Here is a 57,671-nt window from a genome sequence, read left to right as displayed (position 1 = left end):
GATGCGGCTGACCTTCTGTTCCGTCAGGGCGCTGCCTTCGAGGCTGTCGATATAGCGCGCCAGTTCCTGCACGGTGCTGCACTCGAACATCGCCCGCAGCGGCACACTGCGCTGCAAGGTCTGTTGCACCTTGGAGGCGATCTGCGTGGCCAGCAGCGAGTGGCCGCCGAGGTCGAAAAAGTTGTCGGTGACGCCGACCCGTGACGCACCCAGCACCTCCCCCCAGATCTGCGCCAGCGTCTGCTCCAGCTGGCTGGCGGGCGCCACATAGTGCTGCGTGGCGCTGAAATCCAGGGCCGGCAACGCCTTGCGATCGAGCTTGCCGTTGGCGTTGAGCGGCAGCTGCGCGAGGGCCTGCCAATGACGCGGCACCATGTAGTCCGGCAGGCTCTGGCTCAGATGCGCCTTGAGCGCGTCCCAGTCCGGGCTGGCCTCATCGCTCACTACATAGCCCACCAGGTACTGACCGGTGGCGTTGCTCTGGGCCGCCACCGCCGCATCGCGCAGCGCCGGCCATTCATGCAGGCGCGCTTCGATCTCGCCCAGCTCGATACGGTAGCCGCGAATCTTGACCTGATGATCGACCCGGCCTACGTACTCCAGCACGCCATCGAGGCCCCGCTGGGCCAGGTCGCCACTGCGATACAGACGCTCGCCGGCAGCGCCGAACGGGTCGGGCAGGAAGCTCGCCGCGGTGCGCGCCGGGTCGCCCAGATAACCGCGCCCTACCCCGGTACCGGCAATGAACAGCTCGCCCTGAGCCAGCAGCGCGACGCTGTCCAGGTCATCGCCGAGCACATACAAACGGTTGTTGTCGGTGGCGCTGCCGATGGGCAGATAGCTGCCGGCGCTGGACGCCGCGTCGACGCGAAACAGCGCCACGTCATCGGCGCACTCCGCCGGGCCATAGGCATTCACCAGCGCCACGGCGGGGTAACGCTGCAGCCACTGGCGCGCCAGCGCTGGTGGCATCGCTTCGCCGGTGGGCAGCAGCCAGCGCAGCCCGGTCAGGTCAGTCGGCGCTTCGGCCAGCAAGCCCTGAATCAAAGACGGCACGCTCTCCAGCACACTGATGCCGGTGTCGCGCACGTGACGCAACAGAGCGGCCGGATCATGGGCGATGGCATCCGGGACGATCTCGATGCGCGCGCCGCAGAGCGCCGCAGCGAGGAACTGCCACACGGAAATGTCGAAGCCCTGGGAGGCGGTCTGGGCGATCACGTCGTGCTCGTCCAGCGCCAGGTACGGGACCTTGCTCAACTGGTTGTTGAGCATGCCGGCCTGATGCACGGCCACGCCCTTGGGGACGCCCGTGGAGCCGGAGGTGTAGATCACGTACGCGAGGTGCTGGCCGGTCACGGTAATTCCCGGTGCCGCGACAGCGCCCTGCCCTTGCTGCACCGCGTCCCACACCAGCAGCCGTGGCCGAGCGGCGCAACTCAGTTCGTCGAGCAACTGCTCGGCCTGCCCACGGCACGCCGCACTGCACACCAGCACCGGCGCGGCGCTGACCTCGACGATACGCGCCAGACGCCGTTGCGGATGGGCCGGGTCCAGCGGCACATAACCGGCGCCGGCCTTGAGGCTGCCGACGATCATGCCCAGCAACGGCAAGCCGCGCTCGGCCAGCAAGGCCACGGGCTGATCGGGCCGCACCCCGGCCGCCAGCAGCGCGTGAGCGAGGCGATTGGCGTAACGATCGAGTTCGGCGTACCGCCATTGCTCACCCAGGCAAGCCGCGACGATGCGCTCGGGATGGGCCGCAACCTGCGCCTCGAACAAGGGCACATAGCCGTGCTGCAGGGGATAGTCGTGGGCCGTCCGATTGCAGTCTTCGATCAGGAAGCGTTGTTCGTCGCCAGCCAGCAACGGCAGCGCCGAGACGTCCTGTTCGAAGCCATCGACCAGCGCCAGCAGCAGGCGCTGGAAGTCCCCGAGCAGGCGCTCGATGGTCGCCGCCTCGAAGAAGCGCCGGTCATAGGACAGGTGCAGGCCGAGGTCGTCGCCCGGATAGCAGACCACCGTCAGCGGGTAGTTGGTGTGGGTGCGCCCGGACTCGGAACGGGCGTTGAGGCTCTGGGCGCCTTGCAGCACGGTGGCGTCCACCGGCGCGTTCTCGAACACGAACAGACTGTCGAACAGCGGCTGGCCCTTGGGCAGTTCGCTGCATTCCTGAATGCTCACCAGCGGCAGGTGCTCGTGCTCGCGCAATTCGAGGTTGCGCTCGAACAACTGCTGCAGCCAGCCACGCACGCTCAGTGCCTGGCCGACGTCCGGCATCGGCACCCGCAGCGGGATGCTGTTGATGAACAGCCCGACGCACTGCTGCATCTGCGGCAGGCTGGCCGGACGTCCGGCCACGGTGACGCCGAACAGCACGTCGCGCTCGCCGCTGTAGCGGCGCAGCACCAGGGCCCAGGCCGCCTGGGCGAAGGTGTTGACGGTGAGTTGATGACGCTGGGCCAGTTCCCGCAGGCGCGCTCCCTGCTCGGGTTGCAGGCGGCTATATAGATCACCGACTTGCATGCCGCCGTTGTCGTGCAGGATCGGCCGGTCACTGGGGATCGGCGTCGGTCGAGCGAAGCCCGCCAGTGTTTCGCGCCAGTAGCGTTGCGACGGTTCCAGGCCCTGATGGTGCAGCCAGGCGATGAACTCGCGGTAGCGCGGCGGCGTGCTCAGCTGCGCCTCGACGCGCTGCTCCAGCGCCTGGTAGATGGCCATGAAGTCGCCCATCAAAATCGAACGGCACCAGGCATCGATGAGGATGTGGTGGTTGCTCATGATGAACCAGTGCCGCTCGGCTGCCAGGCGGATCAGGCGCAGGCGCAGCGGCGGCCGCTCGAGCAAGGCGAAGCCGGCCAGGCGCTCCTCTTCGAGCAGTTGCTGCAGGCGCGCTTGATGGCCGTCGGCGGGCAGCGCGCTCCAATCGAGGAACTCCACGCCGTCGCCGTCGCCGCGATGAATCACCTGCAGCATCTGCTCGCCGGCGTTCCAGCTGAACGACGCGCGCAGGGCTTCATGGCGCGCCACCACCGCGCGCCAGGCACGGTCGAAACGCTCGACGTCCAGGGCGCTGTCGAGGGTGTAGCGGTCCTGCATGAAGTAGATGCCGGTGCCCGGTTCCAGCAGGGTGTGCAGCAGCAGGCCCTCCTGCATCGGCGTCAGCGGGAACACATCCTCGATGGCGTTGAACGGCAGTGGCAAGGCATCGAGCTGGGCTTGATCGAGGTGCGCCAGGGGGAAGTCCGACGGCGTCACGCCACCGCTCTGCGGTTGCAGGCAGTGCTCGATCAGCGCGACCAGGTTGCTGCGGTAGGCCTCGGCGAGTTGCGTGATGGTCCGAGGGGTGAACAGCTGCTGGCTGAAGGTCCAGCGCAGGGTCAACTGGCCGCCGTAGACCTGGCCATCGACGCTCAACCAGTTGGGCAGCTCGGCGTCACTGGCGTGCTGGGCGCCGCCGGCTTCCAGCAGCGGGCGCAACAGGGCGTCGTCGGTGAAGCCCTGATCGAACTGGCCCAGGTAGTTGAAGGTGATGCGCGCTGCGGGTAAGGCGGCCATGGCCTGGCGGCTGGCGTCGTCGGCCAGATAGCGCAGCACGCCATAGCCGAGGCCCTTGTGCGGCACGCTGCGCAGGTGCTCCTTGATGGCCTTGAGGCTGTCGCCGATGCCGGCGGCGGGCGTCAGGCGCAGCGGGTAGGCGCTGGTGAACCAGCCGACGCTGCGGCTCAGGTCCAGCTCGTCGAACAGCGCTTCGCGGCCGTGGCCTTCCAGCTGCACCAGGGCCGAGGGCTGGCCGGTCCAGGCGCACAATGTGGTTGCCAGGGCGCTGAGCAGCAGGTCTTCGGTGCGCGCGCGATAGGCTTGCGGGGCCTGGTGCAACAGGCGTCGGGTGCTCTCTGCGTCCAGTGTGAGGCTGACGCTGCTGGCGTCGCACTCCAGGTTGGCAGTCTCGTGATAGTCCCTGGGCAACTCGCCGTCGGTACCGTGCAGCTGGGTTTGCCACCAGCTCAGCTCCTCGCGCAGCGACTCGCTGCTGGCGTAGCTGTGCAGCCGTTGCGCCCAGTCGCGCAGAGAGCTGGTCTTGGCCGGCAGCTGCGCTGCCTGGCCTTGCTCCAGCTGGCGATAGACCTGCTGCAGGTCTTCCAGCAGCAGCCGCCACGACACGCCATCCACGGCCAGGTGATGGATCACCAGCAGCAAGCGCTCCGGGCTTCCGGGGATCAGCACCGCGCGCAGCAACGGGCCTTGCTGCAAGTCGAGGCTCTGTTGCGCCTGCTCGAACAGTGCCAGGCGCTGCTCGGCGCTGCTCGCCTCGCGGACCCAAAGCAGGGTCTGCTCGCTATCGAGCGGGCGATAGTGCGCCTGCCAAGGCCCGCCTTTGCCGCCGTGCATGAAGCTCAGGCGCAGGGCATCGTGATGCACCTGCAGGGCCTGCAACGCCTGCTCCAGCAGGACTGGCTGCAGTGGCTGGGTGCTTTGCAACAGCACCGACTGGTTCCAGTGCTGCGGCGCGGCCAGGTGCTGCTCGAAGAACCAGTGCTGAATGGGCGTGAGCGCCGTGGCGCCGGTCACCGGGCCCTGATCGATACTCAGGCGCTCGCTCAGGGTCGAAGCGGCGGCGAGCGTGCGCACGCTCTGGTGCTGGAACAGGTCCTTGGCACTGAAATGAATGCCCAGCTGACGGGCACGGCTGACCACCTGGATCGACAGAATCGAATCACCGCCGAGGGCGAAGAAGTTGTCGTCGATGCCCACTTGCGCCACGCCGAGCACCGCCTGCCAGACGTCGGCGAGGCCACGCTCGATGGCGTTGCTCGGCGCCTGATAAGCCTCTTGCGCCGCGCTGGCTTCAGGGGCCGGCAAGGCGCGGCGGTCGAGCTTGCCGTTGGCGGTCAGCGGGAAACGCTCCAGCACCAGCAAGTGCGCCGGCACCATGTGCTCGGGCAAGCCACTGTGCAGATGGGCCTTGAGCACCTCGCGCAGCGTCGCCGGATCCTGCCCCGGTTCGGCCAGCAGATAACCGACCAATTGCTTGGCCGACGGTCCGTCCAGCGCCAGCACCACGGCTTCGCGCACGGCGTCGTGGGCCAGCAGACGCGCTTCGATTTCCCCCAGCTCGATACGGAAACCACGGACCTTGACCTGTTGATCGATACGACCGAGGTACTCCAGCTGACCATCGGTGCGCTGGCTGACCAGATCGCCGGTGCGGTACAGGCGGCCACCGCCTTGCTCGTCGAAAGGGTCGGCGACGAAGCGCTCGGCACTCAGGCCCGCACGCTCGTGATATCCCCGGGCGAGGCCATAGCCGCCCACATACAGTTCGCCTGTTGCGCCGGCCGGCAACTGCGCCAGGTCGGCGTCCAGCACATACAGTTGGCGCGCGCCGACCACGCTGCCGATCGGCACGCTGCTGGCCTGCGCAGGCAGCACGTGCGGCACCGCGCAGGCCATGGGCATGACCACGGTTTCGGTGGGGCCGTAGGCGTTGAACAGGGTCTGCGGGGCGAAGCTGTCGCGCAGCGCGTGCAGGTGCTCCGGGGTCAGGGCTTCGCCGCCGGTGATGCACAGGCGCACCGGCAGGCGCTGGTGACGACTGCGCAGCCACTGCGCCAACTGACCGCCGTAACTCGGGGTGAAGCCGAGGACGTTGATGCGCCGCTCACGGATCAGCTCGCAGATCGCCTCGGCGTCCCACTGGCCTTGCTCGCGCAGCACCACTTCGGCGCCGAACAGCAAGGGCACCAGCAGGCGCTCGCTGGCGGCGTCGAAGTTGATCGAGTAGAAGTGCAGTTCACGGTCGGCCGAGGTGGTTTCGAACAAGCGCCCTACCGCCAGGCAATGCATGGCCAGCGGCCCTTGTTCGACCGCCACGCCCTTGGGCAGGCCGGTGGAGCCGGAGGTGTAGATCATGTAGGCCAGGTGCTGCGGGGCGCTGCGCTCTGGCAGATCGTCACTTGGGTAGTCCGCCAGTGTTGTGCGCTCGTGTTCCAGGCACCAGGCCTGCACGGTGGTCGGCAACGGCGCCAGTTGGCTGAACAGCTCGTCATGGCCGAGCAGCACGGCGATGCCGCTGTCTTCGATCATGTAGCGCAGGCGTTCGTGGGGGTATTCCGGGTCGAGCGGCACATAGGCGCCACCGGCCTTGAGCACCGCCAGCAGGCCGACCACCAGGTCCAGCGAGCGGCGCAGGGCCAGGCCGACGCGAACTTCCGGGCCGACGCCCAGCTCGATCAGGCGATGGGCCAGGCGGTTCGCTTGAGCGTTGAGTTGCGCGTACGTCAGGGACTGCCCGGCGCAGGTCACGGCCAGGCCGTCAGGGGTGGCCTGGGCCTGGCGCTGGAACAACGCGTGAACACTGGCCGGCACACTGTCGAGCACCGCGCCGCGGCCGCTGGCGAGCAATGCCTGGCGCTCGCCGGCACTGAGAAGCGGCAACTCGCTGAGGCGTTGCTCGGGCGCCGCGAGCATGCCGCGCAACAGGCGCTGCCAGTGCTCGGCCATGGTTTCGATACGCACGGCGTCGAACAGGTCGGTGCTGTAGGTCAGGCAGCAACGCAGCTGCGCGTCGAAGTCGGTGACCTCCAGGTTGAGGTCGAACTTGGTCGCCCGTGCATCGTTGACCAGGTAGTCGACCTGCACGCCACCGGCCAGCTCGCGCTGCTGCTGGAACTCCCAGCGCTGGACGTTGCACATCACCTGGAACAACGGATTCCAGGCCGCGCTGCGTGGCGGCTGCAGGGCTTCGACCAGGTGATCGAAGGGCACGTCCTGATGGGACTGGCCATCGATCGCCACCTGGCGCACCTGGGCCAGCAGCTCGCTGACGGTCATCTGCCCATGGGGGCGGATGCGCAGCACCTGGGTGTTGAGAAACGCACCGATCAGGCCTTCGCTTTCCGGACGAATGCGGTTGGCCAGGGGCACGCCGATGCGCAGGTCGTCCTGGCCGCTGTAGCGATACAACAGCACCGCCAGCGCAGCGCTCATGGTCATGAACAGGGTCAGGCCGCGTTCGCTGTTGAAGCGCGCGACCCGGCTGGCCAGTTCGGCGTCCAGATCGAAGCGATGCAGTTCGCCGCGATGGCTCTGCACGGCGGGTCGCGGACGGTCACTGGGCAGCGCCAGCAAGGGTTGCTCACCGCCCAGTTGCTCGCGCCAGTAATCGAGCTGGCGCTGCATCTCGCCACCTTCGAGCCACTGGCGGTGCCAATGGCTGTAGTCGAGGTACTGCACCGGCAGCGGCGCCAGCGGTGATTCGCGCCCGTCGACAAAGGCGGCGTACAACGCGGACAGCTCGCGGGCGAAGATGTCCATCGCCCAGCCTTCAGTAACGATGTGGTGCAGGGTCAGCAGCAGGTGATGCTCGTGCTCGGCGCTTTTGGCCAGGCAGACGCGCAGCAGCGGCCCGGTTTCCAGATCGAAGGGCGCGTGGGCTTGCGCCTCGGCCAGATGCTGGAGGGCGGCCTGGCGCTGCGCCTCGGGCTCGGCGGACAGGTCCAGCCACTGCAAGGCCACGTCGGATTGGCTCGACACCTGCTGCCACGGCTTGCCGTCTTGCGCCGGGAAGGTGGTGCGCAGGCTTTCGTGGCGCTGGATCAGCGCCTGCAAGGCATGCTCCAGGCTGTCGACATCCAGCGCGCCGCGCAACCGTGCCATGCCGCCGACGTTGTACGCTGGACTCTGCGGGTCGAGTTGCCAGAGGAACCACATGCGCTGCTGGGAGAACGACAAGGCCACGCGCTGGCGGCGGTCGACCCGCTCTATGACACCCTGCCCGTCGATTCGACCCTCGTCTCGAGCGCGAGCCACCCAGGCGGCGAAATCCACCAGCCGCCGCGATTCGAACAGCGCGCGCAACGGCAGCTCGACCGCGAACGCCTGGCGAGCGCGGGAGACGATGCGCGTGGCCAGCAGCGAGTGGCCGCCGAGTTCGAAGAAGTCATCGTCGAGGCCGATGCGCTCCAGTTCCAGGACTTCGGCCCAGATGGCGGCCAGTGTGCTTTCCAACTCGCTACGGGGGGCGCGGTACGTCCGGGTCAGTGCTTCGGGCTGCGGCAAGGCGCGGCGATCGAGCTTGCCAGCCGGGCTCAGGGGCAAGGCTGGCAGGCGCAGGATATGGGCCGGGATCATCGCCTCGGGCAGCAGTTGCAGAAGGGCTGCGCGGATGCGGGTAGCCAGGGCGGTATCGGGCTCATCGCGCTCGGCCACCAGATAGGCCAGCAATTGCCCGCCACCGACGCCGTCGCCGAGGATCACCGCGGCCTGCCGGACACCGGGTTGTTCGAGCAGGGCGTTACGGATTTCTTCCAGTTCGATGCGCACGCCGCGCAGTTTGACTTGTTGGTCGAGGCGGCCCAGGTACTCCAGGGCGCCGTCGCCGCGCCAGCGCGCCAGATCGCCGCTGCGGTACAGCCGGCCACCGCCCTCGGCAGGCAGGAAACGCTCGGCGGTGAGGCCAGGCTTGCCGAGATAGCCGCGGGCCAGGCCAGAGCCGCCCAGCAGCAGCTCGCCTTGGGCGCCGATGGGGGCGAGCTGCCAGTCGCTGTCGCGGATCTGGGTCAGCACATTGCTCAGCGGGCGGCCGATGGGGATTCTGACCGAGGTTGCGTGGCGGTCTTGAGGGCCTCTTCGTTGGCAAGCCCTGCTCCCACAACTGTCCGCCTCAGGACCCGCACGCCCAGTGAAAGCAGGGCTCCCACAACCGTCCGCCACAGCACCCGCACGCCCTGTGGGAACAAGGCTTGCCCGCGAAGAGGCCGGCACTGCTTGCCCAGAATCACCCGTCAGACACCGCCAGTGCGTCACATTGATCGCCGTTTCCGTCGGCCCATAACGGTTGTGCAGCGCCACCTGGGGCAGACGCTCGTGGACGCGACGGCACAGATCGGCAGGCAACACTTCACCCCCGCTGAACAACAAGCGCAGGCTGCTGCACTCACCCACCAGGCCTTCATCGACGAACAACTGCAGCAATGGCGGCACGAAGTGCACCGCTGTCACCCCGTGCTCGCGCACCAGCGCCACCAGCCGTTGCGGATCGCGGTGTTCATCCTGACCGGCCAGCACCAGGCGGCTGCCGGCGATCAACGGCAACAGGCATTCCCACAGCGACACATCGAAACTCAAAGGCGCTTTTTGCAGCAATACGTCCATGCCATCGATGGCGTACTCGCGCTGCATCCACTCCAACCGCTCGGCCAGCGCCCCGTGGGTGCAGCCCACCGCTTTCGGGCGCCCGGTGGAGCCGGAGGTGTAGATGATGTAAGCCAGGTTATCGGCGTGCAGGGCCAGCGGCGGTGCAGCCACCGGGGTTTGCAGCAGCGCCTCGTCCAACACCCCATCGAGCGGCAAGGTCGCGCAGCTGTCCGGCACCGCGAAGGCTTGCAGCACCTGGGCCTGGCCGAGCAACAGGACAATGCCGCTGTCTTCGAGCATGAACGCCAGACGCTCGCGCGGATAATCCGGGTCGAGCGGCACGTAAACGCCACCGGCCTTGACGATCGCCAGCAGCGCTACCATCTGCTCCAGCGAACGCTCGGCCAGCATCCCGACCCGTACTTCCGGGCCGATACCTCGCGCGCGCAGGTGCTGGGCCAGATGATTGGACAGCTGCTCCAGTGCGCTGTAGGTCAAGGTCCGCGCGCCGAACAGCAGGGCGATCTCGTCCGGGGTAGTCAGCACCTGCTCCTGTAGCCGTTGCGCCAGCAACCAGCTCGGTGCCGGTTGCGGATTGTTGCCCCAGGCTTGCAGCTGTCGTGCCTGGTCGCCGGTCAGTGCCGGCAACTCGTCGAGCGGCGTGTGCGGCTGCGCGCAGAGCTGCTCCAGCAGCGCGACGAACTGCCCGGCGAGGCGTTCGAGTGTCGCGCGTTCGAACAGCTGCGTAGCGTAGTCGAACGACAAGCGGATACGCCCCTGCTGATCCTGTTCGCTGTGCAATTGCAGATCGTACTTGGCCTCACGGCTGTGCCAAGGCAGCTCTTCGGCGAACAGACCCGGCAGACGGCGCAAGGCGCTGGTGTCGCGCTGCAGATGGTTGAACATCACCTCGAAACCGGCATCGTCGCCCAGCGCCGCATGCACCTGCTGATAGTCCAGCTGCCCATGCGCCTGAGCCTCCAGCACACTCGTGCGCACCGCTGCCAGCAAGTGCTCGAACGGCTGTCGGGTATCGATCTGCGCGCGCAGCACCTGGGTGTTGATCAAAAACCCCACCAGCCCTTGGCTATGCCGATGCTGACGATTGGCATTGGGCACGCCGACGCGGATATCGGTCTGCCCGCTGTAGCGGTGCAGTAGCAGTTGCCAGGCGGCCAGCAGCAGCATGAAGGTGCTGGCGCCGTGGGCTCTGCCGAGTGCCTGCAAGCGTTCGCCGAGGTCCGCGGGCAGGTTGAGGCTCAGGCGTTCGGCGGGCGATGGTTGAGCACCGCGAGGATGATCCAGCGGCAAGGCCAGGGGCTCGCGTTCGCCGCCCAAGGTGGCGCGCCAGTACTGCAGTTCGCGAGTCGCGGTTGCACTGTCGACCGGCCGCTCCTGCCGCCAGGCCGCGTAGTCGCTGTGATTCATCGGCAGTGGCGCGAGTCGCGGCGTTGTGTCGCCGCTGCTGAACGCGGCATACATCCGGGCGAACTCGTCGAGCAGAATGCCGAACGACCAGCCATCGGCAATGATGTGATGCACCGTCACCAGCAGCAGATGATCCTGCTCGTCGAGGCGGATCAGCCGCACGCGCAGCAAGGGCCCGCGTTCGAGGTCGAAGGGGTTGGCGGCTTCGTGGTTCTGCAGCGTTTGGACGTCTTGCGCAGTGCCGCTGAGGTCGTCGTAGTGCAGCGCCCAATCGCTGCCGTCGACCAGGCGTTGATAGCCGCTGTCGCCCTGTTGATAGAAGCGTGTGCGCAGCGCTTCGTGGCGCTGGACCAGGGCCGCGAAGGCACGAGTCAGGGCCAGGCGATCAAGCTCGCCGCGCAGGCGCAGGCCACCGGGGATGTTGTAGGCCGGGCTGGCGGGTTGCAGCTGCCAGAGGAGCCACAAACGGCTTTGCGCGAGGGTTTGCGGTAGCGGTTGATCGCTGTTGCGAGGTGCTTGTTGCAGGGCGGCCAGCGGGCTTTCACAGCCCAGCGCTTGCACTGCGGCTGTGAACGCCTCAAGGTCGGCGGCGCTGTAGAGGGTTTGCAGTTCGAGGTCGATGGCCAGCTCATCGCGTAGCGCGGCGATCATCTGAATCGCCTGGATGGAGTTGCCGCCCTGGGCGAAAAAGCTCGCGCCGGACTCCAGCGCCGCGATCTTGAGGTGCTCGCGCCACAGCCGGGCGATCCGCTCGGGCACAGGCTCGGTGGCGGCGGTATTCGCCACCTCGGCAAGGGGCTCGTCCCGCTGCCATTGCGCCACGCAGGGCAAGGTGCCTGCGCGCCACTGCGCCGCGCAGGCCGAACGCTGCAGCTTGCCGCTGGAGGTCTTGGGCAAGCTGCCGGGATCGAGCAGCAGCACCACAGCCGGGGCCTCGTGATGAACCGCGGCGACCTCGGCGCGGATGGCGGCGATCAACTCATCGGTCGAGTGCTGCTTTTGCACGCGACGGCTGATTTCGGCGGCGATGCCGAACGCTTCCTCCCTGTAGTGAGGGGGCTTGCCCCCGATTGCGTCGGTGGCGGTGACGGCGCCCGGCAGGTCGGGCCCATCGGGGGCAAGCCCCCTCGCTACAGGAATCGCGAACACCGCCACCCTGCCCTTGCGCACCGCCTCGATACGGGTCTCGACGGTGCGCTCGATATCCTGCGGATACAGATTCTGCCCACGAATGATCAGCATGTCCTTGATGCGCCCGCTCACATACAACTGGCCATCGTGGAGGAAGCCCAGATCGCCCGTACGCAACCAGGTGCTGCCGTCACGCTGGACAAAAGCCTTGGCGCTGGCCTCGGGGTTACGCCAGTAGCCTTGGGCGACACTGGGCCCGCTGCAGCAGATTTCGCCCACGCCGTCATCGGCCAGCGCCTCACCGGTCAAGGCATCGATGATCATCAGCGGATGCTCGGGCTGCGGCCAACCGCAGCTCATCAAGCGCACGCCGTGGCCGACCTTGGCCTGATGCCGGGCCAGAGCGGCGGCGTCCAGTTGCAGCGAATCGATGCCCTGCCCCGGACGGCTGCCGGTCACGAACAGGGTCGCCTCGGCCAAGCCGTAGCTGGCCAGGTAGGCATTGGCATCGAAACCACACGCGCCGAAGCGCTTGGCGAAGTCCTGCAGGCTGTCCTGGCGAATCAGCTCCGAGCCAGAGAACGCCACGCGCCAGTGGCTCAAGTCGAGCCCAGTGAGCTTGTTGTCGGCGATGCGCTCGACGCACAAGCGATAGGCGAAATCCGGCCCACCGCTGATGGTGCCCTTGAAGCGACTGATCGCGTCGAGCCAGCGCAACGGCCGTTCAAGGAAATACTGCGGCGCCATCAACACCACCGGCACCCCACTGTAGATGCCCTGCAGCAGCCCGCCGATCAAACCCATGTCGTGGTAGAGCGGCAGCCAGCTGACGATCACGTCGTCGGCGTCGATTGCGTAGCCCTGGCGAATCAGCCAGGCGTTTGCTTCCAGATTGCCGTTGCTGACCTGCACGCCTTTGGGGGTGGCGGTCGAGCCGGAGGTGTATTGGAGGAAGGCGATGTCCTGCGCGCGCGAGCCAGTGCCGTCCCACCGCTCGCCCTGCTCGGTATCGATCTCATCGACCGCCAGCAGCGCCGGCAGGCTGGCGTCACCTGGCAGCGTCAGCTCGCTCAGCGCTGGCAGCAACTGCGCGGTGGTGAGGATCAGGCCCGGCTCGGCATCGTCGAGGATCGACAACAGGCGATCCAGATGCTGCGGGCGCATCGACTCCGGAGGATAGGCCGGCACGGCGATCACCCCGGCATACAGACAGGCGAAGAACGCTGCGACGTAATCCGGACCACTGGGCAACAGTAACAGCGCGCGCTCACCGGCTTGTGTCCGTTGCACAAGGGCGGCGGCAATGGCACGGGCGCGGCTGTCGAGTTGCCCGTAGGTGAGCACCAGGCCGTCGTCGCTGCGGCCATCGAGGAAGCGCAGGGCCGGCTCATCCGCCCGTGTTGCGGCATGACGCAGCAGTGCGTGAGCCAGGGAAGTCGGGCGTTCGAAGAAGTTGGCCATCGCGGTACCTGTCCTCAGATCCATGGGTGCGAAGCGCGCTGACCGGGAGCGGCCAGCGGTATTTTCATGGAGGTGAATACGGGTGGGGCGTAGGGAAAATTAGGGGAATGGACTTGCACCTAATTTCACGGGATTGATTTCATGCGCGTTCACCGGCTGACCTAGTCGCTGCCTGCAGAGTGGATGAGGGGCGTGGCCTCGTGCAGTCAGAAAGGCGCGACTGGGCTTAGAGATGAATGAACGTATCGAGGCGCTGCGGGCTAAGTATCATGACATCTTCATGGCGGTCCATGACGAGGCGCCTTCTGTCTTGAACGTGGGCAGTGTTTCGTCTCGCTGTCCGCCGGTAGGATCGTCCCTACCGCACAAAAACACGCTAGCTCCTCGTCAAGAGTTTCAGACTCCTCATGGCCTTGGGACATCCGTACTCGACCGCTTTATTGAGATAGTGGATTTCATCCTCTCGGTGACTTTGCACAGACCCTGTGTAAGCGAAACCCAAGAAAAGTGCGGCCATCGCAGCCTTTTCGTCAAGCGGTACACTGAATGCCCTGGCCGTATGGCGGTCAAGGTCGCAGCTTACGGCGAAGGCCGGCTGAGGAAAGTATTTTGCGTACAGATCCGCCTGTCCAGGCAGCGCATCCATGAGGGCTCGAAACTCAGGGGTATCAATCTCCTCGAGACAATAATGCAGCATGGTCAAGCCCGCCGGCGTAAATCCATGGCTCAAGCTAGACCGTAACAAGGTGCAGACTCTGGCTGAAACTTGCTCGCGCGGCTGGATATCCGACAAGATCCAGTAGTTTTCAGCACTCCAAATAATGGAGACTGGACCTCATCTCCCGAGGAAACCCACCCCACAATAAAATACACATCACTAACAAATAACAACTCCAAACCAAACCAACTTAAACATCCGAAAACTTAATCAAACTCACCAGACTTAACTCGCTTAAGAAAATCGGGATCAATCCACACATCACCTACGGTTACCCCTTCAGGCAGCGCGGTTAGCGGCTCCGACGGTAGCAACTTATCTAAAAAATCGCCTACATTCGAGGCAACCTTAAAATAACCCTCTTCCAATTCATGGTCCACAAAATAGATCTGCCCATCCAATAAATTAATAACAATGTAATTACCACCTTCTGCCCATGCGATTGGAAAAAAGTTTTTAGCAAAAGGAAACCGCTCAATCACCCCGATCACCTTATCAATTGGAATAAATGCATTAACACCTACAGCACTGCATAACTCACCTGACAATTCATTCAGCGAAAGTCTCGCCCCATTAAACTCACCATAAAACAGTAAAAGCTCCTCACCGAGAGCGCAGCCAAAAAAATGCTCCACACGCGCGAGATCTAGATCACTAACAGGGTAGACCTCTCCTACCGAAACCTTCATCAATCAAACACTCCATTTCTAATAACTGCCGCATTGACAGTGTGGCGATTAGCGTCATGTATAGCTTGGGGTATAAGCTGCATTGTCGTACCATCTTCAAAATCGTGCCAGACGTGCGCAAATTTACAGCTTGGTTGAGGTCACCAAGGTCAACGACCAAGAGCCCTATAAGTGGCTGCACCACGTATTGGAGCGGCTGCCACCATTATTTTTCATTGCCACCAACTCTAGTATTTGAATAAATTCCTCTGGCTCGACGCTATCCATACTTGGCGAGCCGAAACGTGCTGCATATTTTTCAGAAAGCTCATAGAAATTGGTGTAGCCGAATACAACGCATTATCGTAGTACGTATTTTCAGGAAAAGGCCCAGCATATAATTTACCCCCATTTTTAAGATATTTCCGCCGAAATGGACATCATATTTATTTGACCGATATTAAATCAGGATCATGCCATACATCCTCGGAACCCTCAGCAATCAAAAAACGCCACCCCGGTGGCAACCCCAAGTAGGGCATGACCAACGGCGCCCAGCTCGCTAAATGTGAGGCATGTAATGGTTTGAAGAAATCTTCTTCACTCGATAAATCTCCAACCCAAATAAACCATCCAGTTGTCCCCAAATCTGGCTGAATACGCATTCCGTGGATAGGACGAGCGCCATATTTCAAGTTTGACGAGACTCCCACCTTGAGCGATTCATCGCAAAAGAAGTACGGCACAGCAAACCTACTACATACTATTTTCTGCTGTTCATAGCTATTAATTTTCATTACTAAAATCCAAAAAATTTTCTCATTGCTTTGCCAAATGCACCTAACTGCCCTCCTTGGCTTGCAGAACAGCTTGGACAGTGGGGCTGAACTGCATCTAGTGATGCTTTGAGCATGTGTGTCCACCGCTCCATCTCTATAGTATTGCACGACCAATGGATCAATGTGATCGGCAACCTGATTGCTGGTCACCACGCCGCAATCAACACAAGGCCGGCCCTGCACAAAAGCTCTCTGTGCATCGTGTGGACCAGCTTTGGAGGGTCTGGCGTATGGAACTGTGATACCTGGATTCGGGGTAAAGCTCCCGTCAGGCACCCCTGATTTGGCGCCGCTCCCTGCAGGTCCAATCCCGTCCATAGGCAAACCTGGTACTACCGACAATACCTCAGGCTTGCCTAAATCTTCCGCCTCCTGAACCGGGATCGGTAACCCTTCTTCCTTGCGAAGCTCGTAGTCCATCTCCTCAACTACGTTCTTCTCATGCTCCTGCTGGTTATATTTCTCGCCGGCCCCGCCAATCAGGCTACCCGTCGCGGCATTCCCTCCCGCCACGCTCGCCGAAATCAACCCGATGATCTGTGCCGTGGAGATCTTCGCCTGACTCCCTGCACCACTCAGGTCGCCGACATCAAAGCGATCACTTACATAAGTCGCTAGCAGCTTGTTCGCAACTGGAGTCAATCCTTCAGCCACACCACCTGCCACCGCCCCGGCGGCGAAGTCGCCACCCTCAGCTTTCGAAATCAAACCACCGAGCAACGAATGAAGAATCAGTTTCGTAGCTTCAGCCGTTGTCACGTTCAGACTTCGCGCAACGTCATCGGCAAGATCACCCACAGCCTGGTTGCCAACAGAAGCGCCAAGGTCAACAGCGCCACCTACTGCCGCCGCACCTAGGTTCTTGGTAAAGCTCCCACCACCGATTGCGGTCGTAATTCCTGCGCTAACCAGTGCATTGGCTCCGGTGCGCAAGACCGTATTTTCGGCGTTCGCCCAACTGAGCTGTGCCGGTGAATAACCGGGACTTTGCACACCCGAGGTGATGACTTTCGATCCATTACCCGTGCCGCTGGTGTCGGGAAAATAGGTGCTGTCGACATAATCCAGCGCGCCTGCGGCAATGGCAGAAATCGCGACATTTTTTAGGTTGGCGGAACTGAACGTATCGGCCAGCGCTGCTCCAAGATTGCCTTTGTTGTTAATTACGTTAACCGCTGCGCTACTCGCCAATGACGTCAAAGCGCCTGTGGCTATCACGTTCCCTAAGCCGGCTGCCGTAGCAGCCGTGGCCGCTGTTGCAGCGGTGGTAGCGGTCGCTGCAGTTGCAGCAGTAGCAGTTGTCGCTGCGGCCATGGTCGAGCCAGCACCGACAGCACTACCGGCCGATGCCGCCAGCGTACTAGCCGCCCCAGCCGTCAAGACCGTCACCGCAATGATGATCGCCAGCATCGCCCCTTCACCGAGGCTAGAATTGCTGTACTTGAAGGAGTCATGAACCTCCTTCACCTGCTGCCAGTTCACATCACCCCGCGCCTCGGCATCCTTCAGCCACGCCAGCTTCGGATCCGCCGCCACCATGGTGTCGATCACCTGGCTGACGGTCTGCTTGTCGATCTGCTTGACGTCGATATTCAAGCCGTTGACGGCTGTGATCACCGTCTTGCCACGAGCGACCATCTCCGTCTGCTGCAGGGTCTCGTCGGTGTTGCCTTTGCCTTTGGCACTGGTCCAGGCGAGGTTCGAACTGCTTTTGGTGTGGGTCTCCTGGTCCAGGTCCTTGACCCCCTGGAAAGTGATGGCGCCGCCACTGGCAACGGTCAGGTCGTTGCCACTGTTGAGCTTGGCGGCCTGGTACAGCTGGTCGCCGTTGCTGGCCAAGGTCAGGTTGCCGCCGGTGGTGACGCTGCTGCCGACGTTGGTGGTTTGGGTGACTTCGTCGTGCTGCAGTTTCTTGCTGCCGAAGCTGCCCTTTTTCTTCATGTCGTACAGCGAGTAGCCGCTGTCTTGCGCGGCAAGCATTTGCAGCTTGTCACCGGCGTAGAGATACGCGTCGGTGCCAGCGGTGACGTTGCTTGAGGTGAGGGTCAGGTCCTGGCCGGCGCCGACGGCGACGCTGCCACCCACAGTGACCGTGCTCGCCACCTGGGTAACGTCATCGTTCTGCCACTTCTTGTGGCTGCTCGCGGTATAGCTATGCGCCTCATCCGCCGCCGACGACACACTGACGTTGTCCGTCGCCGACAACGCAACGTTGCCGCCCGCCTTCATCTGACTCGCGGTCACCGCCAGATCCCGCCCGGCGGTGATGCTCAGACCACCACCGGCGGTGACGCTGGCGCTGTCCTGCGTGGTGGTGGAGCGCGTGAACTTGCTGGTCCGGGTGCTCGCATCGATGGCTTGCGCGGCGACGATATTGACGTCGCGCCCGGCCGTGATCGTGGTGCCGGTACCACTGCTGAGCACGCCGCCGGTGTTGTTGACGTCGCGCCCGGCATTGATGGTCAGGCTACCCGCCGCTTCGACGCGGGCGGCGCTGTCGACCAGGTCGGTGCGCTCGGTGGCCGAGCCCAGGGCACTCTGGTGGGTAGTGATGCTGCGCTCGTTGCTGACATCGCCGTCGACGGCGGTCAGGCTAACATCGCGCCCGGCAATGATGCCGCCAGCGGTGTTGGTGAGGTTGTTGCCGGCCAGCAGGTCGAGGCGGCTGTCAGATTGCACCAGGCCGCTGTTGACCAGGTTGTTGCCGGCGATCGCCGACAGGCTGCCGGTGGCCTTGAGGGTACCGGCGTTGTTCAGGTCGCTGCCGGCGATCAGGTTGACGTCGGTGCCTTGTATCAGCGCGCCGTTGGCCGCCAGGCGATTGTTGGCATTGGCCAGGTAGAGCACGGGGACCAGCACGGTCTGGCCGTCGACCACTTCGCTCTGCATCCACACGATGTCATGGGTCAGGGCTGCGACTTGCTCGGAGGACAAGGCGGTGCCGACGCTGAGGTTCAGTTGCTGCTGGGCGGCGATGCCGTTGTCCATCAGGTATTTGAACTGCGCGGTGTCGCTGGTCTGGCCGTCAATGAAGCGCGCGCCGGTACGGGCAACGATGGCCTGGTCGACCAGGGTCTGTTCATAGAGACCGTCGCCCAGGCGCTTGGCGCTGGCGTCGGGATCGTAGCCCAGCGCGGCAAGCATGTAGTCCGAGCTCATGAACTGCTTGAGGTTGGTGAGCGCGGGGTTGGTTTCGATCAGGTATTTCTGCGGTTGCGACTGGGCGCTGGTGTCCGGTACCCCTTGCACGCGAGCGATGCTGGTGGTGCTGGCGCTTGGCGTCTGTGCACCGCTGATGGTGCTGGCGGTAGTGCCACTCACCGGCACCGCAAGCGCCTGGCCGGCGCTGGTGGCGGCCTGGTGTTGGCTGGTGGTCAGTTGGGTACCGCCCAGCGACCAGCTAGCGGTGGCGCCGCTCGCGGTACTGCTGCCGGTGCCGCTGAGGCGGAACAGACCGTTCTGGCCGGTGGGCAGGGTGAAGCCTGGGAGCGATACCGGATCGACTGCCTTTTGGGCCAGGTCGGGCGGCAGTTGCTGATTCAGCGACACGTGGGTAGAGAACGCGGTGCCTGCCGCGTCGGTGTTGGTACGTGGCCCGGCGCCGACGTAGTCATAGCCTACGCGGGTGACGCTGTTGTTGATCTGGTTGGCAGAGGTGATGTTGACACTGCCACCCGCCTGAATGACCGCCGCATAGTCCTGATTACTCGCCGCCAGTTGGGTGGTCTGCGCCAGGTACGTCAATTCCTTTTGGGTATCGTGAGCGATGAAGTCGCTGAGAGCGGCATCCAGACCGCTCAAGTCGCTCGGGTCATAGCCGGCGCTGTCGATCCAATACTTTTGCGTGAATTGCGTGGCGTCATTGGCCCAGCCGGACCTGTGTTCGGACCGCTCCACCCATGGCCGAGTGCCGGGCACGCATTCGCTACCCCAACCCCAACGACGCCAAAATCTGCGTACGCAGCTCCACCAGATACGGATCGTCCCGGCGCCGCGGATACCCCCGCTCCACCACGATCTCGGACTTGACCCGTGCCGGGCGGTCGCTGAAGACGATGATGCGGTTTGCCATCAGCAGTGCCTCTTCGACATCGTGGGTGACCATCAAGGCGGTATAGCCCTGGCGCTGCCACAGCTCGATCAGCTCCTTCTGCATGGCGATGCGGGTAAGCGAATCGAGCTTGCCCAGCGGCTCATCGAGAATCAGCAAACGCGGTTCATTGACCAGCGCCCGCGCCAGGGCCACGCGCTGCGCCATGCCCCCGGACAGTTGCCGCGGCCAGGCGCGGGCGAAGTCGCCCAGGTGGACCTTGGCCAGCGCCGCGTCGACCCGTTGCTCCTGGCCCTTGAGCACGCCTTGCGCCTGCAGGCCCAGGGCGACGTTGTCCCACACGCGCCGCCACGGGTAGAGGGTCGGGTCCTGGAACACCACCACGCGGCTCGGGTCCGGGCGGGTGATGGGCTGGCCGTCGCCGTTGAGGGTGCCGCGATCGGCCGGTTCGAGCCCGGCCACCAGGCGCAGCAAGGTCGACTTGCCGCACCCCGAAGGCCCGAGCAAGGCGACGAATTCCCCCGGTGCCACGTCGAGGCTGACGTTTTCCAGCACCGGCAAGGGGGTGCCGTCGATGTCGAAGGCGTGACTCAGATTTTCGATATGCAACGCCAAGCCGGTGCTGTCGGCGCTCGTCGCTGTTGCCAGGGCTACCATTTCACCGCTCCTTTCTGCCAGGCCAACAGCCGGTCACGAATCTTGAACAAGGCCGAGATCAGCCCCGAGCACGCCAGCGCCATCAGCAGCAAGGCCGCGTACATGTTGGCGTAGGCGGCCCAGCCCTGGGCCCACTGCAGGTACCAGCCGATGCCGGACTTGACGCCCATCATCTCTGCCACCACCAGGGTCGAGAACGACGCGCCCAGGCCCATGAACAGGCCAACGAACACATGGGGCAAGGCCGCCGGGATCGCCACGCGAAAAATCAGAAAGCCAGGTTTGGCGCCCAAGGTACGAGCGACGTCGTAGTAGGCCTTGTCGACGCTGGCAACGCCGGACCAGGTCAACACCGTGACCGGGAACCAGGTCGCCAGGGCGATCAGGAACACGCTGGCGCTCCAGCTGGTGGGAAACAGGAAAAAACACAGCGGCAGCAGCGCCGTCGACGGCACCGGGCCGAGGATGCGCAACAGCGGGTGCAACCAGTAGCCGATAGCCTGCGACCAGCCGATCGACACCCCGGCGATAAACCCGCACACCGCGCCCAGCAACACGCCGCTGCCCAGCAGCAGCGCCGAGTTCCACAGGCTGTCGAGCAACCGCGGCCAGTCGCTGAAATACACCGCCACCAATGCCTGCGGCGGGGCGAAGAACGGCACCGGCAGGCGCCCCAGTTTGGCGGTGAGCAGTTCCCAGATCGCCAGCCCCACGGCCAGCGCGATCAGCCAGGGCGCCAGATAGCGCAGGCGCTTGGCCAGCCGCGGTGCTCGCGGTGCCAACAGCGTCAAGGCACCGATGATCAGCGCCAACCCCAGTTCGATATTGGCCAGGCCCACGGTCCACGGCCAGTGGCGCGTGGCATCGGGATAGAAGCGGGTCAGCAGCGCGGCGGCCAGCCACGCCACCACGGCCACGGCCGGCAGCCAGCCGACGGGGGTGGACAGGCTGCGCGGGACGCTGACGCTGTGAGTCAATTCATCAACTGAAGACATCGGCGGTGATCTCCTTGGCGAACGCCACCGCGTCGGTGCTCGAGTCGAACACCTCGACGGTTTTCAGGTCGTTGACGTAGGTGACGATCTCGGTCGACAACGCTTGGCCGACTGCGTGATGACCATGGGTGTGGTCGTGCATGATCGCCTGCACCTCCGCCGCGTTGGTGTTGAGGGCGAACTTCTCGAAGCCCTTGGCGACCACGTCCGGGTGCTTCACCGAGTAGTCGTGGGCTTCGAGAATGGCCTGGGTCAAGGCCGCCGCCGCGCGCTTGTTGCCGCGCACCAGGGTGCCGCTGACACCGACCACACAGCAGGACAGGTTGGCGTATTCCTCGGACAGGTTGCTGGCCAGCTCGTGGGCCTGGCCGCCTTTGATCAAGCGATACATGAACGGGTCGCTGCCGCTGATCGCCTGCACCTCGCCCTTGTCCAGCGCGGTGCCGAGCAGGTCGGCCGGGTAGAGCTTCCATTCGACGTCCTTGACCGGATCGACGCCGTGGCGCTGCAGCAGGATGGAGAAGAAGTTGCGGTCCGGGGCGGCCATGTCGGTGACGCCGATGGCCTTGCCCTTGAGGTCGGCCAGCGAGGCGATGGCGCTGCCGTTGGCGCTGAGCAGACGCATGCAACCGCCGTGGGTACCGGCGGTGAGCTTGACGTCGAAGCCCTGCTCCAGCGCCTTGAGCCAGCGCAGGGCCATGCCGATACCGGCGTCGGCCTTGTTGGTGGCGATGGCTTCGAGCAGCACCTCGGTGGAGTTACCGAAGTTGACGAACTCGACATCCAGATTGTGCTTGTTGAAGAAGCCTTCACTGTGGGCGACCACCACCGGTGCCAGGCACACGGCGTTGAGGTTGATGGCCAGCTTGAGCTTCTGCGGGGCGTCCAGCTTGATGAAGTCGCCAGTACCGTTCGGCTCGGCCCCCGGCGCTGCGTCCGCGCTGCCATGCCCGGTGTGCTCGTGCTCGTCGGCGGCCCAGACGCTGCGCGGTGTCGACAGCAGTAGCGGGCTGGCCAGGGCCACGGCGCCGAAACCGAGCAGCTTGCGGCGCGACAACGGGTTGATAAGGGTGCGGACCATCGAAACATCTCCATATATGACGGGGGCGGCGCCGCACGTACGGTGGCCATCAATGAGTGCTCGCGCGCGGCGAGTCGGCGCCACCTTAGCACCGGCCAATGCATACGCTAAATTCATTTTATGCATATCCTAATATGCTAAATATTTAGTAATTACCTTAAAAGAAAATCGAATTTCACAGATGCGGTGGATGCTTCTAAGGTCATGGCCATTGCCCCAGCGCAGGCCTTCGTTGCGCCCTATTCGAAGATATTCCCCAACGCCTCCAACATGAGCACTCCAGCATGAGCATCGAATTCATCGGCTACATCGCCGGCCACCACAGCTCCGAAATCCACCCGCAGGTCGGCCCGGTGCTGCAACCCGACTACGTCGAGAAGGTCGCCCGTGCCCATGAAGAAGCCGGTTTCGACCGCGCCTTGGTAGCCTTCCATTCCAACAGCCCGGACAGCACCCTGATCGCCAGCCACGCCGCCAGCGTCACCAAGCAGCTGCAGTTCCTTATCGCCCACCGCCCCGGCTTCGCGGCGCCGACCCTGGCGGCCCGCCAGTTCGCCACCCTCGACACCTTCAATGGCGGCCGCACCGCGGTGCACATCATTACCGGCGGCGACGACAAGGAGCTGCGCGGCGACGGCAGCTACATCGGCAAGGACGAGCGCTATGCGCGCACCGATGAATACCTGACCGTGCTGCGCCAGGAGTGGACCAGCGAGAAGCCGTTCGACTTCAAGGGCGAGTATTACCAGTTCGAAGGCGCGCATTCGGCGGTCAAGACAGCCAAGCCGATCCCGCTGTATTTCGGTGGATCTTCGGACGCCGCGATCGAAGTGGCGGGCAAGCATGCCGATGTCTACGCCTTGTGGGGCGAGACCTACGAGCAGGTGCGTGAGGTGGTGGCACGGGTGCGGGCCGAAGCGGCCAAGCACGGTCGGCAGGTGCGTTTCAGCCTGTCGCTGAGGCCGATTCTGGCGGCGACCGAGGAGCAAGCCTGGGCCCGTGCCGAGCGGATTTTGCAGCGAGCCAAGGAAGTGGCTGCGGAAAAAGGCGTGGTGCGCCGCGAGCCGGCCAATGAAGGCTCCAAGCGTCTGCTGGCGGCTGCGGCGCAGGGTTCGCGGTTGGACAAGCGCTTGTGGACCGGCGTCGCTGGCTTGCTGGGTGCCAAGGGCAATTCGACCTCGCTGGTCGGGACTGCCGAGCAGGTGGCCGAGGCGCTGGTGGATTATTACGATCTGGGGATCACCACGTTTTTGATCCGCGGTTTCGATCCGCTGGAAGATGCCATCGATTACGGCCGTAAGTTGATTCCGCTGACCCGCCAACTGATTGCCCAGCGTGAGGCGCGGGTGGCTTGATCGATCGGTAGCGTGGTGTTGTGACTGTTGGGTTAGCCGGCGCGTTTTTTTTTGAGACTGGAGGGTGGTCCTGATTGCCCTCCAGCCTGTGCGGACTGACAGATTTCGTCAGTGCTGAGCGTCAGAGCCTCAACATTTTTGAGACCCAAATGCGTTTCGCAGATCTCTGACAGAACCTGATATCACGTTCCCTCCATCAATTTTTTGGGGGCGCAGTTCTGGATAACCCCCAGAGGGTTTGGAAGTGATCAAGTGTAAGCTGGTCATACCTATCCTCTTTCCACTTGTGACCAAAGCCTAAGCATTGTGAGTAAATAGTAGCATTTAAGGGGTGATCTTTTTTTACAAGGCTATGTATAAAATATTTACCACGCTTAGGAATTACAGGGTCTAATCTCATATCACCTGATTCAGCTCTTGGTAATAGCTCGCAAATTTTATTTGCCATATTTTTTGCCTCACCATCATCACCCCAGTTATATACTGCAGTGACCGTAATCCCTAAAGAAACAAGTCTTCCTTTTAAATTTGGCTGGGATTCTATATTTGAGATATTTTCCAGATTTTTATTGCTCCGGACTTTTTGGGCTAACAAAAACTCGTCACCCAAGACGCGAAAAAGTTTTTCAGAAGAGTTATCTATCTTGATAAAATTTCTATTGATTGAGTCTTTTAGAGCGCCGCTACTGCTGTTTTGAGTGACATTGAAAGTTTTTGTCGAAACCGTTGGCTGGTAGGGTGGCGGCACTTTTCCAATCATGGATTTACCCCTTTTACTATGAGTAGGCTATTATTTATAGGATAGCCACTAAAAAAAGTCATGCATTCAAAAAACGCTCATTCCCTGCAGTTGAGCATGGACATACTCAGCCCAGTTTCCAATTCTAAATATCTGCCCATACTGAAATTTCATTGAGTCTCTATGTGAACAATTCTAGTAGGAAATCCCCACGTCTCAACCGACGACCCACTCTCCGACTTACGCCCCGATGCATTGGCCACAGTCGGTGGACTTGCGCCTAGCAACCCGCCCCTCCACATAAACCTCTCGACGTAAAACCTTCCGCGTTCCTCCGCTTTCCCGTAGTCTCACCGCACCTTCATCGCGGACACTCCGGGCATCGCTGCACCACCATGCGCAAATTTCTCTTCTCGCTGCTGATCCTGGCCCTGCTGGCCCTGGCCGGCGCCTATGGGTACTGGGCGGCGCTGCGCCCCAACGGGCATTACCTCTCGGACCTGCGCATCCAGGTCGCGGTCGATCAGGGCAGCCCCGGGCAGAACGGCAACCTGCTCGGCATCCAGCCTGAACTCTTCCCCGGCGACTATCAGGACCCGGAACGCCTGCGCCGCAAGCTCGAAGCCTATCTGCAACACGCCCGCAACCTGGGCCTGATCAACCCCAAGACCATCGTCATCCTGCCGGAACATATCGGCAGCTGGCTGTGGATAAAAGGCGAAAAGGACGAGGTGTATCAGGCCCGCGGGCGCGACGAGGCCTTCCAGTGGCTGAGCCTGAGCAACCCGGTGCGCTTCGCCAAGGCCTGGCTCAGCGCCCGCAACGGCCATCGCGGGCGTAACGCGCGGCTGCGCATGAAGGCCGACGAAATGGCCGCTGACTATCAAGCGCTGTTCGGCGGGTTGGCCAAGGAGTTCGGCGTGACCCTGGTGGCCGGCTCCATCGTGCTGCCCACCCCTCATGTCGAACACGGCGTGCTGACCCCCGGCAATGGCTCGCTGTTCAATGTCAGCGTGGTGTTCGGCGCCGATGGCACGCCTTTGGGTACGCCTACCCATCAGGTCTTCCCAGACCGCGACAACCGCCGCCTGGTGGAGCCCGGCGACCCAAGCGATCTCGATGTGATCGACACCCCGGCCGGACGTCTGGGCGTGTTGATCGGCACCGACAGCTGGTACCCGGACAACTACCGACGCTTGCAGGCCAAGGGCGTGCAGCTGTTGGCAATCCCCGCCTTCGTCGCCGGCCCCGGCCATTGGCAGACGCCATGGCGCGGCTACAACCGCCATCCGCCGGCGGCCATGCCGTTCCAGCCCGGGGAAGTCAGCGAGCAGCAGGCCTGGCAAGGCTTGACCCAGGCCGGCCTGGCGCCCTTGGGGATCAGCGCCGGCCTGAGCGTATTCATGCACGGGCGTTTCTGGGACGTGGTCGCCGAGGGCCAGAGCTTCATCTCGCACAATGGCCAGGCCGAGGAAGCCCCGGCCGGCTTCGGTGCACGCCTGATCAACCTATGGCTGTAGCGAGGGGGTTCGCCCCCGAAAGATTCCCCGGTGCCCCCAGATGACTGACACCCGCCCGCCCTTACCGTTACGCCTCGGCGACCTCTCCGTCGGCTTCATCCACAGCCTCGCCGCAGCGATTCGCCAACTCGATCAGGACCCACTGCCACTGCTGGCCGCCTACGGCCTCGATCCCGAACGCCTGGCCAGCCCCGGCGCGCGGCTGTCGATCCCGCGTTACATGCGCCTTGGTCATGCGGCAACGCAGCTGTGCGCAGAGCCGGCACTGGGCTTGTACATGGGCGCCTGCAGCCGCCTGCCCCACGCCGGACTAGCCGGCATCACCGCCGCGCAAGCACCGACGGTGGGCGAAGCGGCCCGCGCCATGATCCGCTTCGAGCCGTTGTACGCTACCAACTACCGAGGCCAGTCGCGTTTCGATGAGGACGCGCAAGGCGCCTGGTTGCGCTTCTATTCCATCAGCCCCTACAACGCCTACAACCGCTTCGTGGTCGACGCCGTACTCAGTGGCTGGCTGGCGCAGCTGTCCAGCGTGGCGGGGGTGAAGGTGCACGCGCAACGCCTGGAGATCGAGTTCGAAGCGCCCGCCTACGCCTCTGCCTATCAACCGCTCAGCGTGACACCCGTGCAATTCGCTAGCGCCGGCAACCAGCTGCGCCTGGATCAGGCCAGCCTTGCCCTGCGCAACCCGGCGCACTGCCCAGGCACCTGGCAAGAGCTGCTGGCACTGTGTGAACAGGCGCTGGCGCAACAGACCCGCACCCGACGCCTGGGCGAACGCATCACGCAGTTGCTGGGGCCGTTGCTCAGCGGCGGGCGCGAACCGGATCTGTCCGAGGTGGCGGCGCGTCTGAAGCTGCCGGTGTGGACGCTGCGGCGGCGATTGGCGGAGGAAGGCACGCAGTTTCGCGCGATCCTCAATGACACCAGGCGCGACCTGGCCATGACCTATATCCGCGACACGGAATTGGCCTTTGGCGAGATTGCCTATCTGTTGGGGTTTGCCTCGGCGGAAGCGTTTCAGCGGGCGTTCAAGCGCTGGTGCGGGCAGACGCCCGGGGAGTTTCGGCGCGCGGCCCGAAGCGTTCCCCTGTAGCGGGATCAGAGCTCGGTGGCGTCATCGGCGGGTTCCAGCGGGTCGGTTTCGGCGGCGCGGTATTCGAGCAGTTCTTCCCAGTAATCGTCCATGCGGGACTCCTTTTCGTTGGGGTAGATGGGCGTGGGTTTATTGACCATGGACCGGACGATAAAGTGCCGCTGTGAACATTGGGTGACGGTTGGGTGGCGGGTTGGTGAAGGTGGGCCAACGCAAGGACTGACGAACATTGAGCATGCAAAAACCAGATACGCAAGCTGGCAGATCTGTGAGCTAGGCGGGAACCCTTCACCCCTGTCAGATTGGCCGGAAGATCACGATGGAGTATTGCCATGAGCCCCCAAACACAGACAACCCTACTGGCACCGAGCATAACGCAATCGGTAATAGCGGCGATCAATGGCGATGAAATTGGCGTCAGGAGCTATTCACCTTTTGGATTTTTGCAGACGGATGATTCTATCGGTTCCAGATCCGCCTTCAACGGGTGCTATCACGAGCCTGCCACCGACGTCTATCTGCTTGGAAATGGCTACCGAGCATTCAATCCACTGCTGATGCGATTCCATAGCCCTGATAGTTTTAGCCCTTTCGCAGCGGGAGGCCTTAACGCCTATGCCTACGTGGGAAATGATCCTGCGAACCGCATAGACCCGTCTGGGCATTTCAGCATTGATCCGGCTAAATTATTTCGGCGTCTTACCAGGGGAAGGACGCAGGGATCCGTGCTACTCGGGACGCCGGCTGAGTATACACGTGTAAAGATTTCCACCTACAAAATTAAAGAGGTCGGCGTACTTGGCCCAGAAGCATTTTGGTCTAGCGATTACTACAAAGGGGACAAGACCTTATTTATTCATGCACACGGTGCAACGGCCGAATCAACCTATCAAAAGACTCTGGAATTGAAGCTGCCGGACTTGCAGATTTATTGAAATCGAATAACGTTCTACCAGGAAACTATAAACGCATAAATCTTCTTTCCTGCCGTTTAGGCGCAGGGAGCGGGTATTCATTTGCCCAGGAGCTACACAACCTTACCGGACTAAAAATAAAAGCTTATGAAAATGACCTCTTCACAACCTATTCAGGTACAGACATAGCAAACATTATTTCGCGCTCAAAAAATACTCAGAAGGGCATAAAAATTCCTATCAACATCGAAAATGAGATCTACAAGTACAAACTCAAGAACGTACGTCTCGTTCAACGTGTCCGGCCCGACACCAGAGCCGAAGTGTACTCACCCAGGCGCATTCGCTAGCTTATATACGTTCATATCGAATGGCGTGATCTAAACGAGCGATGAATATAATGTATTCGTTGCTGACATCTTGTAGCGATTTATTGCTTTGTACGGGTGCCGGGGACCTTCATAGTCGTCACTGTTGTTGCCAAATAAACAACCGGATTTCGCAGTCCGCGCATCGCCAGACTTGTCAGCGCGCTCTTAGAGCGGTGTTGCTGTGAACACCCAATCGCGTCATGGCGGTTGTGAGAGGGACACCTTCGGGTGTGGCGATTTTACTTGTTTGCTCGGTCCGCGAACCCTCTCACAACTGCCACCCATCACCCCTTGTCGATGCGGTGGCACCGTTTGTTTGCATGGAGTGATATGGCTGCCAATTCCTCGCACCGCCCTTGCAACACCTCGATCCAACTCGCCGGTCTGCACGAAGACGCCACCTGCCGCGCCCGCGCTGCGCGGGACCTTGCGCAGTTGCTGACGCGAGCGACCTTTCATGATCTGGATAACCGGGATTTTTTGCGCACCTGCGAGGTGTTCGACTTTCTGCTAGGGGATGTGTGCGTGTCGTTGGCGGCGATGGAGCGGGGGCTGGCTGAAGGCGTTGGCCACAGGATGTAGCGAGGGGGCTTGCCCCCGATTGGGCCGGTCTAACACACCGTGGCACATCATTTCCAGCCTGTAGGGGGCAATCTCCTCAATACAAGGTGGATCGCCCATCGTGCACGGCTCCGAGCTCTATCAAGTAGCGAGGCCTAAGCTCGGTTGCGTCGTCGGCAGGTCAAGCGGGTCGGTCTCGGCGGCGCGGTATTCGAGCAGTTCTTCCCAGTAATCGTCCATGCGGGACTCCTTTTCGTCGTGGTAGATGGGCGTGGGGTTATTGACCATGGACCTGACGATAAAGTGCCGCTGTGAACATTGGGTGACGGTTGGGTGGCGGGTTGGTGACGGTGGGCCAGTGGAAGGGCTGACAAGCGCTATGCATGCAAAAATCAGATCCGCAAGCTGTCAGATCTGTGAGCTAGACGGGAACCCTTCATCCTGTCAGGTTGACTGGAAGATCACGATGGAGTATCGCCATGAGCCCCCAAGCACAGACAACCCTATTGGCACCAAGCATAACGCAATCGGTAATAGCGGCGGTCAATAGGGATAAAATTGGCGTCAGGAGCTATTCACCTTTTGGTTTTTTGCAGACGGATGATTCTATCGGCTCCACGTGCGCATTCAACGGGAGCTATCATGAGCCTGCCACTGACATCTATCTGCTTGGAAATGGCTACAGAGCATTCAATCCACTGCTGATGCGATTCCATAGCCCTGATAGTTTTAGCCCTTTCGCAGCGGGAGGCCTCAACGCCTATGCCTACGTGGGAAATGATCCTGCAAACCGCATAGACCCGTCTGGGCATTTCAGCATTAATCCGGTTAAATTATTTCGGCGTCTTACCAAGGGGAGTAAGCAAGGATCTGTGCTAGTCGGAACAATGGCTGACAATATACCGGTGAAGACTTCCACCTATAAAATAAAAGAGGTCGGCGTACTTGGCCCAGAAGCATTTTGGTTTAGTGATTACTACAAAGGGGACAAGACCCTATTTATCACTGGAGACGGCGGCAACGGCATATTCCAACTATCGATCAACCAGAGGATTGAAGCTGCCGAGCTTGCGCAATTACTGAAAACAAATAACGTTCTACCAGGCAACTATAAACGCATACATCTTTTAAGCTGCCGCTTGGGCGAAGAGAACGGGCATTCATTTGCCAAAGATCTACACAACTCCACTGGACTCAAAATAAAAGCTTATAAAAATTACTTTTCCAAAATCTTTTTACCTAACAATCCTCAAGGAATTATTTCAAGCCTACCAAATATCCAGCCGAACTTAAAAATACCTATTAATCTAAAACTCACTATAATCAAATTCAAAGCCAAGCATATACGTCACGCTCGAAATGTCCAGCTAGACTCTGATGTTGAGGTATACTCACCTAATCACATTCGTTAGTTTTATATACATGCACATCAAATGGTGCAGCCTAAACAAACGATGACCATGACATATTCATCACTAACATCTTGTAGCGATTATCGCTTCGTGCGGATGCCGAAGACCTCAATAGTCGCCGCCATCGTTGCCAAATCAACGACCGGATTTCGCCGTCCGCAAGATCAGGCTCACCAACACCATCTTCGAATGGCATTGCTGTGAATACGCAGTCGCGTTATGGCGGTTGTGGGAGGGACACCTTCGGGTGTGCGATTTTAATTGTTTGCTCGGTCCGCGAATCCTCTCACAACTGCCACCCATCACCCCTTGTCGATGCGGTGGCACCGTTTGTTTGCATGGAGTGATATGGCTGCCAATTCCTCGCACCGCCCTTGCAACACCTCGACCCAACTCGCCGACCTGCACGAAGACGCCACCTGCCGCGCCCGCGCTGCCCGGAACCTTGCGCAGTTGCTGACGCGAGCGACCTTTCATGATCTGGATAACCGGGATTTTTTGCGCACCTGCGAGGTGTTCGACTTTCTGCTGGGGGATGTGTGCGTGTCGTTGGCGGCGATGGAGCGTGGGCTGGCTGGAGGCGTTGGCCACAGGATGTAGCGAGGGGGCTTGCCCCCGATTGGATTGGTCTGACACACCGTGGTGCATCAGTTCCGGCCTATCGGGGGCAAGCCCCCTCGCTACAGGGTCAGCCGGGGTTTCGGGGGTGAGGCCACGGGGCAGCCAGGGTTTTAGGGTGAGGCCACAGGGTCAGCCGGGATCTGTGCTGGGAGGCAAGTTCGACCAGAGTGGGTATCGGATTTTTACGCCGACAGACCCTGCCCTTCAAGGAAGCTGACGAACTGGTCTTCATCCAGCACCTTGAGCCCCAGTTCGTTGGCCTTGGCCAGTTTCGAGCCGGCGCCGGGGCCGGCGACCACGCAGTGGGTCTTGGCCGATACCGAACCCGCCACCTTTGCGCCGAGGCTTTCAAGTTTGTCCTTGGCGACGTCACGGCTCATGCGCTCCAGGCTGCCGGTGAGCACCCAGGTCTGCCCAGCGAGCGGTAGCCCTTCGACCACCTTCTTCTCGCTGGCCCAGTGCATGCCGAAGGCCAGCAGTTGTGCTTCGATGCGTTTGGCCAGATCGGCGTTGGCGTCGACGGCAAAAAAGTCCGCGACCGCCTTGGCCGGTTTCTCGTTGAGCGCCTGACGCAGGTCGATACCATCGGCGGCCAGAATCTTCTCCAGCGAACCGAGCTTGTCCGTCAATTTTTGCGCCCCGGTCGGCCCGATCGACGGGATATGCAGCTTGTCGATCAACCCCGCCAAGGTGGTGCTGGCGGCGAACTCGGCGCTCAACTCGCCCTGATCCTGAATCTGCAGTTGGCCCACCAGGGCGTCGATGACGTCCTGGTTATGCGGATCCTGGAAAAACTCATTGATCTCGAATGCCACCTCCAAGCCCACATCCGGCAGGTAGGTCAGCACCTGCGGCATGGCCTGACGGATGCGCTCCAGCGAACCCAAGGAGCGCGCCAGCACCTTGGCGGTCTCTTCGCCCACGTCGGGGATCCCCAGCGCGTAGATGAAGCGGGCCAGACCCGGGCGGCGGGCGGCATCGATAGCGGCGATCAAATTGCGGCTGGAGACTTCGGCAAACCCTTCCAGCTCCACCACCTGCTCGAAGGTCAACTTGAACAGATCGGCCGGCGAGCCCACCAGATTCTCATCCACCAGTTGCTCGACGATCTTCTCGCCCAGGCCGTCGATGTCCATGGCGCGGCGCGAGACGAAATGCGAGATCGCCTGCTTGAGCTGCGCGGCGCAAGCCAGGCGGCCGGTGCAGCGGTACACCGCGCCGGCGCTGACGGTTTCCTTGCCCTTGCTGCGCTTGACCAGCAACGTCGGCTCCACCGGCGAGCCGCACACCGGGCACTGCTCGGGGATGTGCACGTCGCGGGCGCTGTCGGGGCGGCGTTCGAGCACCACTTGCATGACCTGCGGAATCACGTCGCCGGCGCGGCGGATGATCACCGTGTCGCCGATCTTGACCCCCAGCCGGGCGATCTCGCCCATGTTGTGCAAGGTCGCGTTGGACACGGTCACGCCCGCGACCTTGACCGGCTTGAGCCGCGCCACCGGGGTGACGGCGCCGGTGCGGCCGACCTGGAACTCGACATCGAGCACCTCGGTGAGCTCTTCCATGGCCGGGAACTTGTGGGCGATGGCCCAGCGCGGTTCCCGGGCGCGGAAGCCCAGTTCACGTTGCGCGGCGATGCTGTTGACCTTGAACACCACGCCATCGATTTCATAGGTCAAGGCACTGCGTCGCGCGCCGATGTCGCGGTAGTAGTCCAGGCACTCTTCGATGCTCTTGGCGACCTTCAGCTCGCGGCTGATGGGCATGCCCCACTGTTGCAACTGCTTGAGGTTGTCGATGTGGGTGGTGGCGATGTCCGCCGTCACCTGGCCGAGGCCGTAGCAGCAGAATTCCAGCGGGCGGCTGGCGGTGATCTTCGAGTCGAGCTGGCGCAGGCTGCCGGCGGCGGCGTTGCGCGGGTTGGCGAAGGTCTTGGCGCCGAGCTCGGCCTGGGTCTCGTTGAGGCGCTCGAAGCCGGCCTTGGACATGAACACTTCGCCGCGCACCTCCAGCAGCGCCGGCCAGCCGCTGCCTTTGAGCTTGAGCGGGATGTTGCGCACGGTGCGCACGTTGACGCTGATGTCTTCGCCGGTGGTGCCGTCGCCGCGGGTGGCGCCGCGCACCAGTTGGCCGTCTTGATACAGCAGACTGACGGCCAGGCCATCGAGCTTGGGCTCGCAGCTGTATTCCAGGCTGCGGGCGAACAGGTCGCCGCTGGGCTGGTCGAGGCCTTCGTGGACGCGGCGGTCGAACTCGCGCAGGTCGTCGTCTTCGAAGGCGTTGCCGAGGCTGAGCATGGGGATTTCGTGGCGCACCTGGCTGAATGCCGTGAGGGCGGCATTGCCGACGCGTTGGGTCGGCGAGTCAGGCGTGACCAGCTGCGGGTGCTCGGCCTCCAGGGCCTTGAGTTCGCGGAACAGGCGGTCGTACTCGGCATCCGGAATGCTCGGTTCGTCGAGCACGTGGTAGCGGTAGTTGTGCTCGTCCAGTTCGGTGCGCAGCTCAAGGATGCGGGTTTCGGCAGCGTTCATGGGGGCTCTCGCAATGCAAGAGAGCAGCCGGGGCTGCTCTCTCGGGTGTTCTATATTCGGCGACCTACCCTGTGGTGAGGGGGCTTGCTCCCGAGGGCTAGGGCTGCCGTGGGCGGTGTCAGTTAGGGCCTCTCGGGGGCAAGCCCCCTCACTACAGGGTTAGGGCTGCCGTGGGCGGTGTGTCAGTTAGGGCCTTTCGGGGGCAAGCCCCCTCGCTACAGGGTTGGGCCCGGTATCCGCATTGAATCGAGTTCAGCGTTTCTGGGTCAGGGCGCGGCGTTCGAATTCGACAATGCGTTGACGGTAGTGTTCGATGGTTTGCGCGGTGAGGACGCTGCGCTGGTCATCCTTGAGTTCGCCATCCAGCTCGAACGCCAGCTTGCGCGCGGCGGCGACCATCACGTCGAACGCCTGCTTGGGATGACGCGGGCCCGGCAAGCCGAGGAAGAAGCTCACCGCTCGGGTACTGAAGTGGTCGATGTCGTCGAGATCGAACACCCCAGGTTTGACCGCGTTGGCCATCGAGAACAGCACTTCGCCGTTGCCGGCCATGCTCTCGTGGCGATGGAAGATGTCCATCTCGCCGAAGCGCAGGCCGCTTTCCAGAATGTTCTGCAGCAGCGCCGGGCCCTTGAAGCCGCTTTCGCTGCGCGAGATCACGCTGATCACCAGCACTTCTTCAACCGGCGGCAAGTCCCGCGCTTCGCCATTGAACGAGGATACCGGGCTGTCGTCCGGGAAGTCGTCGTCGCGGCTGCTGAAGCTAGGCTCGTCGAGGTCGAGCTTGAGGTTCATGTCGGGTGCCGGTGCCTCGTTCTGACGCTTGGCGCGCTTGGGCGCCTCGCGGCTCTCGCGGGCCGGAGCCGACATCGATGGCAAGTCGTGTTCATCGAGCTGCGGCTCGCGCGGCTCGTCGAGCACGCGCGACGGGCCCAGCACCTCTGGACTGCTGTCGTCATCCGGTAAATTGGAGAGACTGCGGTCGAGCCTGAACTTGAGCTTGCCTTTGCTGCCGCGCATCCGGCGCCAGCCGTCAAAAAGGATACCGGCGATGACTATGACGCCGATAACGATCAGCCATTCGCGCAGACCGAATTCCATGTAATCCCGTGCCTCTAATAAAAAATGCTGAAAAACAAGGGTTTAAACCCCTTTAAAACGTGGCGCCAAGCCTATGTTCTGACAGGCGTTTTACCCACGCACGAAATATTTAGCTAAAACTAGCACGACCTGTGTCAACTTTACACCGTCTGTCGCACATGGCCGCTACAAAGCCGGCTTTTAGCGTCAGAAACTGCCGATTCAAGCGTCTACCAGAGCCATTGCCTCTTCAACGTCCACGGCCACCAGTCGCGAGCAACCCGGTTCGTGCATCGTCACCCCCATCAGTTGATCGGCCATTTCCATGGCGATCTTGTTGTGGGTGATATAGATGAACTGCACCGTCTGCGACATCTCCTTGACCAGCCGCGCATAGCGCCCCACGTTGGCATCGTCCAACGGCGCGTCGACCTCGTCGAGCATGCAGAACGGCGCTGGATTGAGCTGGAAAATCGAAAAAACCAGGGCCAATGCCGTCAATGCCTTTTCGCCACCGGAAAGCAAATGGATGGTGCTGTTCTTCTTGCCGGGCGGACGGGCCATGATTGTGACCCCTGTATCGAGTAAATCTTCGCCCGTCAGTTCCAAATAAGCGCTGCCACCGCCGAAAACTTTCGGAAAAAGCGCCTGCAGCCCGCCATTCACCCGGTCGAAGGTGTCCTTGAAGCGGTTGCGGGTTTCCTTGTCGATCTTGCGAATGACGTTTTCGAGAGTGTCGAGGGCTTCCACCAGGTCGGCGTTCTGTGCATCCAGGTAGCGTTTGCGTTCTGACTGCTGCTGGTACTCGTCGATGGCCGCAAGGTTTATCGCGCCCAGGCGCTGGATGCGCGCGTTGATGCTTTCGAGTTCCTGCTCGGCGTCCTTTTCGTTGGCGGTGGGCTCAAGAGTGGCGATCACCCCGTGCAGGTCGTAGCCGTCGGCCAGCAGTTGGTCCTGCAAGGCCGTGCGGCGCACGCTCAGGGCCTGCCATTCCATGCGCTGCTGCTCCATCTGGCCGCGAATCAGCTGCGATTGCTGCTCGGCCTGGGTGCGGCGCTTCTCGGCTTCGCGCAGTTCGCGGTCGGCGTCTTCGAGGGCGTTCTTGGCGATGCGCATTTCGTCGTCGACGGCCATGCGCCGTTCCAGCAGTTCTTCGAGCTTGAGGCGCAGTTCTTCGAGCGGCGCCTCGCCCTCCTCCAGGCCCAGGTTGAGTTGCTCGAAGCGCTCGCTCAGCCGCTCCGATTGCTGCTCCAGACGCTCCAGCGCCTGGCGCGTAGAGGCATGCTGGGCGCGCAACGAACCGAGGCGCACGGCCAGTTGATGGGCGTTGTCCTTGTGCTGGCGGGCGTCCTGGCGCACCCGGTCGAGGCGCTCGCGCAAGGTGTCACGCTGTGCCAGCAGCAGCTCGCGTTGCTCGGTGTCCAGGGCCATGGCGTCGAGGGCGTCTTGCAGCTGCAGGCGCGACTCGCCGACGGATTCGGTTTCCAGCGCACGTTGCTCGGCCAGCTCGGCGAGCTCTTCGTCGAGGCGGCGACGACGCAGGGTCAGCTGTTCGGCCTTGGCCTTGCTGGCGGACAGCTGCGCCTTGAGCTCGCCCTGGTGGCGCGCCTGTTCCTGCAATTGGCGGCGCGTGTGCTCGCGGCTTTGTTCATCCTGTTGTTGTTGCTCGCGCAGCTGCTGCAACTGCTCGTCGAGGGTTGCAAGGCTGGCTTCGCGGGCTTCGCGTTCGAATTCGGCGTCTTTCAGTTCCTGCGCGCGGGCGAGCACGCCGCTGTGAGCGTCGCTGGCGCGGGAGACTCGCAGAAAGTGCCGGCCGACCCAGTAGCCGTCGCGGCTGATGAGGCTTTGGCCGTCGGTGAGATTGGTGCGTGCGGCCAAAGCGTCGTCAAGGGTTTCCACGGGGATGATGTTGGCCAGCCATGGGGCCAGATCCAGTGAACTCTCCACTTTGTCGAGTAGGGTCTCTCGGGCCCCTTCGCGGGCAAGCCCGGCTCCTACAGGATCTGCGCTCCCCTGTAAGAACTGGGCTGAGTCAGGATTCGCGGTCCCTTGTGGGAGCTGGGTGCGCGTTCGGCGGCGAAGGGGCCCGCCCACCAGACGCAAATCCCCCTGCTCGAACCCGGCCAGTTCCAGCCCGGCGAAGTCATCCACCAGCACCGCCTGCAGATCGGCGCCCAGCACCGTTTCCACCGCCAGCTCCCAACCCGCCTCGACCTGCAAACCCTCGGCCAGGCGCGGACGCTGATCCAGACCCTGCTCGCGCAGCCACTCGGCGGTCCCGGTGCCGGGGTCGAGCGCGGCCTGCTGCAAGGCCTCCAGCGACGCGAGTCGGCCATTAAGGCGCTGCAATTCGCCCTGCGCCTGCTGTTGATCACGGGTGGCGGCCTGCAGTTGCTGGCGCGTCTGCTCCAGGCGCTCGCCCTGCTGTTCGGCGGTGAGTTGCAGTTCTTCGAGCAGCAGGTCGGTGCTGGCCAGCTGTTCGCTCAATTCGAGAATGGCCGCGTCTTGCGGATCGGCGGCCAACAGTGCCAACTCTTCGGCCAGGCGGCGCTGCCGTTCGGCAAGGCGCTCTATCGATTGCTCGAGTTGCTGGATGCGCGCCTGCTGCACCTCGGCCTGGCGCCGCGGCTCGGCGGAGCGGGTATTGAAGGTGTCCCACTGCTCCTGCCAGCCGTGCATGCCCAGCTCGGACTCTTCCAGCGCGGCGGCGGCTTCCTCGGCGGCGGCGCTGGTCATCTCCTGCTCGGGTTCGAGCATTTCCAGCTCCTCACCCAGGGTGGCGAGCAAGGTGCGGTCGTGGCCCAGGTGCGATTCGGTCTCCTGGCGCGCCTGCTCGGCTTCACGCAGATCGTCCTGCAGCTGGCGCAGGCGCTGCTGGCCATGCTGGATGCTCTGTTCGACCCGGGCGATATCGCCGCCCACGGAATAGAACCGCCCCTGCACCAGATTGAAGCGCTCGGACAGGTCGTGGTGCCCATCGCGCAAGCGCTCGATGCTCGCATCGGCATTGCGCTGCTCGGCCACCAGCGATTCGAAACTGACCTCCTGGTTGCCGATCACCCCTTCGCGCTGGCTGACCTGCTCGTTGAGCGCCTGCCAGCGCAACGCCGACAGCTGCGCCTTGAGCTGGCGCTCTTCGGCCTTGTACTGCTGATACTTTTCCGCCGCCTGGGCCTGGCGCTGCAAGCGTTCGAGCTGGCGTTCGAGCTCTTCGCGCAGGTCGGTCAGGCGTTCGAGGTTCTCGTGGGTGCGGCGGATACGGGTTTCGGTTTCGCGGCGGCGCTCCTTGTACTTGGAGATGCCGGCGGCTTCTTCGATGAAGTTGCGCAGGTCCTCGGGTCGCGCCTCGATCAGCTTGGAGATCATCCCCTGTTCGATGATCGAGTAGCTGCGCGGGCCCAGGCCGGTGCCGAGAAAGATGTCGGTGATGTCCCGGCGCCGGCACTTGGTGCCATTGAGGTAATAGGTGTTCTGCGCGTCGCGGGTGACCTTGCGGCGGATGGAGATCTCCGCGTAGGCGGCGTATTCGCCCACCAGGGTGCTGTCGCTATTGTCGAAGATCAGCTCGATACTGGCCTGGCTGACGGGCTTGCGGCTGGTGGAGCCGTTGAAGATGACGTCGGTCATCGACTCGCCGCGCAGGTTCTTGGCCGAGCTCTCGCCCATCACCCAGCGCACGGCGTCGATGATGTTGGACTTGCCGCAGCCATTGGGGCCGACCACCGCCGCCATGTTGCTGGGGAAGTTGACGGTGGTGGGATCGACGAACGACTTGAACCCCGCCAGCTTGATCGACTTGAGCCGCACGGTCAGCCGGCCTTGAGCGCGGACAGCACCAGCTGGCAGCTGCGCGCGCCGTACTCGGTGAGCACTTCGCGCACGCGCAGCTGGTCGCGGGCCACCACGGCCTCGAGCAATTGGCCGAACAGCGCCATGTATTCGTTCATCGAGGCCTTGCGTTGTTCGAGGGCCAGGTAATAGTTGCGGCTCATGGCGGGTTGCAGGTTCTCGACGGTTTCTTGCAGATAGGGGTTGTCGGCGAAGGAGAACGCCGCGCGCATGACATTGAAGCTGTCATCGACGAACGCGGTGATGTCGCGACGCGCCTCGGCTTCCTTGAGGCGCTGCTGGATCACCAGGAACGGCGCGAGGTCGGCCTCGACCTTCCAGCGCTGGGCCACGGCGATGCCGAGCAGGATATACATTTCGCTCATCAGGGTGCACAGGCTCTGCACCTTGTGGGCGCTCAGTTCGCTGACCTGGGCGCCGCGGCGTGGGGAAATCACGATCAGGTGCCGGCGCTGCAGGATCAGCAACGCCTCGCGCACCGAGCCACGGCTGACATTGAGGGCCTGGGTGACCTTCTGTTCCTGTATGCGCTCGCCGGGTTTGAGCTCGCCGCGAATGATGCGCTCGGCCAGGTAATGGGCAATCTGCTCGGAAAGGCTGTCCGGTGCCTTGAACGTCATGGCTATCCTTCATCAATCAGTCAACGGTGCAAGCGGCGCAGTGTACCGCAATTGCTGGCCCTAAGCGGAGTGCGGGTTGGCATGGAATAAGCAGCCATTTAGCGATGACCGACAGGTAGCGGGGGGGCTTGCCCCCGAAAATCGGTGTCGGGTTTATCGGGGGCAAGCCCCCCCGCTACAGGGTTGGTTCATATTTCCTGACTCAAAAGTCAGAAAATTATTGACCGCTGTGATCGCAGCCGTCTAAATTCCGCCCCAGCAGCGGTCCATACTTAGAACAGCAGCGCGCACGAGGCCTACCGTGATCCAGTTTCTTCTCAACCAGCAATTGCGCAGCGAGCATGCCCTGGACCCCAACATGACGGTGCTGGAGTACCTGCGCGAGCATCTGCATAAATCCGGCACCAAAGAGGGCTGCGCCAGCGGTGACTGCGGCGCCTGCACCGTGGTGGTCGGCGAGCTGGAGGTCGACCACGAGGGTCGCGAGCACATTCGTTATCGCAGCCTCAATTCGTGCCTGACCTTCGTCGCCGCCTTGCACGGCAAGCAACTGCTCAGCGTTGAAGACTTGCAGCATCAAGGGCAATTGCACAGCGTGCAGCAGGCCATGGTCGACTGCCACGGCTCACAGTGCGGCTTCTGCACCCCGGGCTTCGTCATGTCGTTGTTCGCCCTGCAGAAGAACAGCGACGGCGCCGACCTGCTCCAGGCTCAGGAAGCCCTGGCGGGCAATCTGTGCCGCTGCACCGGCTACCGGCCGATCCTCGCCGCCGCCGAGCAGGCCTGCTGCCAGGCCCGGCCGGACCAGTTCGACGCCCGCGCGGCCAGCACCATCGCCCAGCTCAAGGCCATCGCGCCGCAAGCCACTGCCGAGCTGGCAGACGCCGACAAGCGCTGCCTGCTGCCCCTGACCGTGGCCGACCTCGCCGAGCTCTACAGCCAGCAGCCCGATGCCCGGCTGCTGGCCGGCGGTACCGACCTGGCGCTGGAAGTCACGCAATTCCACCGGCCGCTGCCAGTGATGATCTATGTCGGCAATGTCGCCGAGATGAAACGCATCGACAGCTTCGCCGACCGCCTGGAAATCGGCGCCGCCACACCACTCACCGACTGCTATGCGGCGCTGGCCGCTGAATACCCGGACTTCGGCGCCCTGCTGCAGCGCTTCGCCTCCCTGCAGATCCGCAACCAGGGCACGCTGGGCGGCAATATCGGCAACGCCTCGCCCATCGGCGATTCGCCGCCGCTGCTGATCGCCCTCGGCGCGCAGGTGCAGCTGCGCCAAGGCGAAAGCACCCGTACCCTGCCCTTGCAGGACTACTTCATCGACTATCGGGTGACGGTGCGCCAGCCCGGCGAATTCATCGAAAAGATCATCGTGCCCCGTGCCGACGCGGCCTGGCGCTTCAGGGCGTACAAGCTCTCGAAGCGTCTGGATGACGATATCTCCGCGGTGTGCGCGGCGTTTAACCTGCGCATCAGCGACGCTGTGATCGGCGAAGCGCGCCTGGCGTTCGGCGGCATGGCGGCGATTCCCAAACGCGCCCGTGCTGCCGAAGCGGCGCTGATCGGACAGCCCTGGAGCTCGGCCACCATCGAAGCCGCCTGCGCCGCCCTGGCCGAAGATTTCACGCCCCTGTCGGACTTTCGCGCCAGCAAGGAATACCGCCTGCTGAGCGCGCAGAACCTGCTGCGCAAGTACTTCATCGAGCTGACCACGCCCCACGTCGAAACCCGGGTGACCGCCTATGTCTAATCCCCACGTCATCAAGACCCAGGAACAAATGGCCGCGCTGTTCGCCCAGGGCCTGACCACCGGCGTCGGCCGCAGCGTCAAGCACGACAGCGCCGATAAACACGTGACCGGCGAGGCGATCTACATCGACGATCGCCTGGAATTTCCCAATCAGCTGCATGTGTACGCGCGCCTGTCCGACCGCGCCCACGCGCGCGTCCTCAGCATCGACACCGCGCCCTGCTACGCCTTCGAGGGCGTGCGTATCGCCATCACCCACGAGGATATTCCCGGCCTCAAGGACATCGGCCCGCTGCTGCCGGGCGATCCGCTGCTGGCGATCGATACCGTGCAGTTCGTCGGCCAGCCAGTGCTCGCGGTGGCCGCCTGCGATCTCGACACTGCACGCCGTGCGGCCATGGCCGCGGTCATCGAGTATGAAGACCTGGAGCCGGTGCTGGACGTGGTCGAGGCGCTGCGCAAACGCCACTTCGTGCTCGACAGCCACACTCACCAGCGCGGCGATTCGGCCGGCGCCCTGGCCAGCGCCCCGCATCGCCTGCAGGGCAACCTGCACATCGGCGGCCAGGAGCACTTCTACCTGGAAACGCAGATTTCTTCGGTCATGCCCAGCGAAGACGGCGGCATGATCGTCTACTGCTCCACGCAGAACCCCACCGAGATCCAGAAGCTGGTGGCCGAAGTGCTGGCAGTGCCGATGAACAAGGTGGTGGTCGACATGCGCCGCATGGGCGGCGGCTTCGGCGGCAAGGAAACCCAGGCTGCCAGCCCGGCCTGCCTGTGCGCGGTGGTGGCGCGCCTGACCGGGCAACCGACCAAGATGCGCCTGCCGCGGGTCGAAGACATGCTGATGACCGGCAAGCGTCATCCGTTCTACATCGAATACGACGTCGGCTTCGATGACAGCGGCCGCCTGCACGGTATTGCCCTGGACCTGGCCGGCAACTGCGGCTGCTCGCCGGACCTGTCGGCCTCGATCGTCGACCGTGCGATGTTCCACGCCGACAACGCCTATTACCTAGGCGATGCGACCATCAACGGCCATCGCTGCAAGACGCATACAGCGTCCAACACCGCCTACCGCGGCTTCGGCGGCCCGCAGGGCATGGTCGCCATCGAAGAGGTGATGGACCGTATCGCCCGGCATCTGGGCGTCGACCCGCTGCAGGTGCGCAAGGCCAACTATTACGGCAAGACCGAGCGCAACGTCACCCACTATTACCAGACGGTGGAGCACAACCTGCTCGAAGAGATGACCGCCGACCTCGAGGCCAGCAGCGATTATCACCAGCGCCGCGAATCGATCCGCCAGTACAACGCCCACAGCCCGATCCTCAAGAAGGGCCTGGCGCTGACGCCGGTCAAGTTCGGCATCTCCTTCACCGCCAGCTTTCTCAATCAGGCCGGTGCGCTGATCCACATCTATACCGACGGCAGCATTCACCTGAACCATGGCGGGACCGAGATGGGCCAGGGCCTCAACGTCAAGGTCGCGCAGGTGGTGGCCGAGGTGTTCCAGGTCGATATCGAGCGCATCCAGATCACCGCCACCAATACCGACAAGGTGCCGAACACCTCGCCCACCGCGGCCTCCAGCGGCGCCGACCTCAATGGCAAGGCCGCGCAGAACGCCGCGCAGACGCTCAAGCAGCGGCTGGTGGAGTTCGCCGCGCGGCATTATCGGGTCAGCGAAGAGGACGTCGAGTTTCGTAACGGCCATGTGCGCGTGCGCGAAGAGCTGTTGAGTTTCGAGACCCTGGTGCAGCAGGCGTATTTCGCCCAGGTGTCGTTGTCGAGTACCGGTTTCTACAAGACCCCGAAGATTTTCTACGATCGCTCCCAGGCGCGTGGACGGCCGTTCTATTACTTCGCCTACGGCGCGGCTTGCGTCGAGGTCATAGTCGATACCCTGACCGGCGAGTACAAGCTGCTGCGCACCGACATCCTCCACGACGTGGGCGCCTCCTTGAACCCGGCCATCGATATCGGCCAGGTCGAAGGCGGCTTCATCCAGGGCATGGGCTGGCTGACCACCGAGGAGCTGGTGTGGAACAGCAAGGGCAAGCTGATGACCAGCGGCCCGGCCAGCTACAAGATCCCGGCGGTGGCGGACATGCCCATCGACCTGCGCGTGACTCTGGTGGAGAACCGCAAGAACCCCGAGGACACGGTGTTCCATTCCAAGGCCGTGGGCGAACCGCCGTTCATGCTCGGTATCGCTGCCTGGTGCGCGATCAAGGATGCGGTGGCGAGCCTTGGGGACTACCGCCTGCAACCGAATATCGACGCCCCGGCAACCCCGGAACGGGTGTTATGGGGTTGTGAGCAGATGCGCCGGGCGGTGGCTGGGGCGAGTGAACGCCAAGCCCACGAGGAATCGCTGCCGCTATGAGTATTCACCCTGTAGCGAGGGGGCTCGCCCCCGATCGCGTACGCATCACAGTCCATCTGGATCTGACCCGCCCCATCGGGGGCAAGCCCCCTCGCTACAGGAGTCTGCGCCCATGAACAACTGGATCAGCGCCCTCGCCGACCTGCAAGCCCGGGGCGAAGCCTGCGTATTGGTGACCATCATCGAGGAGCTCGGCTCGACGCCGCGCAATGCCGGCTCGAAGATGGTAGTCAGCGCCCGCCAGCTGTTCGACACCATCGGCGGTGGCCACCTGGAATACGAGGCCATGCGTATCGCCCGCGAGATGCTCGACAACGGCCAGCAAGGGCCGCACCTGCAGCGCTTCAGCCTCGGTGCCAGCCTGGGCCAGTGCTGCGGCGGCGCCACGGTATTGCTGTTCGAGCCCATGGCTGCGGTGCAGGCGCAGATCGCCGTGTTCGGCGCCGGCCACGTCGGCCGCGCGCTGGTGCCGCTGCTCGCCAGCCTGCCGTGCCGGGTGCGCTGGATCGATTCGCGCGAGCAGGAGTTCCCGGAGCAGATCCCGGCCGGTGTGATCAAGGTGGTCACCGAGGACCCGGTCGACGAAGTCGATGACCTGCCGGCCGGCAGCTATTGCATCGTCATGACCCACAATCACCAGCTCGATCTGGAATTGAGCGCGGCGATCTTGAAGCGCAATGATTTCACCTGGTTCGGCCTGATCGGTTCGAAGACCAAGCGCGCCAAGTTCGAACACCGGCTGCGCGACCGCGGCTTCGAACCGGCGGCGCTGCAGCGCATGCGTTGCCCGATGGGCCTGGCCGAGGTCAAGGGCAAGCTGCCGATCGAGATTGCGGTGTCGATCGCCGCGGAGATCATCGCCACCTATAACGCCAATTTCGGTACCACCCGCCTGCGTAGCGGCGAGCCTGTGGCGCAGTTGCTGCCGGTGTCGCGACGCGCCCAAACCAGCACCTGAGCACTTCCCTGTAGCGAGGGGGCTTGCCCCCGACAACAGCCTGTCAGTCGATGCGGCTTGGCTGACACACTTATCGGGGGCAAGCCCCCTCGCTACACACCAAGCCATCTGCGTGAGACCCGACCATGAGTTCTACCCGTACCGCCTACCGCGCCGCCATCCTGCACAGCATCGCCGACCCGGCCGAGGTCGGCATCGAGGCGTCTTATGAATACTTCGCCGACGGCGTGCTGCTGGTCGAAGACGATCTGATCAAGGCCGTCGGCCCCGCTGAAACGCTATTGCCAACCCTGGGCGACATCGAACTGATCGAGTACGAAAACGCTCTGATCACCCCCGGCTTCATCGACACCCACATCCACTTCCCGCAGACCGGCATGGTCGGTGCCTACGGCGAGCAACTGCTGGACTGGCTCAACAACTACACCTTCCCGTGCGAAAGCCAGTTCGGCGACAAGGCCCATGCCGACCAGGTGGCCGAAATCTTCCTCGCCGAACTGCTGCGCAACGGCACCACCACCGCGCTGGTGTTCGCCAGCATGCACCCGGAGTCGGTGACCGCGCTGTTCGAGGCCGCCGAGCGCCGCAACCTCCGGCTGATCACCGGCAAGGTGATGATGGACCGCAACGCCCCGGATTACCTGACCGACACCGCCGACAGCAGCTACACCCAAAGCAAGGCGCTGATCGAGCGCTGGCATGGCAAAGGCCGCCTGCACTACGCGGTGACGCCGCGTTTCGCGCCCACCAGCACCCCGGAACAGCTCAGCCTGGCCGGGCAACTGCTGAGCGAGCACGAGGGCCTGTACATGCAGACCCACATCAGCGAGAACGTCAAGGAAGTGGAATGGGTCAAGGCGCTGTTCCCCGAGCGCAAAAACTACCTGGACGTCTACGACCACTATCAGTTGCTGGGCGAGCGCTCGGTGCTGGCCCATGGCGTGCACCTGTGCGATGACGAATGCGCGCGGCTGGCCGAGACAGGGTCAGCGATCGCCTTCTGCCCGACCTCGAACCTGTTCCTCGGCAGCGGCCTGTTCAACCTGCCCCAGGCCGAGCGCTTCAAGGTCAACGTCGGCCTGGGCACGGACGTCGGCGGCGGCACCAGCTTTTCCCTGCTGCAGACGCTGAACGAGGCTTACAAGGTGATGCAGCTGCAGGGCGAGAAGCTCAGCCCGTTCAAGTCGTTGTACCTGGCGACCCTGGGCGGCGCGCGGGCGCTGCGTCTGGAAGACCGCATCGGCACGTTGCAGCCGGGCAGCGAGGCGGACTTCGTGGTGCTGGACTACAAGGCCACGCCGCTGCTGGACTACCGCATCAGCCAGTCGAAGAGCTTCGAGGAGACGTTGTTCGTGCTGATGACGCTGGGGGACGACCGCACCGTGGCGCAGACCTATGCGGCAGGGCGCTTGGTGCATCAACGCTAACCCTGTAGCGAGGGGGCTTGCCCCCGATAAATACGTCAGCCAAATCGGTGTATCTGACACCCTTTTCGGGGGCAAGCCCCCTCGCTACAGGGCCTTGGCCGTTTTGCTGCCACCGAGCAGATGCGAAAACACCGCGTGCAGATCATCCGACGCGTTGTCCGGATCGAGGTTGAGCTTGTCGTCGATATGATCCATGTGGTGCATCATCAACTCCACCGCCAGCACCGCATCGCGGGCCTCGATGGCATCGATCAGCTGGGTGTGTTCATCGTAGGAACAGTGGGAGCGATTGCCGCTCTCGTATTGCGCGATGATCAATGAAGTCTGCGACACCAGGCTGCGCTGAAAGCTGATCAGCGGAGTGTTGCGAGCCGCCTCGGCCAGCTTGAGATGAAACTCCCCAGACAACCGAATCCCCGCACCGCGGTCGCCACGGGCAAAACTGTCGCGCTCGTCATTGACCATCTGCCGCAGCTCGGCCAGCTCCTCGGCGCCCGCGTGTTGCACCGCCAGTTCGGTGATCGCCCGCTCCACCAGACGCCGCGCGAAAAACACCTGCCGCGCTTCGTCGACACTGGGGCTGGCCACTACCGCCCCGCGATTGGGCCGCAGCAGCACCACGCCTTCATGCCCCAGGCGCGAGAGCGCGCGGCGAATGATGGTGCGGCTGACGTCGAAGATCTCCCCCAGCGCCTCTTCGCTGAGCTTGGTGCCCGGCGCCAGACGCTGCTCCAGAATCGCCTCGAAGATGTGCGCGTAGACGCGGTCGTCCTGGGTGCCTGTGCGGCCGGCCTTGGCGGTGTCTGCGGGTTTCTTGAGGGGGGGCAGTTGATCGTTCATGGCGACTCGAAGGCAGAGCTCGGGTGAGGCCGCGATTGTACACAATAGCGTCGAGGCGTGACTATCACGCCCTGTAGCGAGGGGGCTTGCCCCCGAAAACCGCCTGTCTACCACATCTGCAATGCAGCTAAGCCGCAATCGGGGGCAAGCCCCCTCGCTACAAGAGGATCAATTCCGGCTGAGGCCGAAGCGCCCCAGCACGATGGCGAGGAACTGCGTTCCGGTCATGCGCTGGCCGTTGAAGTCGACCATGCCGGCTTCGTAATGCAGCTGCGAAGTGACGTTATCGCCCTCCACCTTGCCCAGTTGCATCATCACCGCCATGCCACTGACCATGTCGCTGACGTTCTTGCCGTTCTGCGCGATCGCCGCCGGGTCGGTGATGCCCTGAATGTTTGCCTGCGCCACGCCCAGGTCGTTGAGCATGGCTTTGCTCAACGACACCTTGGCATCGACCATACCCAACAGGTTGGCGCCAAAAGTCGGGGCCACTGCGGTACCGCTCAAGGGCACCGGCATCAGGTCGACCGCCAGGCTGATGTGCCCCTCGCCATTGGTGGTCTTGAGCGACAAGTCCTGCAGCTCGATGTGCGGCTTGGCGGCGAGCAGCTTGGTGATATCGCCCTTCATGGTCTGCTCGTCGGTATCGCTGAGCTGCAGCTTGAACGGAATACCAGCCGCAGCAGCCGCTTGCTGCTGCGGCGCGACCTTGGTCTGGAACAGCTGATACAGCGACTTGCTCGCCAGCGCGTCGAATTGACCGAACTTGAACAGGCTGCGCAATTGCCCCAGCGGTTTGCCGCCCAAGGTGATGCTGTCGATGTTGGTGCCCATCTCGCCACTCAACAGGCCCTGTGCTTCTTGCGCCAGGGAGGTGGTGCTGACGCCTTGCAGTTGGAACGGCAACACGCCCGGGATCTGCACCGTCACCAGGCCGACCTTGGCATCGTTATGGCCCAGGTAGAAACCGGATTGGCCGCGGGTGCCACCGAGGTTGAAGCTCAGGTCCTTGATCTGCATGTGCACCGGCTGACCCTGCTCGTCCTTGCCCTCGACTTGCAGCTCGGCGGCGAGACCGTTCACCGCGTAGCTGTCGGCATTGGCGCCTGCCGACACATCGGCCTTGAGTCCGGAAAAGGTGAAAGTGCCCTGATCGCCGGATTTCATTTCCAGCGGCGCGAAGTTCAGGGTGCCGGAGCTGTCGCCGCCGTAATGAACACTGATATGGGCGCGCAACGGCACCGGATCCTTGCTGACCGCGAACCATTGCGCAGTGGCCGGATTAGGCTCCAGCTCGAGGTTGCTGGTCGCCATCACTGGCAGCAGGTTCAAGCTTTTAAGGCGCGAAACCGGCAGCGGGCCATGCTCGATATGGTCGACGAACAGCAGCTCCACCGGCTGGCCGTCATCGCCCGGGCCCTTGCCATGCACTTGCAGACGGTAATGGGCAATGCTGCTGAACAGGTGACGCTCCAGCGAAATCAGTTCGAGGTGCATGGCCGCCCTGCCATCGGGCCCGATCATATTGGTATCGAACTGTTGGTTGGCATTGGCCACACCGGTGTTCAACACGCCTTCAAGTTGGGTACCGGTGTACCAGGCACCTGCTGTCGCCAGTGCACCGATCACCACCACCACGCCCGCTACAATGCTTACTGCTTTTTTCATGAGTCGACTCGACGAGTTCCGTTCGATTGGGGAGTTTTTGTGGGGTGGGAGGGTAGCACAGGCGCGGCATCGAGCAGCTCGCAAGCACTAGAAAGCCCGTGCAGGACGGGCTTCAGAAGCAAGGAGGCAGCGGCTGTCAACTCCCCCGATAAGTCGAATAGCTATACGGCGACACCAGCAACGGCACATGGTAATGCTCCTGCCCTTCATCGATCCCGAAACGCAGCACCACCACATCCAGAAACGCCGGATCGGCCAGCACCGTGCCCCGCGCCCGGTAGTAATCCCCCACCGCAAACTGCAGCTGGTAAACACCGCTACGGTACGCCTCGCCCTGCAGCATCGGCTGATCGCAGCGGCCATCGCCGTTGGTCACGACGCTGCTCAACAACGTCAGCGCCTGGCCCTCTACGCGATACAGCTCGACGACGATCTGGCTGCCCGGGCAGCCGTGGGCGGCGTCCAGAACGTGGGTGGTGATCTTGCCCATGGGGTGGGTGTCCTTGTGCGGTTGCCGGGAGATAAACCTGAAAGCGTCAGGCCGGAGAAATTTGCGACACTCAGGTTACAAAATCAATCATTAGTTGTATACAATCCAAAAATCGCGGCCTGACCGAAGCCGCCTCTCGCACTCGATAAAAGGATGCCTTCTGTGAGCAGCGCCGACTACCCCCGCGACCTGATTGGCTACGGCAGCACTCCCCCGCACCCGCAGTGGCCCGGCAACGCCCGCATCGCCCTGTCGTTCGTGCTCAATTACGAAGAAGGCGGCGAGCGCAATATCCTCCATGGCGACAAGGAATCCGAAGCCTTTCTGTCCGAAATGGTCGCCGCCCAGCCGCTGCAAGGCGTGCGCAACCTGAGCATGGAGTCGCTGTACGAATACGGCAGCCGTGCCGGCGTGTGGCGCATCCTGAAATTGTTCAAGCAGTTCGACATCCCGCTGACCATCTTCGCCGTGGCCATGGCCGCCCAGCGCCACCCGGACGTGATCCGCGCCATGGTCGCCGATGGCCACGAGATCTGCAGCCACGGCTATCGCTGGATCGACTACCAGTATCTGGACGAAGCCACCGAGCGCCAGCACATGGCCGAGGCGATCCGCATTCTCACCGAGATCAGCGGCGCGCGGCCACAGGGCTGGTACACCGGTCGCACCGGCCCCAACACTCGCCGGCTGGTGATGGAAGAAGGCGGCTTCCTCTACGACAGCGACACCTACGACGACGACCTGCCCTACTGGGAGCCCAACACGCCCACCGGCAAGCCGCACCTGGTGATTCCGTACACCCTGGACACCAACGACATGCGCTTCACCCAGGTGCAGGGCTTCAACAACGGCGAGCAGTTCTTCCAGTACCTCAAGGACGCGTTCGACGTGCTCTATGCAGAAGGCGACGAAGCGCCGAAGATGCTGTCCATCGGCCTGCACTGCCGACTGATCGGCCGCCCGGCGCGCCTGGCCGCGCTCAAGCGCTTCATCGAATACGTCAAGGGCCACGACCAGGTGTGGATCACCCGCCGCGTCGACATCGCCCGCCACTGGCACGCCACTCACCCTTTCGAGGCAGCGCAATGACCGCTTTCCGGACGCTCACGCCATCGACCCTGAGCCGCGAGCAGTTCATCGCCACCTTCGGTGATATCTACGAACACTCGCCCTGGGTCGCGCAGCAGACATTCGATCAAGGCCCGCTGAGCGACGATATCGACACGCTGCATAAGCGCATGAGCGCGGTGCTGCTGCACGCCGATCATGCCGCGCAACTGGCGCTGATCAACGCCCACCCGGACCTGGCCGGCAAGGCCGCGATCCAGGGCGAGCTGACCGCCGCCAGTACCAGCGAGCAGGCCGGCGCCGGTATCCACCTGTGCACCCCGGCCGAATTCGCACGCTTCACCGAACTCAACGCTGCCTACAAGGCGCGGTTCCAGTTCCCGTTCATCATGGCGGTCAAGGGCAGCGATCGGCATCAGATCCTTGCCGCCTTCGAGCAGCGCATCCAGCACTCGGCCGAGGTCGAGTTCGCCTGCGCCCTGGCCGAAATCAACAAAATCGCATTGTTCCGTCTGCAAGCTCTTTGACTCTCTTGATTCGAGGCCACGTCCAATGAAAACCTACGCCGCACCCTTCGAAAAATACGTCAACCTGGCCGATGCGCGCCTGGGTACCAAAGCGTTGTCGGTCACTGATGATTGGTTCGCCGACGTCAACCGCCTGTTCCAGCCCACCCCGGCGGTGTGGAAGGAAGGCGTGTTCGACGACAACGGCAAGTGGATGGACGGCTGGGAGTCGCGCCGCAAGCGTTTCGAAGGCTACGACAGCGCAGTGATACGCCTGGGCGTGGCCGGCTCGATCAAGGGCGTCGATATCGACACCTCGTTCTTTACCGGCAACTTCCCGCCGTCGGCCTCGCTCGAAGCCTGCTTCGTCGCCGAGGGCGACCCGACCGAGAGCACCCAGTGGGTGGAAATCCTCCCGGCGGTCGAACTGCAAGGCAACAGCCATCACTACCACGCCATCAGCGACGCCCAGGCGTTCAGCCACCTGCGCTTCAACATCTATCCGGATGGCGGCATCGCCCGCTTGCGCGTCTATGGTGTGCCGCACCGCGACTGGTCGGCGGTGGATGCCAGCGAGCAGTTGGACCTGGCCTCGTCGCTCAACGGCGGTCGTGCTCTGGCCTGCTCGGACGAGCATTACGGCAGCATGGGCAACCTGCTCAATCCGGGTCGCGGCGTGAACATGGGCGACGGCTGGGAAACAGCCCGCCGTCGCACCCCTGGCAATGATTGGGTGATCATCGCCCTGGGCCATGCCGGCGTGGTCGAACAGGTGATAGTCGACACCCTGCACTTCAAGGGCAACTACCCGGACAGCTGCTCGATCCAGGGCGCATTCGTCAAAGGTGGCACCGACAGCCAGATCGAGACCCAGAGCCTGTTCTGGCGTGAACTGCTGCCCAGCCAGAAACTGCAGATGCACCAGGAACACAGCTTCCAGGAGCAGATCAAGGACCTCGGCCCGATCACCCATATCCGTCTGAACGTCTTTCCCGATGGCGGTGTAAGCCGGCTGCGGGTGCTGGGCAAGGTGGTTTGAATCGCAAGCCATGATCAACCCCTGTAGCGAGGGGGCTTGCCCCCGAAAATGTCCCAGACGCAACCTTCGCTCATGGCTGATATTTTCGGGGGCGAGCCCCCCCGCCACAGCGTCTTACGTGCACACGCAGTTGACCTCCATCATCCCCTCAAGAGCATTGCGCAATGCGTACCCTCATCATCGAACCCCTCAGCAAAGCCGCCTTCGCGCCCTTCGGTGATGTCATCGAAACCGCTGGCAGCGATCACTTCCTGATCAACAACGGCTCGACCCAGCGCTTTCACCGGCTGGCCGATGTCCATACCGCAAGCCCTGAAGACAAAGCCATCATCAGCATCTTCCGCGCCCAGGCGCTGGCGATGCCCTTGACAGTGCGCATGCTCGAACGTCATCCGCTGGGCAGCCAGGCGTTCATGCCGCTGCGGGGCAAAGCCTTTTTGATCGTGGTCGCGCCGCTCGGCGATGCACCGCAGTCGAGCCAGGTACGCGCCTTCATCAGCGATGGCCAGCAAGGCGTCAACTACCATCGCGGCGTGTGGCATCACCCGATCCTGACCATCGAGCAGGAAGATGATTTTCTGGTGGTCGATCGCAGTGGCGAGGGGAATAACTGCGATGAGTTTTTCTTTGCCGAGCAGGACCTGCTGTTGTTGCCCCGCCTGGGCTGATTCGTTGATCCGATCGGCCCCTTCGCGGGCAAGCCTTGCTCCCACAGGTGCATGACTCAAGACCGACCAACTTTGTGGGAGCAGGGCTTGCCCGCGAAGAGGCCCGCACTGCTTGCACACCATCTGAACAATCCCCCTCTAAAAAACCTGTCCGAACGCCCCACTTTTGGGAGCGATGCGCCGTAACGGAGCACCGTTAGAACTTGCCGAGTATTCTGACCATTCAGTCAGGTTAAATACGTGACTATTTATATCGGCAAGGCACCTTCGAATCAGACCGTTTGGACAAAATACCCCCGCAAAACCCCATTCCAGCAACATTTTGTGACTTTGGCCCGCCTCTTGCTATCTGAACTGCGCAACGAAGAATCTGACCGAGCGGACGACTTTGAAAGTTCCCGGTATAAGGCGCCACTACAGAGCGCCGCCCTTAATAAGCAAACTCATTTCACCTGGGAGCAATTGAATGAAGCGCACTCTTTCGAGCCTGATGTTGGCGGGCACGTTGGCATTGGCTGCGGGTCAGGCCATGGCGGGCGACTGGCTGCAATGGCAGAGCAACAGCCTGACCTATCTGTGGGGCAAGAACTTCAAGGTCGATCCGGAGATGCAACAGACCTTCACCTTCGAGCACGCGGACAGCTGGAAGTATGGCGATAACTTTCTGTTCGTCGACAGCATCACCTACCCCGGCAAGACCACCAGCAACAACGGTCACCACACCCTCTATGGCGAGTTCAGCCCGCGCCTGTCCGCCGGCAAGATCCTGGGTCAGAAGATCGCCTTCGGCCCCGTCACCGACGTGCTGCTGGCAGCCACCTATGAATTTGGTGAAGGCGACAACGAGTCCTTCCTGATCGGTCCTGGTTTCGACCTGGCGATCCCCGGCTTCGATTACTTCCAGCTGAACTTCTACAACCGCACCAGCCGCGGCCCGCGTCCGGGTGACCATGTCTGGCAGATCACCCCGGTATGGTCCTACACCATTCCGGTGGGCCGCTCCGATGTGCTGATCGATGGTTATATGGACTGGGTCGTCGATAACGACAAGAACAGCCGCGGCGAATACCACGCCAACTTGCACTTCAACCCGCAGGTCAAATATGACTTGGGCAAAGCCATGGGCTTTACCCCACAAAAGTTGTATGTAGGCTTCGAGTATGACTATTGGAAGAACAAGTACGGTATCGACAGCACTTCAGGCTTCGAGACCAATCAGAATACGGCGAGTGCTTTGATTAAAGTGTTCTACTGAACAATGATTTCGGGGGCAAGCCCCCTCGCTACAACGTGTTCCCATGTAGCGAGGGGGCTTGCCCCCGAAAATTCTCAGCAACCCAATACTTCGAACGCCCGCCGCAACCGTTCCAATCCCTCCTCGATCACCGCCACCCCCGGTGCCGCGAACGACAAGCGAATACTGCTTGGGTCCGGCGCATCGGCATAAAACGCACTGCCCGGCACGAACAGCACGTTCTCCTTGATCGCCTGCTGCAACAGCGCTTGCGCGTCCACCCCGTTGCGACAGCGCCCCCACACGAACATCCCGCCTGCCGGTGGCGCCACATCCAGGTACTGCGTCATGCCTTGCAAGCCGCCAAGCATGGCCTGGCACTTGGCGCGATAACCGGCCACCAGCGCCGGCAAGGCCCGATCCAGCGCCCCACTGGCCAGATAGTTGGCGGCAATGCGCTGCGTCCAGGGCGAAGTGCACAGGTCGCTGGTCTGCTTGGCGATCAGGCAGCGCTGGCGCACGGCTGCCGGCGCGATCATCCAGCCCACCCGCAGCCCTGGCGCGAGCACCTTGGACAGGCTCGACAGATGAATCACTCGCCCCGCCGCACCCGGCACTTGCAGCGATAATTCCAGCAACGATGCCACCGCCTCGCCCGCGAACCGCAGTGCGCCGTAGGGATCATCCTCGACCAGCAGCAGATCGTGCTGCACCGCCAACTCCAGCAGCTTGAGGCGGCGGCGCAAAGGCAAACACGCGCCGGTGGGGTTGGCGAAGCTCGGCACGCAATACAGCAAGCGAATCGCCCCCCTGGGTCGATCGGCCAACTGCGCGGCCAGCGCCTCGGTATCCAGCCCCTGCGCATCGGTGGCGGCGCTGAGCATGCGCATGCCGGCCAGGCGCAGCGCCTGCACCGCAGCCGGATAGGTCGGGCGCTCGACCAATACGCTATCGCCGGGGTTGAGCAGCACCTTGATCAACAGATCGAAGCCCTGCTGGGACCCGGTGGTGACCACCAGATCATCGGCGCCGATCTTCACACCTCTGCTGGCCATCACTGCCACCAACTGCTCGCGCAAGGCCGGCAGCCCCTCGGTCGCGCCGTATTGCAGGCAATCCAGCGGGGTGTCGCGCAGCGCCTGTTCGCTAGCCTGGCGCAGTGCCGCCTGATCGAAAAACTCCGCCGCCGGGTAACCGCCGGCGAAGGAGATCATCCCGGGTTGCGACAGGTACTTGAACAGCTCGCGGATGGCCGAACCGCTGGGGTTGGCAAAGGCAGGGGTGAAGCGGTAATCAGGCGCCAGGTCGCTCATGTCGGTCTCGATCGGGGCAAAGACTGGAGTATCGACAGGGGCGCGGAGCAGGACAAGCGAGGAAAAGGCAGGACGTCATGCGGTGGGGGCATGATGGGGTAGTGCGGTCAGGGTAACAGCGTGGTCTTGAGGTCTTACCCACTCTGGCGGGTGAGCACATGCCTGATTGCTGTCGCGTAGGGCAGATGTGCAGTATCTCGTACCTCTTGCGCCAGTTCCTCTATCCAACCCTGGTCATCGGGATATGCTTCGGCATATTCAGCGAACACTTCCATAGTCTGGATATAGCCATAGAGCTCTACACGACGGATCTGATTCAAAGCCCCATCCAGCGCAAGGATGCGGATCGTTTCGCTGGCGCGAAGGTGATCTGCCGCACCAAGGCCCGCTCGTGGCTGAACGGTGCCTCCAGGCGTGAATACCAGAAAGTTGTCAGGGTCTTCGATATCAGGCTTGATCAGTATTTGCGGCGGGTATGCGCCGCATTTGTCCTTGGCCTTGCCGCAGGTTCCTGCACGATTGCAGGAGCCGAACAGATTACTCCAATCGAACGTGCCCTGAGGATAGGACCCGCGTTGACGGAAGTGCTCGATATGACGATTGCCTTCCACCATCGGTCCCTCGCAGTAAGCGCATCTAAGCCCTTGCATGAATTCCAGCGCGTGCCAGATGCTCTGACGTTCCTGGTGTGTGGTGGCGCTCCAGGTGTCACGGCCATGCCGGTAACGCTTCAAGCATGAGGGCGATGCGGGTTGTCGATTCAGAAGCCGCACCTTACCGCTCCCCATTGCCGAAATTACGCGGCAATCTTTGCTTGATACCCTGTAAACGAACCAGCCGGTCGCACTCACGAATGATGGGATGATCTGCTCCGAAATGAGCCTCCAACTCAGCTCTCAACACATGCCCCTCTGGCTGGTCCTGAAGGTCCTGCTGGATCAGCGCCTGATATTCTGCAACCCAAACGGCCTCGGGCACATCCGGCACCGGGTCGACGCCCATGATACGAGCCAGCAGGTCGGAACTCGCGACGCCACGTGTCTGCCAATGCGGCTCGGTCACCGTCGTTATTCGGTTGGCAGACTCAGGATCAATTTCAGTACGCAATATTCGGACGCAGTTCGAGGACACCGTACTCAGCACCTGAGGACTATGGGTGGTCACGATGAACTGCATGGCAGGAAACGCCTGGGCCAGATTAAGTAGCACTACCTGCTGCCATTCAGGGTGCAAGTGCATGTCGACTTCATCTATCAATAACACCCCTGGCGTCTCTCGTGCTGCCTGCGCACCAAGGTGGCCATTGAGTTTGGTCGCGCGGAATGCAATATCGGCCACCATGCCGATCATGTTGCGAATACCGTCGCTAAGCCACTCGACTGGCATTTCACCCAGCTGATCATGGCGAGCAACCAGCGTGTCCCGGGTAAACGAATACTCGATACCACCCCAGCCTGCTGGCTGGATACAGGTATTCACCGCGCTACTGACTGAATGGATGTAGTCGTCGAATTCAGTTTTTGTAACACTGACTCCCGCTTCAAGCGCCTTGAGCTGGGCACCCTTCGCGTTCAGGCTCCAGTAACGGAACCACTGCACAAAGGATTTGTAGCTTGAGGCCGGATCAAGACAGTCCGTATAACCAACAGTCCTTGACGTACGCTGGATGTTCTTCGCGTCGGTCAGTTTGTTCTGTTGCCACAGTCGTCCAGTACCGTAATACGCGATCAGCGGAAGGACGACATCAGTGTCTGGCGTGCGAGCAGCCTCTTGCATGCGCTTGCCGTAGTCGACCAGCTCTTTGGCATCCTTGATGGAGGATTTGGATTTGGTCGAACTGGCGAGGTGACGACTCCAGATGGCCGGAATTGAATCAGCGGATATTGAATCCACCAAGCTTTCGGGAATGACTCCCTCAGCCTTGATCCACGCTCCTTGAGAAGCTGACTCCATTTCATTGGTGACGGTTTGCCGAGCGCGAAATTGGCGAATGTCGCTAGGTTCGAGGTGCTTGCCCACGGCCTCGTCAAAAGCCCCGACATAAGGACCGAAGGCTATTGCAATGGCATCAAGGATTGACGTCTTGCCCGTGCCATTTGCAGCAACGAGCACGGTCAACTGCGAGTGGAAGTCGATATCAAGCGATTCAAAGCAGCGAAAGTCGCGCAGCCGCAACGCGGAAAGCCGTAGCGAATTTCTTGCGGCCTTCGCCATGTTTTTCCGCGTGCCCATGCAAACTCCCGACTGGCGCCAAAAGACTCTAGTCTACCTGTTGACTGCCTTGCCGCGCAGCATCCCGCATAGCCTGACAATGAACGTGCTCATGCGCTGGCCGCCGCGCGCAATTTAACATCCCGCACGCCAAGCCCTCTCCCGGCCCAACCCTCCCACACGCCTCACAAATCATCCAACACATCGATTATCATCACTGATGCGCCCCATCTATCAATCTGGCCCCCCTCCCCCATGGCAATCAACTTCGACCTCAACGACCTGCAGGCCTTTCGTGCCGTGGTCGATCATGGCAGTTTCCGCAAGGCCGCCGATGCCATTCTCATCTCTCAGCCCGCCCTGAGCCGCCGCATCGAGAAGCTTGAAGCGGCGCTGGGCGTGCGCTTGTTCGAGCGCACCACGCGGCGGGTCAGCCTGACCCAGGTCGGCCGCGCGTTCGCGCCCAAGGCCGAGCGTTTGCTGGATGATCTGGACGATGCCTTGATGGGCATCAGCGATGTAGCCTCGACGCGCATGGGTCAGGTGTCGGTGGCCTGTGTGCCGTCGACGGCGTATTTTTTCATGCCGCGAGTGGTCAAGGCGTATCACCAGCTGTACCCCAGGATCCGCCTGCGCATCATCGACTCCAGCGCCCACGACGTGCAGGGCGCGGTTGCCACTGGCGCGGCGGACATCGGCCTGACGTTCATGGGCAACCTGAACCGCGAGGTGGATTTCGAGCCGCTGGTGCAGGAGCACTACGTGGTGGCCTGTCGTCACGATCACCCGCTGGCGGGGCGCGAGAGCGTGACCTGGGAGGAGTACTGGAGCCACGACTACATCACCGTGGACCGCACTTCTGGCAACCGCTTGCTGCTGGATCAGGCGCTCGCGCACCTGACGCCGCAGCGCCCGAGCATCTGCGAGACGCGCCACGTGGTGACCATGGTCGGCCTGGTGGAAGCCGGGCTGGGGATCGCCGCGGTGCCGGCCATGGCCCTGCCGATGGGCGAGCACGCGACCCTGACCAAGGTGCCGCTGGTCGAGCCGCAGATCATGCGCAGCGTCGGCTTGATCAAGCGCCAGGGCCGGGCACTGAGCCCGGCGGCGCTGGAGCTGGAGCGGTTGATTCTGGAGATGAAAGCACCGTTGGAGTGAGCGAGGTTGATCTGCAGCGGCTCGACTCGGAGTGTCAGTCATGTTGATGGCGCTGGTGAGCTTTTCGGGGGCGAGCCCCCTCGCTACAGGCGGGCGGTGACCGAATC

At 62.5% G+C, this 57,671-nt stretch carries 37 protein-coding genes and 1 pseudogene (2 of these 38 cut by a window edge); 18 read left to right on the top strand and 20 right to left on the bottom strand.

Annotated elements, in window-relative coordinates; all coding sequences use genetic code 11:
• The 3 genes and pseudogenes from AC3WJP_RS11090 to AC3WJP_RS11080 all read right to left on the bottom strand — a co-directional run.
• A protein-coding gene (locus AC3WJP_RS11090; protein WP_493721310.1) for a non-ribosomal peptide synthase/polyketide synthase crosses the window boundary here: on the bottom strand, positions 1-13,158 show its 5' portion. Its footprint begins 33 nt before the window's first position; the window shows 13,158 of its 13,191 coding nt (coding positions 1-13,158); its start codon is at positions 13,156-13,158; the stop codon falls past the left edge of the window.
• Between the two features lie 924 nt (positions 13,159-14,082).
• The gene (locus tag AC3WJP_RS11085) at positions 14,083-14,565 is read right to left on the bottom strand and encodes an SMI1/KNR4 family protein (RefSeq protein ID WP_493721309.1); all 483 of its coding nucleotides are present in this window, start codon (positions 14,563-14,565) and stop codon (positions 14,083-14,085) included.
• Positions 14,565-14,672: pseudogene (locus AC3WJP_RS11080) on the bottom strand (hypothetical protein); the annotation flags it as partial. The pseudogene AC3WJP_RS11080 and the gene AC3WJP_RS11085, both read right to left, overlap by 1 nt.
• On the opposite strand from AC3WJP_RS11080, the gene AC3WJP_RS11075 reads away from it, so the two are divergent.
• A complete protein-coding gene (locus tag AC3WJP_RS11075; protein ID WP_493721308.1) occupies positions 14,648-14,803 on the top strand; it encodes a transposase domain-containing protein in 156 nt (51 codons plus the stop codon). The pseudogene AC3WJP_RS11080 and the gene AC3WJP_RS11075 overlap by 25 nt on opposite strands.
• Before the next feature lie 187 nt (positions 14,804-14,990).
• On the opposite strand, the gene AC3WJP_RS11070 is transcribed toward AC3WJP_RS11075, so the two are convergent.
• From AC3WJP_RS11070 to AC3WJP_RS11055, 4 genes are read right to left on the bottom strand one after another with little or no spacing between them, the layout of a single operon-like run.
• Complete coding sequence (locus AC3WJP_RS11070) at positions 14,991-19,301, bottom strand: immunity protein Imm33 domain-containing protein (protein WP_493735670.1); 4,311 nt, start codon at positions 19,299-19,301, stop codon at positions 14,991-14,993.
• 7 nt (positions 19,302-19,308) lie between these two features.
• Positions 19,309-20,091, bottom strand: a complete 783-nt coding sequence (locus AC3WJP_RS11065; protein WP_493721306.1) for an ABC transporter ATP-binding protein — start codon at positions 20,089-20,091, stop codon at positions 19,309-19,311.
• On the bottom strand, positions 20,085-21,086 hold the full coding sequence (locus AC3WJP_RS11060; protein WP_493721305.1) for an ABC transporter permease: 1,002 nt from the start codon (positions 21,084-21,086) through the stop codon (positions 20,085-20,087). The genes AC3WJP_RS11065 and AC3WJP_RS11060 overlap by 7 nt, the downstream gene beginning before the upstream one ends.
• On the bottom strand, positions 21,073-22,167 hold the full coding sequence (locus tag AC3WJP_RS11055) for an ABC transporter substrate-binding protein (protein ID WP_493721304.1): 1,095 nt from the start codon (positions 22,165-22,167) through the stop codon (positions 21,073-21,075). Before AC3WJP_RS11055 ends, AC3WJP_RS11060 begins: the two co-directional genes overlap by 14 nt.
• Before the next feature lie 284 nt (positions 22,168-22,451).
• Here AC3WJP_RS11055 and AC3WJP_RS11050 point away from each other — a divergent pair, with 284 nt between their 5' ends.
• Entirely contained in the window at positions 22,452-23,522 is a 1,071-nt protein-coding gene (locus AC3WJP_RS11050; RefSeq protein ID WP_493721303.1) for an LLM class flavin-dependent oxidoreductase, read from the top strand.
• A gap of 196 nt (positions 23,523-23,718) precedes the next feature.
• Here the strand turns inward: AC3WJP_RS11050 and AC3WJP_RS11045 are convergent, their stop codons facing one another.
• On the bottom strand, positions 23,719-24,282 hold the full coding sequence (locus tag AC3WJP_RS11045) for a hypothetical protein (RefSeq protein WP_493721302.1): 564 nt from the start codon (positions 24,280-24,282) through the stop codon (positions 23,719-23,721).
• A gap of 374 nt (positions 24,283-24,656) precedes the next feature.
• Between AC3WJP_RS11045 and AC3WJP_RS11040 the strand changes: the two genes are divergently transcribed.
• Positions 24,657-25,781 (top strand): carbon-nitrogen hydrolase family protein, encoded by a 1,125-nt coding sequence (locus AC3WJP_RS11040; protein WP_493721301.1) that lies wholly within the window; start codon positions 24,657-24,659, stop codon positions 25,779-25,781.
• Positions 25,782-25,821: 40 nt separating this feature from the next.
• A complete protein-coding gene (locus AC3WJP_RS11035) occupies positions 25,822-26,877 on the top strand; it encodes an AraC family transcriptional regulator (protein WP_493721300.1) in 1,056 nt (351 codons plus the stop codon).
• Between the two features lie 5 nt (positions 26,878-26,882).
• Here AC3WJP_RS11035 and AC3WJP_RS11030 read toward each other — a convergent pair whose 3' ends face one another.
• Positions 26,883-27,017, bottom strand: coding sequence for a hypothetical protein (locus AC3WJP_RS11030; protein ID WP_493721299.1), 135 nt, complete (start codon positions 27,015-27,017; stop codon positions 26,883-26,885).
• Between the two features lie 192 nt (positions 27,018-27,209).
• Here AC3WJP_RS11030 and AC3WJP_RS11025 point away from each other — a divergent pair, with 192 nt between their 5' ends.
• The 4 genes from AC3WJP_RS11025 to AC3WJP_RS11010 all read left to right on the top strand — a co-directional run bounded on the left by AC3WJP_RS11025 (position 27,210) and on the right by AC3WJP_RS11010 (position 30,735).
• Positions 27,210-27,812 carry an RHS repeat-associated core domain-containing protein gene (locus tag AC3WJP_RS11025; protein ID WP_493721298.1) on the top strand — a complete coding sequence of 201 codons (603 nt, stop codon included), beginning with the start codon at positions 27,210-27,212 and terminating at the stop codon, positions 27,810-27,812.
• A gap of 680 nt (positions 27,813-28,492) precedes the next feature.
• Positions 28,493-28,744 (top strand): hypothetical protein, encoded by a 252-nt coding sequence (locus AC3WJP_RS11020; protein ID WP_493721297.1) that lies wholly within the window; start codon positions 28,493-28,495, stop codon positions 28,742-28,744.
• Positions 28,745-29,202: 458 nt separating this feature from the next.
• Complete coding sequence (locus tag AC3WJP_RS11015) at positions 29,203-30,135, top strand: RHS repeat-associated core domain-containing protein (protein ID WP_493721296.1); 933 nt, start codon at positions 29,203-29,205, stop codon at positions 30,133-30,135.
• Positions 30,136-30,483: 348 nt separating this feature from the next.
• Complete coding sequence (locus tag AC3WJP_RS11010) at positions 30,484-30,735, top strand: hypothetical protein (protein ID WP_493721295.1); 252 nt, start codon at positions 30,484-30,486, stop codon at positions 30,733-30,735.
• Positions 30,736-30,938: 203 nt separating this feature from the next.
• Here the strand turns inward: AC3WJP_RS11010 and ligA are convergent, their stop codons facing one another.
• From ligA to AC3WJP_RS10990, 4 genes are all read right to left on the bottom strand, one after another.
• The gene (ligA, locus tag AC3WJP_RS11005) at positions 30,939-33,287 is read right to left on the bottom strand and encodes an NAD-dependent DNA ligase LigA (RefSeq protein ID WP_493721294.1); all 2,349 of its coding nucleotides are present in this window, start codon (positions 33,285-33,287) and stop codon (positions 30,939-30,941) included.
• A gap of 252 nt (positions 33,288-33,539) precedes the next feature.
• Positions 33,540-34,388, bottom strand: a complete 849-nt coding sequence (zipA, locus tag AC3WJP_RS11000) for a cell division protein ZipA (RefSeq protein WP_493721293.1) — start codon at positions 34,386-34,388, stop codon at positions 33,540-33,542.
• A gap of 201 nt (positions 34,389-34,589) precedes the next feature.
• Entirely contained in the window at positions 34,590-38,174 is a 3,585-nt protein-coding gene (gene smc / locus AC3WJP_RS10995) for a chromosome segregation protein SMC (protein WP_493721292.1), read from the bottom strand.
• A 2-nt stretch (positions 38,175-38,176) separates the two neighbouring features.
• Entirely contained in the window at positions 38,177-38,836 is a 660-nt protein-coding gene (locus tag AC3WJP_RS10990; RefSeq protein WP_493721291.1) for a GntR family transcriptional regulator, read from the bottom strand.
• Positions 38,837-39,137: 301 nt separating this feature from the next.
• On the opposite strand from AC3WJP_RS10990, the gene xdhA reads away from it, so the two are divergent.
• From xdhA to guaD, 4 genes are all read left to right on the top strand, one after another.
• Positions 39,138-40,592: a xanthine dehydrogenase small subunit gene (xdhA, locus tag AC3WJP_RS10985; RefSeq protein ID WP_493721290.1), complete on the top strand. Its 1,455-nt coding sequence runs from the start codon at positions 39,138-39,140 to the stop codon at positions 40,590-40,592.
• On the top strand, positions 40,585-42,984 hold the full coding sequence (gene xdhB / locus AC3WJP_RS10980; RefSeq protein WP_493721289.1) for a xanthine dehydrogenase molybdopterin binding subunit: 2,400 nt from the start codon (positions 40,585-40,587) through the stop codon (positions 42,982-42,984). The genes xdhA and xdhB overlap by 8 nt, the downstream gene beginning before the upstream one ends.
• 112 nt (positions 42,985-43,096) lie before the next feature.
• A complete protein-coding gene (xdhC, locus tag AC3WJP_RS10975) occupies positions 43,097-43,942 on the top strand; it encodes a xanthine dehydrogenase accessory protein XdhC (RefSeq protein WP_493721288.1) in 846 nt (281 codons plus the stop codon).
• A gap of 125 nt (positions 43,943-44,067) precedes the next feature.
• Positions 44,068-45,369, top strand: a complete 1,302-nt coding sequence (guaD, locus tag AC3WJP_RS10970) for a guanine deaminase (protein WP_493721287.1) — start codon at positions 44,068-44,070, stop codon at positions 45,367-45,369.
• Positions 45,370-45,453: 84 nt separating this feature from the next.
• Here guaD and AC3WJP_RS10965 read toward each other — a convergent pair whose 3' ends face one another.
• From AC3WJP_RS10965 to uraH, 3 genes are all read right to left on the bottom strand, one after another.
• The gene (locus tag AC3WJP_RS10965; RefSeq protein ID WP_493721286.1) at positions 45,454-46,209 is read right to left on the bottom strand and encodes a GntR family transcriptional regulator; all 756 of its coding nucleotides are present in this window, start codon (positions 46,207-46,209) and stop codon (positions 45,454-45,456) included.
• A 168-nt stretch (positions 46,210-46,377) separates the two neighbouring features.
• A complete protein-coding gene (locus AC3WJP_RS10960) occupies positions 46,378-47,877 on the bottom strand; it encodes a YdgA family protein (protein WP_493721285.1) in 1,500 nt (499 codons plus the stop codon).
• A 136-nt stretch (positions 47,878-48,013) separates the two neighbouring features.
• Positions 48,014-48,367: a hydroxyisourate hydrolase gene (gene uraH, locus AC3WJP_RS10955; RefSeq protein WP_493721284.1), complete on the bottom strand. Its 354-nt coding sequence runs from the start codon at positions 48,365-48,367 to the stop codon at positions 48,014-48,016.
• Between the two features lie 162 nt (positions 48,368-48,529).
• Between uraH and puuE the strand changes: the two genes are divergently transcribed.
• From puuE to AC3WJP_RS10930, 5 genes are all read left to right on the top strand, one after another.
• Positions 48,530-49,456 carry an allantoinase PuuE gene (gene puuE / locus AC3WJP_RS10950; RefSeq protein ID WP_493721283.1) on the top strand — a complete coding sequence of 309 codons (927 nt, stop codon included), beginning with the start codon at positions 48,530-48,532 and terminating at the stop codon, positions 49,454-49,456.
• The gene (uraD, locus tag AC3WJP_RS10945; RefSeq protein ID WP_493721282.1) at positions 49,453-49,962 is read left to right on the top strand and encodes a 2-oxo-4-hydroxy-4-carboxy-5-ureidoimidazoline decarboxylase; all 510 of its coding nucleotides are present in this window, start codon (positions 49,453-49,455) and stop codon (positions 49,960-49,962) included. The genes puuE and uraD overlap by 4 nt, the downstream gene beginning before the upstream one ends.
• Positions 49,963-49,987: 25 nt before the next feature.
• Complete coding sequence (alc, locus tag AC3WJP_RS10940) at positions 49,988-50,980, top strand: allantoicase (protein WP_493721281.1); 993 nt, start codon at positions 49,988-49,990, stop codon at positions 50,978-50,980.
• A gap of 164 nt (positions 50,981-51,144) precedes the next feature.
• Complete coding sequence (locus AC3WJP_RS10935; RefSeq protein ID WP_493721280.1) at positions 51,145-51,648, top strand: ureidoglycolate lyase; 504 nt, start codon at positions 51,145-51,147, stop codon at positions 51,646-51,648.
• 466 nt (positions 51,649-52,114) lie between these two features.
• Positions 52,115-52,903: an outer membrane protein OmpK gene (locus AC3WJP_RS10930; protein ID WP_493721279.1), complete on the top strand. Its 789-nt coding sequence runs from the start codon at positions 52,115-52,117 to the stop codon at positions 52,901-52,903.
• A 74-nt stretch (positions 52,904-52,977) separates the two neighbouring features.
• On the opposite strand, the gene AC3WJP_RS10925 is transcribed toward AC3WJP_RS10930, so the two are convergent.
• The 3 genes from AC3WJP_RS10925 to AC3WJP_RS10915 form a co-directional block, all read right to left on the bottom strand.
• Positions 52,978-54,195, bottom strand: coding sequence for an aminotransferase-like domain-containing protein (locus tag AC3WJP_RS10925; protein WP_493721278.1), 1,218 nt, complete (start codon positions 54,193-54,195; stop codon positions 52,978-52,980).
• Positions 54,196-54,329: 134 nt separating this feature from the next.
• The gene (ptuB, locus tag AC3WJP_RS10920) at positions 54,330-54,983 is read right to left on the bottom strand and encodes a retron Ec78 anti-phage system effector HNH endonuclease PtuB (RefSeq protein ID WP_493721277.1); all 654 of its coding nucleotides are present in this window, start codon (positions 54,981-54,983) and stop codon (positions 54,330-54,332) included.
• Entirely contained in the window at positions 54,970-56,427 is a 1,458-nt protein-coding gene (locus AC3WJP_RS10915) for an AAA family ATPase (RefSeq protein ID WP_493721276.1), read from the bottom strand. Before AC3WJP_RS10915 ends, ptuB begins: the two co-directional genes overlap by 14 nt.
• A 234-nt stretch (positions 56,428-56,661) precedes the next feature.
• On the opposite strand from AC3WJP_RS10915, the gene AC3WJP_RS10910 reads away from it, so the two are divergent.
• Entirely contained in the window at positions 56,662-57,564 is a 903-nt protein-coding gene (locus AC3WJP_RS10910) for a LysR family transcriptional regulator (protein ID WP_493721275.1), read from the top strand.
• Between the two features lie 83 nt (positions 57,565-57,647).
• Here AC3WJP_RS10910 and AC3WJP_RS10905 read toward each other — a convergent pair whose 3' ends face one another.
• Positions 57,648-57,671, bottom strand: the final stretch of a protein-coding gene (locus tag AC3WJP_RS10905) for a substrate-binding domain-containing protein (RefSeq protein WP_493721274.1). Its footprint extends 756 nt past the window's final position; only the last 24 of its 780 coding nucleotides appear in the window; its start codon lies beyond the right edge, outside the window — the gene reads right to left on this strand; its stop codon occupies positions 57,648-57,650.

The sequence above is a fragment of the Pseudomonas sp. GW821-FHT01A09 genome, assembly GCF_058986725.1.
Note: the sequence above shows the minus strand (reverse complement) of the source record. Positions and strands in the feature narration are given on the sequence as shown.

Excerpts from the sequence above, each read along its gene's own strand:
- AC3WJP_RS11085 (WP_493721309.1), bottom strand. The coding sequence starts at position 14,565 with ATGAAGGTTTCGGTAGGAGAGGTCTACCCTGTTAGTGATCTAGATCTC.
- AC3WJP_RS11065 (WP_493721306.1), bottom strand. The coding sequence starts at position 20,091 with ATGGTAGCCCTGGCAACAGCGACGAGCGCCGACAGCACCGGCTTGGCG.
- AC3WJP_RS11060 (WP_493721305.1), bottom strand. The coding sequence starts at position 21,086 with ATGTCTTCAGTTGATGAATTGACTCACAGCGTCAGCGTCCCGCGCAGC.
- AC3WJP_RS11055 (WP_493721304.1), bottom strand. The coding sequence starts at position 22,167 with ATGGTCCGCACCCTTATCAACCCGTTGTCGCGCCGCAAGCTGCTCGGT.
- AC3WJP_RS11050 (WP_493721303.1), top strand. The coding sequence starts at position 22,452 with ATGAGCATCGAATTCATCGGCTACATCGCCGGCCACCACAGCTCCGAA.
- AC3WJP_RS11045 (WP_493721302.1), bottom strand. The coding sequence starts at position 24,282 with ATGATTGGAAAAGTGCCGCCACCCTACCAGCCAACGGTTTCGACAAAA.
- AC3WJP_RS11040 (WP_493721301.1), top strand. The coding sequence starts at position 24,657 with ATGCGCAAATTTCTCTTCTCGCTGCTGATCCTGGCCCTGCTGGCCCTG.
- AC3WJP_RS11035 (WP_493721300.1), top strand. The coding sequence starts at position 25,822 with ATGACTGACACCCGCCCGCCCTTACCGTTACGCCTCGGCGACCTCTCC.
- AC3WJP_RS11030 (WP_493721299.1), bottom strand. The coding sequence starts at position 27,017 with ATGGTCAATAAACCCACGCCCATCTACCCCAACGAAAAGGAGTCCCGC.
- AC3WJP_RS11025 (WP_493721298.1), top strand. The coding sequence starts at position 27,210 with ATGAGCCCCCAAACACAGACAACCCTACTGGCACCGAGCATAACGCAA.
- AC3WJP_RS11020 (WP_493721297.1), top strand. The coding sequence starts at position 28,493 with ATGGCTGCCAATTCCTCGCACCGCCCTTGCAACACCTCGATCCAACTC.
- AC3WJP_RS11015 (WP_493721296.1), top strand. The coding sequence starts at position 29,203 with ATGAGCCCCCAAGCACAGACAACCCTATTGGCACCAAGCATAACGCAA.
- AC3WJP_RS11010 (WP_493721295.1), top strand. The coding sequence starts at position 30,484 with ATGGCTGCCAATTCCTCGCACCGCCCTTGCAACACCTCGACCCAACTC.
- ligA (WP_493721294.1), bottom strand. The coding sequence starts at position 33,287 with ATGAACGCTGCCGAAACCCGCATCCTTGAGCTGCGCACCGAACTGGAC.
- zipA (WP_493721293.1), bottom strand. The coding sequence starts at position 34,388 with ATGGAATTCGGTCTGCGCGAATGGCTGATCGTTATCGGCGTCATAGTC.
- AC3WJP_RS10990 (WP_493721291.1), bottom strand. The coding sequence starts at position 38,836 with ATGACGTTCAAGGCACCGGACAGCCTTTCCGAGCAGATTGCCCATTAC.
- xdhB (WP_493721289.1), top strand. The coding sequence starts at position 40,585 with ATGTCTAATCCCCACGTCATCAAGACCCAGGAACAAATGGCCGCGCTG.
- xdhC (WP_493721288.1), top strand. The coding sequence starts at position 43,097 with ATGAACAACTGGATCAGCGCCCTCGCCGACCTGCAAGCCCGGGGCGAA.
- guaD (WP_493721287.1), top strand. The coding sequence starts at position 44,068 with ATGAGTTCTACCCGTACCGCCTACCGCGCCGCCATCCTGCACAGCATC.
- AC3WJP_RS10965 (WP_493721286.1), bottom strand. The coding sequence starts at position 46,209 with ATGAACGATCAACTGCCCCCCCTCAAGAAACCCGCAGACACCGCCAAG.
- AC3WJP_RS10960 (WP_493721285.1), bottom strand. The coding sequence starts at position 47,877 with ATGAAAAAAGCAGTAAGCATTGTAGCGGGCGTGGTGGTGGTGATCGGT.
- uraH (WP_493721284.1), bottom strand. The coding sequence starts at position 48,367 with ATGGGCAAGATCACCACCCACGTTCTGGACGCCGCCCACGGCTGCCCG.
- uraD (WP_493721282.1), top strand. The coding sequence starts at position 49,453 with ATGACCGCTTTCCGGACGCTCACGCCATCGACCCTGAGCCGCGAGCAG.
- alc (WP_493721281.1), top strand. The coding sequence starts at position 49,988 with ATGAAAACCTACGCCGCACCCTTCGAAAAATACGTCAACCTGGCCGAT.
- AC3WJP_RS10935 (WP_493721280.1), top strand. The coding sequence starts at position 51,145 with ATGCGTACCCTCATCATCGAACCCCTCAGCAAAGCCGCCTTCGCGCCC.
- AC3WJP_RS10930 (WP_493721279.1), top strand. The coding sequence starts at position 52,115 with ATGAAGCGCACTCTTTCGAGCCTGATGTTGGCGGGCACGTTGGCATTG.
- AC3WJP_RS10925 (WP_493721278.1), bottom strand. The coding sequence starts at position 54,195 with ATGAGCGACCTGGCGCCTGATTACCGCTTCACCCCTGCCTTTGCCAAC.
- ptuB (WP_493721277.1), bottom strand. The coding sequence starts at position 54,983 with ATGGGGAGCGGTAAGGTGCGGCTTCTGAATCGACAACCCGCATCGCCC.
- AC3WJP_RS10915 (WP_493721276.1), bottom strand. The coding sequence starts at position 56,427 with ATGGGCACGCGGAAAAACATGGCGAAGGCCGCAAGAAATTCGCTACGG.
- AC3WJP_RS10910 (WP_493721275.1), top strand. The coding sequence starts at position 56,662 with ATGGCAATCAACTTCGACCTCAACGACCTGCAGGCCTTTCGTGCCGTG.